We start from the raw sequence: 57,671 nt of genomic DNA, 5'->3' as shown, positions 1-57,671 counted from the left end.
AAGTCTCGCGCGGATGCCGTTGCCGCCGACCGCCGACGACACACCGTGGCACGCCATGCCCGTGGCGGAGGCGCTGGCGGCCCTGCAGACCGGCAGGCTCGGGCTGTCCCCCGAACAGGCCGCGCGCCGCCGCACCGACTACTCCGAAACCGACGAGCGGACCGAGCGGCTGTGGCGGGCGGCCATCGCCGAATTGGACACCCCGTTGACCGCCCCGCTCGCCGCGGGCGCTGGCGCCTCCGCCGCCAGCGGCTCGGCACTCGACGCAGGTCTGGTCAGCCTGGTGATGCTCGGCAACGCCGTCCTGGGCGCAGTCCAGCGGATCGCGGCGAACCGGGCGGTGCGCCGGCTTGCCGATATGGGTGCGCTACGGGCCAGGATGCTTCGTCACGCTCATGAAACCCTCGCGCCCGCGACCGAACTCGTCTCCGGAGACATCGTCCTGCTGCGGGCCGGTGACGTCGTGCCGGCCGACTGCAGGCTGATCGACGCCGACCACCTGGAAGTCGACGAGTCCAGCCTGACCGGTGAATCCATGCCGGTGCCGAAGGACCCCGCGCCGGTCGAGACCGAAGCGGTGGCCGAGCGAGCCAGCATGCTGTACGCCGGAACCACCGTCGTCGCCGGAACCGGCACCGCTGTCGTGGTCGCCCTCGGCCGCGCCACCGAAGTGGGACGCAGCGGCGCGCTGGCCGACACGGAGGAGGCCGCGGGCGGAGTCGAGGCGCAGTTGCGTGCGCTGACGCTGATTTCGATGCGGGTCGCGGTGGGTGCCGCGGCGGCCGTGCTCGGCCTGGGACTGCTGCGCGGACGTCTGGGCGCAAGCGTCGCATCCGCCGTCGCGCTGGCCATGGCCGCCGTGCCGGAAGGACTGCCGTTCGCCGCGACGGTCGCTCAACTGGCCGCCTCGCGGCGCCTGTCCCGGCGCAATGTCCTGGTACGCACACTGCGGACGCTGGAGGCATTGGGGCGGGTGACCACCGTATGTTTCGACAAGACCGGCACACTGACCGCAGGACATATCGAGCTGCGGCGGGTCAGCGATGGTCGTCGTCATGAGCCACTGGACGCGCTCGGCGCCGGCCGCCGCGCGGCACTGGCCGCCGCGTTGCGCGCCACGCCGCTCGATCCGGAAGGCCGGCCGCTGCCACATCCCACCGATCGGGCCGTGGCAGAGGGCGCCGACACCGCCGGAACAACCCGCGACCAGGGCGAGCCCGGCTGGACCATGGTGCAGGAATTGCCGTTCGAGCCCGGCCGGGGGTTTCACGCGGTCCTCGGACGCACCGACGGGCGTCATCTGATCAGTGTCAAGGGCGCGCCCGAAATCGTGCTGCCGCGGTGTACCGGCCGCCGACGTGACGGCGCGACCTATCCGTTCACCACGGCCGATGCCGACGAACTCCGGGAAACCGTGGAAAATCTTGCCGAACAGGGCTTCCGCGTCCTCGTCGTCGCCGAGCGCGCGGCATCCCAACGCGGCGAACTCGGCACCGACCGCGTCGACCGGCTGGAGTTCATCGGGCTGCTGTGCTTCGCCGATCCGGTCCGGCCGACCGCCGCGGCGGCGGTGCGCGACCTGCGCGCCGCCGGTGTCGACGCGGTCATGCTCACCGGCGACCACCCCCACACGGCCGCGGCGATCGCCGCTGAACTCGGCCTGCGCACCTCGGGCCGGGTGATCACCGGCGCCGAGGTCGAGACCCGCGGCGAGCAAGAGCTGGCGGCGCTGGTCGCGGAGACGGCGGTCTTCGCGCGGGTCACCCCGGCGCACAAAGCGGCGATCGTGCGGGCGCTGCGCAACGCGGGCCAGACGGTCGCGGTCACCGGCGACGGCGCCAACGACGCACCCGCGATCCGGCTCGCGGATGTCGGAATCGCGTTGGGCCCGAGAAGTACCCCCGCCGCGAAACAGGCCGCCGACATCGTCGTCACCGATGAGCGCATCGAGACCATCGTCGACGCCGTGATCGAGAGCCGCGCCCTCTGGCGCTCGGTCCGCGACAGTGTGTCGCTATTGGTCGGCGGCAATTTCGGCGAGATCATCTTCACACTGGTCTCGTCGCTGCTGTCGGCGCGTCCGGCGCTCAACGCGCGACAGCTGCTGGCGGTCAATCTGCTCACCGATCTGCTACCCGCGCTGATCGTCGCCGCCCGGCCACCTCGCGGGGTCACTCCGGAGACACTGCTGACCGAGGGGCCGGACACGGCGGTCGGCACGGCACTGAACCGGGATGTGACCATACGCGCGCTCGCCACCACCCTGTCCGCGTCGGGTGGATGGCTCGCGGCGCGCCTCGTATGCCCGCAGCGCAAGGCCGGGACCGTCGGGTTCGCCGCCCTGGTCGGCGGCCAGCTCGCGCAAACCATCGCTGCGGCGCACGGTGACCCGCTGGTGCTGGCTGCCGGGATCGGATCGGCGGTACTGCTGTTCGGACTCGTCCAGTTCCCTCCGACGAGCTATTTCTTCGGTTGCCGCCCTCTGGGCCCGCTGGGCTGGGTCATCGTGCTCGCCGCGAGCGCCACCGCGCCGATGACCGCTCACCGCGCTGGAGAGGTACTTGATACCGGCGGACACAACGGCGTTCGACAGGGACATGGAGCTCCGTCTCGACGAGCCGACAACGGTGACGATCGCGGGGACGGCGTCCGGCACGACCGGCCGAGGGCCGCAGAACCTTTTCGAGCACGCGAGCCTTCGGGATCGGTAACCGGGCACGATGGCGTCAGGAATTCCCGGCGATGATCACTTCGGGGATGCCGGTGCCGAGCGCAACCGGCCTGCACACGGGGGCGGGACTGCTTGGATCGAGCAGCGTGAGCAACAACTCCTGCACGAACGGGTCGTACACCATGTGGAAGTGCCCGGTGAGGTCGGACGGACAGAGATCCTGCAGGGCGATGTTCCGCGCGCCCGGCCCGCGCAGCGCGATGTTGTCGAACGGCTGGATCATCTCGTCGACGCGGCTGCCGACGGTTACGTACCGCACCCCCGGCACGGTATCGCCACCCGCGTTGAGCTCGAGCATGATCGGTGAGCCCTCGGCCTGCTGCACGGCGGCGAGCGACGTCACCCGAGCGAACGCATCCAGGGCGCCGGGAATCGATTGGGCGATCGGGACCAGCCCGTACATCACGCCGCCGTATGTTGGGGAGGCGAGCCCCACCCACTGTCCGACCTTGGGTGCGCCGCCGAGCTTGTTGACGTAGTAGCGGGTCACATTGGCGCCCTGCGAGAACCCGACCATATCGACCTTGCTCGCGCCGGTCGCCGCGAGCACTCGGTCGACGAACGCGCCGACCTGGTGGGCGCTCAGCACCAGATCCTCGGTACCGTAGCTCTCCGCGCCGGGAGTGCCTCCGTAGTTCAGCGCGAACACGCAGAATCCGGCCCCGGCCAGGCGGGGCGCGATGGCGGACCAGTCGGAGTAGGCCGTGGAGTCGGTTCCGTGCGCGAGCACCACCGGCCGGGGATGGGCCGCGCTCGGTACGCAGCCGAAATCATTGGTGCCCATCGGAGTGACATTCGGGTGGCTCTTCTGGTACCACGCGGCGGCCAGATGGTCCGGCTGCGGCGGCGCGGCGTGCGTCGGCACGTCGGCGGGGCGGAATCCGCCCGGCTCGGCCGACGCCACGCCGAGACCTAGCGTTGCGGCCGCGGCGAGGGCGAAGGCCAGCACGGCCCTACACAAGTGTGAATAACCCCAAGTTCCCAAACCGGTCGGCTGTCGCATATCACAATGATCTCTCCGATCGGCTCGAAATGCCCGCTGTATCGGGGTGTTTCGCCTCCCCTACTTCTCGGGGGTCTCGTCCTCGGCGAGAATCCGGTAAAGGGCCTTCCTGGTCTCGGTGAGCAGCTCCGCCGCACGCGCCGCCTGCTGCGGTGTGCCGGCCGCGGCGACCTGTGCGACCGCACCCATCAGCTGTCCGACGAGTGCGCGCAGATCCATCGCCTGTGCGCCGACGTCCTGCTTGACCTCCGCCCACGGATCGCCCAGTTCGTCCCGATGGGCCGTGACGTACTCGGTGCCCGCCTCGGTCAGCTTCGCCGTCTTACGCCCGGCGACCTTCTCGATGAGCACCAGACCCTCGTCTTCCAACTGCGCCAGCGCGGGGTAGATCGACCCCGGGCTCGGCCGCCAGACGTCGTCGCTACGCTCGCGGATCTGCTGGATGAGTTCGTAGCCGTGCATCGGCCGCTCGGTGAGCAGGAGCAATACCGCAGCGCGCACGTCGCCGCGCCTACCCCGGCCGCCGCGACCGCGACCGCGGCCGAAGTGCGGGCCGAAGCCGGGCCCGAAACCCGGGCCGAAGCCGGGCCCGAACTCCGGACCCCAGCCATGCCTGCCACCGCGGCGAAAGCGGCGCCCGTGCTCGAAACCATCCGGGCCCGGCAGCGGCCCGCGGCCGCGCCGTCCGAATTCTCGGTGTTCGCTGTGTTCCATGTCGGCCTCCCAAGGCTCTCGTGTTCTGTTCATATTATCGACGATATATCGGCAATGCATCGAGCGCAAGGGTCGCCGACAAGTTGGAGCTCCGCCAACTGGTCGGCCGCCTGCCGTCGGCGACCATGCCCGGTACCACGGAAAGCGCTGATGAACCGGACTTCGGCCAGGTATGCGAATCGAACCCCCACGACCCGGGGCATCGGCCCGTAAGCAAGGGACGCAGTCGCCACGGCCGAGCGGTGAATAGACGCTCGGAAGCTCAGGAAACGAGCGAGTCGATCCAGCGCTCCAGCCGACGCCCCTCGGCAAGCATGAGCTCGGGTTCGTGAAAGGTATTGGTCAGCAACGAGATGCCCTGATACGCCGCGATCAACGCCACCGCGAGCTCGTCGGCGTCCTCGCGACTCATAGCCGCGAATTGCCGCTCGACCCAGTCGATCAGTTCGCGCAGCCCGGCTGCCACCGCACGGTCGAGCCCGTCGGCCCGCTTGCCCAGTTCCGTCGCCAAAGTTCCGGTGGGGCAACCGAACTGCGCGGCGATGTCGCGCTGATCGACCCAGCTGCGCACTAAAGCCTTGAGCCGGTCTTGCGGCGCGTCGTGCTGTTCCAACACGGTGATCAGCTTCCGGAGAGCGCGCTTTTGCGCAGTGATCGCCGCCTCTACCAACTGATCTTTCGTTTTGAAGTAGTAGTACACGTTGCCCACCGGAACCTCGGCGGACCGGGCGATGTCGGCGATCGTCGTCTTCTCGACGCCCTGTTCGTGGAACACCCGAGCCGCGGCGGCGGCCAACCGCTCCCGCTTGCCCGCCTTCGATGCCGATTCGACCGAGTCAGTCACACAACTAACTATAGACACCACACCCTTGGCCAGCTAGCCTTTAGTCAGTCAACTAACTAAAGGACTAGAAAATGATCGTAGTGACCGGAGCGACCGGCAATATCGGGCACAGCCTGCTGCCGTCTCTCACCGCGGCAGGCCAAAGGGTGATCGCGGTGTCTCGCGGAACCCAAAACATCACGCTGCCGGACGGCGTGCGTCACCAGCGCGCTGACCTGACCGACCTGGACACGCTCCGCCCCGCCTTTACGGGCGCCGACGCATTGTTTCTGCACAACACCGGCGTGAGTGCGCATCTGATGGATCCGCCGGCGCTGCTGGAACTCGCGAAAGCGGGCGGGATCGGGCGGGTCGTACTGCTGTCGTCGCAAGGCGTGCGCACCAGGCCACACTCGGACTCGCACGGGGGTGTAGGACGGGCTTTCGAGGACGCCGTCCGCCAATCGGGCATGGAGTGGACGATCCTGCGGCCCGGTGCGTTCGCGTCCAACACGTACGCCTGGGTGGAATCGGTACGCACCCAACGGGCTGTCGCCGCGCCATTCGGCGACGTGGGCCTGCCGGTCATCGATCCAGCCGACATTGCCGAGGTCAGCGCCGCAGCCCTAACCGAAGACGGGCACTCCGGACAGATCTACGAGTTGACCGGTCCCGCCCTCAGCACGCCCCGGCAGCAGGCCGCAGCGATCGGTGACGCACTCGGTGAGCCGATCCGGTTCATCGAGCACAACCGTGCAGAGGCGCGCGCGCAGATGCTGCAGTTCATGCCGGAACCGGTCGCCGAGACGACCCTGGACATCCTCGGCACGCCCAACGCAGACGAGCAACGGATCAGTCCTGATGTGGAGAAGATTCTCGGCCGCGCTCCCCGGACATTCGCCGCATGGGCCCAGCGCAACGTCGTCGCATTCCGGTAATTCGACACCACTCCGATGAGACCGTGTGCCCCGCCCGTCGCAGATATGATCCGCTCGTGTGGGACAGATGGGCACGAGCCATGTTCTGAAATACTGACCTGATCCGAAACACTCGAACATGACCAGCATCCGGTGCATTCCATGGGCGCGTGTCGGCCGGGTGAGCGCAAGGGGGCGTTGGAGCGCTGCGGGCATCTTTTCGGCCGCGTCGATCGGCTGCCACAAAACCCGCACATGGCGGAACTTTTCAGCCGATGTCGATCGGGTCGATCTGGACGCGCAGCGGGGCGTCGGAGCGGTGCGTGCTGCGGACCGCCTGCGCCGCCCGCAGCGCCCTCGCCAGCGCCGCGCCGCGGCCACGTGCGACGCGCAGCAGCATCCGCTCGACCTCGGCAGGGGAATCGCCGGAGGAGAACGGTTTGCGAGCGCCCTCCGGGAGCGGCACCGGGCCCAGCCGGTCGACAGTGTCGGGAAGGTCGGCCGCGGCGAGCAGCTCGGCGATGGTGTCGGCGGTGCCGTCTATGGCGGCGAGGCGGACCGCAGGCGGGAAGCCGACCTCGGCGCGGGCGACGACCTCGGCGCGGGCGGCGCCGACCGGGTCCCACCGGACCAGCGCCTGCACGGTGGGGATCGAGGGTTCGGCCATCACGATGACCTGGCCGTGCGGGCGAATCAGCGCGGCGGCGCCCATCCAGCGGCGCAGCGTGTCCTCGGCGGCCCGCAGATCGGCGCGGCTGAGCAAGGCCCACCCGTCGAGCAGCAGCGCGACGCCGTAACCGCCGGGAACCACGGGTTCGGCGCCTACCGTCGCCACGACGACCTGTGGTCCCGGCTCCACGGTGTCGAGCACCGCGCCGCCGCCGGAACCGCGGATGGGCACTCCGGGGAACGCGCGGCCGAGTTCTTCCACGGTGCGGGCCGCGCCGATCACCACGGCCCGCAACGCGCGCGATCCGCAGGCAGTGCAGCGGAACGCGGCTTCGGTGATCCCACACCAGCGGCACGCGGGACTCTGGGCCGCCGCGCTGGATTCCGCCGGCCGTCCGCGCGCTTCCGGCAAGGCAAGCGGCCCGTTGCAGTGCCTGCACCGGGCGGGTGTCCGGCATTTCGCGCAGGCCAGGGAGGGAATGTAGCCGCGACGCGGCACCTGAACCAGCACCGGCGCCTCCTCCTTCAGCGCGGCGCGGGCGGCGGCGAACGCCACGCCGGGAATCCGGACGGAGCGCGCGACCGGATCGCGTTCCAGCGCGATGTCGCTGTCGCCGGGAGCGCTGATCCGCGGCGCCGTTTTGCGCAGAACAGCTCGGTCGGCGACCAGGTCGTGCGCCCAGCCGGAATCGACCACCGCCTGGATTTCCGCGGTCCGCGCGAAACCGGCCGCAACGAACGCCGCCCCGGTCTCATGCGCCCGCAACATCGCCACCTCACGTGCGTGCGGATACGGTGCGCGCGGTTCGGCGTAGGTGTCGTCGCCGTCGTCCCAGAGTGCGATCAGGCCGAGATTCCTCGCCGGTGCGAACACCGCGCTGCGCGTGCCGACCACCACGCGCGCCGAACCGCGCAGCACCGCGAGCCAGCGCCGGTACCTTGCCGCGGGGCCTAGACCCGCCGACAGTCCGACCGCCGAATCCCCCACCAGCCGGACGCACTCCGCCAGCACCCGGTCGAGATCGCGTTGATCGGGCACCAGGAGGATCGCACTGCGCCCTTGCCCGGCCACCACGGCGGCGAGTTCGGCCAACCGCCGCGCCCAGTTTTCGCCGGGGAGCGCTTGCCAGGCGGCGCGTGCCCCCTTTCCTTGTACAAGCGCGGCGACGAACGCCGCGCCGTGGACATACCGCTCCCACGGGTCGATGTTCACCTCGACGCCCGAAAGCGCTAGCCGCGACGACGGATCTCCGACGACCACGTCCCGCTGCTCGCTGCTCACGGCATCGACCGGGGGCGGCCCTTCCGACTCCGAAGACCCGTCAGCACCCGACGACTCGACCGCCGTACCCGGGTGGGGCTGTTCACCGGCCCCGGCACTCGCGAAACGGGGATCGCCCGGTACGGCTGCCCCAGGTCCGATATCCGGCTGACCCGACGCATTCACCGCGTCTGCCTCGGCAGCCGATACACCTTGTGCCTCAACGGAATCCGGAGGCTCCGTGGTCGGATTCGTCACGGATACGACGGTCGCACGGCCCGGTCGCGCCGAAGATGGTGACGCACCGCCGCTTTCGGCAGCGAATTCGCTGTCGACGTCGCCTCCACCCCCGCTGATATCACCGGGGGAAATCGGAACTGCTTGTGCCGCAGCGGCATCGGCGGACTTCTTCGTCCCGCCGGATTCGGTGCGAGCGTGGCGCGGCGGAATGGCCAAGCGCAGGACGTCGGCGCGGGTGCCCGCATAACGTGCCGCCACCGCGGTGGCCAGTTCCAGGATTTCCGGCGTCAGGACGCGCTCGCCGGAGACGACGCGTTCGAGTTCGACCAGCTTGCCTGCATGGTCGCTGTGTGCGAGCCGCGCGAGCAGATAACCGTCGACGAGGCGGCCCGCGAAACGGACGCGCACCCGCACCCCCGGCTGGGCGAGTTCGTCCAGCTCGGGGGGCACGAGGTAGTCGAAGTCGCGGTCGAGGTGGGCCGGTGCCAGCAGCGGAAGCACTCTGGCAATGGGCCGCGACCCGGCTACGGAGCCCACGGCCGGACGGTCCGCCGAGGGGGCGGGGGTGTCCGCCGCGGGTTCGTTCACTCCTACCCGGTCGGGTCAGAGACCGATGGCGGCGCGCAGCTTATCCGCACGATCGGTGTGCTCCCACGGCAGGTCGACGTCGGTGCGGCCGAAGTGGCCGTACGCGGCGGTCGGCGCGTAGATCGGGCGCAGCAGGTCCAGATCGCGGATGATCGCGCCCGGACGCAGGTCGAACACCTCGGTGATCGCGGTGGAGATGCGCGCCGGATCGACCTTCTCGGTGCCGAAGGTCTCGACGAACAGGCCGACCGGGGCGGCCTTGCCGATCGCGTAGGCCACCTGAACCTCGACGCGCTCGGCCAGATCGGCCGCGACCACGTTCTTCGCGACCCAGCGCATGGCGTACGCGGCCGAACGGTCCACCTTCGACGGGTCCTTGCCGGAGAAGGCGCCGCCGCCGTGGCGAGCCATGCCGCCGTAGGTGTCGACGATGATCTTGCGGCCGGTCAGGCCCGCGTCGCCCATCGGACCGCCGAGCACGAACTTGCCGGTCGGGTTGACCAGCAGGCGGATGTCCGAGGTGTCCAGGCTGGGCACTTCCAGTTCGGCGAGCACCGCGTCGACGACCTTCTCCCGGATATCGGGCGCGAGCAGGTTGTCCAGGTCGATGTCGGCGGCGTGCTGGGTGGAGATGACGACCGTGTCGAGGCGGACCGGGCGGTCGCCGTCGTACTCGATGGTGACCTGGGTCTTGCCGTCCGGACGCAGGTAGGGCAGCACGCCGGACTTGCGCACCTCGGTCAGCCGGCGCGACAGCCGGTGCGCGAGCGCGATCGGCAGCGGCATCAGTTCCGGGGTGTCCTTGGTGGCGTAACCGAACATCAGGCCCTGGTCGCCGGCGCCCTGCCGCTCGATCTCGTCGGCGGCCCCGCCGACACGCGCCTCGTGCGAGGTGTCCACACCCTGCGCGATATCCGGCGACTGCGCACCGATCGCGATATTTACACCGCAGGAATTCCCGTCGAATCCCTTTGCGGAAGAGTCATATCCTATTTCCAGGACCTTCTCCCGGACAATTCGCGGAATATCCGCATATGCCGATGTGGTGACCTCACCCGCGACATGGACCTGACCGGTGGTCACGAGAGTTTCCACCGCGACCCGGCTGTGCGGATCCTCCGCGAGCAATGCGTCGAGGATGGAATCGCTGATGGCATCACAGATTTTGTCCGGATGACCCTCGGTCACGGACTCACTGGTGAAAAGGCGGCTGCCGGACGTGCGCACAGTTCTTCCCTCTCCCTCAACGGGTTACTCGTATCGGCTTGCGACAGTAACGCGGTGTCGCCACTGCGCAACCCTTATATCTCAGACTATTCCAAACCACCGACGCGGCGGACCTCAACGCACAGCCACCCCAGACAGCTGAACCCATGGTGTCGCGGCGGCGATGACGACATGACGGCGACGCGAACAACCGGCCGATCAGGTGGCCATCGTGGCAGGCGCGCGGCCGAAGTCAGCGCAACAACACACTCAGCGCGTCGAGCACCCGGCTCGCGAGCAACGCCTTCGAGCCGTGATCGAGCGCCTGCTCGGTGCCGTCCGCGCCGAGCAGCCAGCCGTCGTTGGTATCCACCTCGAACGCCTTGCCCTCGCCGACCGCGTTGACCACCAGCAGGTCACAGCCCTTGCGGGCGAGCTTGGCCCGCGCGTGGGTGAGGACGTCGCCGTGCTCGTCACCGGTCTCGGCGGCGAAGCCGACGATCGCGGTGCCGGGCAACTGACCGTCGCGCCGCGCCTGCACCAGCCCGGCGAGGATGTCGACGGTCTTGGTCAGCGGAATGACGTCGGGCTCGCCCGCGCCCTTCTTGATCTTGGCCGCGGCCACGTTGGTCGGCCGGAAATCGGCGACGGCCGCGGCCATGATCACCGCGTCCGCGCCGACCGCGTGCTTGTCGACGGCGGTCTTCAGCTGATCGGCGGTGGTGATGTGCACCAGGTCGACGGCGGCGGGTGCGGCCATCTCGATCGTGTTGCCCGCGATCAGCGTGACGTGGGCGCCGCGCTGGGCCGCGACCCGCGCGAGCGCGTAGCCCTGCTTGCCGGAGCTGCGGTTGCCGAGGAAACGCACCGGATCCAGCGGTTCCCTGGTGCCGCCCGCCGTGATGACGACCCTGCGGCCCTCCAGATCACGCGGGATCGCGTCGGCCCGCTCCACGAGCAGCGACGCGAGGCCGAAGATCTCCTCGGGCTCGGGTAGCCGTCCCGGACCGGTGTCGGTGCCGGTGAGTCGGCCCGACGCGGGCTCCATGACGATCGCACCGCGGGCGCGCAGCGTCGCGACATTCGCGATGGTCGCCGGATGCTCCCACATCTCCGTGTGCATCGCGGGCGCGAACAGGATCGGACATCGGGCCGTCAGCAACGTGGCGGTGAGCAGGTCATCGGCGCGGCCGGTCGCGGCGCGCGCCATGAGGTCGGCGGTTGCCGGGGCGATGACCACCAGGTCCGCCTCCTGGCCCAGCCGAACGTGCGGGACCTCGGGCACATCGGCGAACACGCCGGTGTGCACCGGGTTCCCGGAGAGCGCTTCGAAGGTCGCCTTGCCGACGAACTGCAGCGCCGACTCGGTGGGGATCACCCGGACCTCATGTCCGGTCTCGGTGAAACGCCGGACCAGCGAGCAAGCCTTGTAGGCGGCGATCCCCCCGCTGACGCCGACGACGATCCGTGTGGTCACTACGCCTCCGGCCGGCTGATCCCCGCACGCGCGGGGAAAACGACGACGATCCGTGTGGTCACTGCGCCTCCGGGGGATCATCCCCGCCCACGCGGGGAATTCGATACTGCGGGCTCATGCGCCGAGGACCGGGTGTCGCTCACTCGCCTTCGGAGTGCTCGAGCAGGTCGGCGTGGATTTCGCGCAGCGCGACCGACAGCGGCTTCTCCTGCAGACCCGGCTCCACCAGCGGGCCGACGTACTCGAGGATGCCGTCGCCGAGCTGGTTGTAGTAGTCGTTGATCTGACGGGCCCGCTTGGCCGCGTAGATGACCAGGGCGTACTTGGACGAGGTGCGCTCGAGCAACTCGTCGATCGGCGGGTTGGTGAGGCCGACCGGCGTGTCGTAGGCGGGCGCGGTCGTGGTGTCCGTACTGCTCACTAGGGGGACTCCTGGTGTCGTGGATGTCACATGAGCGAGGGGCCCTGCGTGGTTAGGCAAGCTGCCTTTTGCGGGCCTTGATCACTGATGCGCAGGTTGGGGGTCACGAACTCGAATTCGTGCTAACGAACAACGATACCAAGTGCTCACAGGCGCTGGTGACGTCGTCGTTCACGATGACGATGTCGAACTCGTCACAGGCTGCCAGCTCGATCCTGGCGGTTTCCAACCGGCGTTCGATCACCTCGGGCGACTCGGTGCCGCGCAAGGTCAGCCGCGCCACCAACTCCTCCCAGCTCGGCGGGGCGAGGAACACCAGGATCGCCTCCGGCATCGCCTGGCGTACCGACCGCGCGCCTTCCAGATCCACTTCGACGAGGACCGGAAGGCCCTGCGCCAACGCGGCACGGACCGGTCCGGCGGGGGTGCCCGAACGCTGCAACCCGCCGTGGATGTCCGCCCACTCGAGCAGTTCGCCCGCCTCGATCATCGCGTCGAACTCCGCACGGGACACGAAGCGATAGTCGAGGCCGTCGACCTCCCCGGGCCGCGGGGCCCGGGTCGTTGCCGACACGCTGAAGACCAGTTCGGGCAGTCGCTCGCGGACACAGCGGACCACGGTGGACTTGCCCACGGCCGAGGGGCCGACCAGTACAACCAGCCGACCCTTCTGCGTGTGTTCGACCACCCTCGGTTAGGAGGCGTCGAAGTCGAATCGGGCCAGCAGCGCCTTGCGCTGCCGATCGCCGAGTCCGCGCAGCCGCCGGGTGGGGGCGATCTCCAGCTCGCTCATGATTTCCGCCGCCTTGACCTTGCCCACCTTCGGCAGGGCCTCCAGCAGCGCCGACACCTTCATCTTGCCGAGGATCTCGTCGGTCTCGGCGTCGGTGAGGACCTGCTTCAGGTTGGTGCCGCCACGCTTCAAGCGCTCCTTGAGCTCCGCCCGAGCGCGGCGAGCGGCAGCCGCCTTCTCCAAAGCAGCGGCGCGCTGCTCGTCAGTCAGCTGGGGAAGGGCCACGGTTCCTCCGTCTCATCGTTCATTGCATCAACTCCCACCGGTAACCCGGCAGTCTCAGCGACCGTACCCACGACGTCCGCCGATTGCGAACCCACCCCCCAGGTCAGCGCATGATTCCGGATGCGGTGGACGCACCCGGGGTGCACCGGGCGGCACGCCGGCGCCACTATGCGGATCGTACCGCCGAATCGTCGAAATAGCCCGCGAGCAGGACTTATTCGACAGACCAAACGGTTTGCGGAAGGGTTGCGACACGAGGCCGCACCGATCCAGCAACCCCTCACCGGCTCGACCAGGAACTTTCTCGAAATTCTCCGCGTGTCGCGGGTTCTTTGCGCGTGTCGGGCGTCACACTCTCGCCTCGAGTACCGAGGAACCGGCATTCAGTGCCCACACGTATGGCCCCCCCTACGCCGTTCCAGGCAATCGGCCCATCCGGACACCACCTACCAGCGCCGAAACCGACGCAGAAGCGCGCACAGACCCCGCTACGGGCCGCCTGTACGCGTGCACCTGCATGCACAGGCGCGGAAACGGCGCAGACCGGCGCTCGGTGCGCCGGTCTGCGTGGTCATTTCTGCAGGAACGCGAACGCGTCCTGGAGCGCGTGCACTCTGGCACGCAGTGCCGGGACGGCCGGCCCGTCCCGTAGCACCTCGCGCGAGACATTCGGCACGACGGCTGCCAGCATCGGCTCGGGAACCAGATCACGAATGGTTTCCGGGCCGCCGCCCTGTGCGCCCACACCGGGCATGAGGATCGGCCCGTTGAGCGCGGACAGATCCGGCGCCTCGGTCAGCGTGGCGCCGACCACCACGCCCACCGACCCGAACTCGCCGCCCGCGTTGCGGGCGGCGGCTTCGTCGACCATCGTCTGCGCGACCGTACGCGCGTCCGCGGCGACCGCCCGCTGTACCTGCGCCCCTTCGGGATTCGACGTGGCCGCCAGCACGAAGACGCCGCGCTGGTTGGCCTCGGCGAGAGTCAACGCCGGCGCCAGCGAGCCGAATCCGAGATACGGCGAGACCGTGACGGCGTCCGACCCGAGGGGACCATCGGCCAGCCAGGTACGGGCATAGGCGGCCATGGTCGAGCCGATGTCGCCGCGTTTGGCGTCGGCGAGCACCAGCGTTCCCGAGGCACGCAGTACCTCGATGGTCCGCTCCAGCACGGCGATCCCACCGGAACCATAGGCCTCGAAGAACGCGACCTGCGGTTTGATCAGCGCGACCAAGCCGTCGAAGGCCTCCACGCAGATCTCGGCGAACTGTTCGAGGCCGTCCACATCCTCGGTCAGGCCCCAGGACCGCAGCAATTCCGGATGCGGGTCGATGCCGACACACACGGGGCCGAAATGGTGCATCGCGTGCCGCAGCCGGCCGCCGAAGGTCTTCATGTCGCCCGATCCGTCCAGCCGCGGCTCAGCCACGCAGCACCGAGTGCAGTTCCTGCAGGGAGCGCACGCCGATCCCGCCGTTGATGCTGGCCTCGATGCCCTGCACGGCAGCCGCCGCGCCCTGCACGGTGGTGATGCACGGGATGTTCACCCCGACCGCCGCGCTGCGGATCTCGTAGCCGTCCACGCGGGGACCGGAGTTCCCGTACGGGGTGTTGAACACCATGTCGATCTCGCCGTCGCGGATCTGCTCCACGATGGTCGGCTCGTCGGCCGGGCCTTCTTCGGAATGCTTGCGCACCCGCTCACACGGAATGCCGTTGCGCCGCAGCATCTCCGCCGTTCCCTCGGTGGCGAGGATGCGGAAGCCGAGATCGTTGAGGCGCTTGACCGGGAAGACCATCGCGCGCTTGTCCCGGTTGGCGATCGAGACGAACACGGTGCCCTCGGTGGGCAGCGATCCGTAGGCGGCGGTCTGGCTCTTGGCGAAGGCGGTGCCGAAATCGGCGTCGATACCCATCACCTCGCCGGTGGACTTCATCTCCGGCGAGAGCAGCGAATCCACCCCGCTGCCGTCGGCGCGCCGGAACCGGTGGAACGGCAGCACGGCCTCCTTGACCGCGACCGGCGCGTCCAGCGCGACGTGGCCGCCGTCGCCCTCGCTCGGCAGCATGCCCTCCTTGCGCAGCTCGGCGATGGTGGCGCCGAGCATGATCCGCGCGGCGGCCTTGGCCAGCGGCACCGCGGTGGCCTTGGACACGAACGGAACCGTCCGGCTGGCCCGCGGATTGGCCTCCAGCACGTAGAGCACGTCGTCCTTGAGCGCGTACTGCACGTTCAGCAGGCCCCTGACGCCGATGCCCTTGGCCAGCGCGACGGTGGAGCGGCGCACCGCGTCTATGTCGCTGCGGCCCAGCGTGATGGGCGGCAGCGCGCATGCAGAGTCGCCGGAGTGGATGCCCGCCTCCTCGATGTGCTCCATCACGCCGCCGAGGTAGACCTCCTCGCCGTCGCACAGCGCGTCGACATCGATCTCGATCGCGTCCTCCAGGAACCGGTCCACCAGCACCGGATGCTCCGGGCTGAGCGCGGTCGCGCGCGAGATGTAGCCCTCCAGAGACTTCTCGTCGTAGACGATCTCCATGCCGCGCCCGCCGAGCACGTACGAGGGGCGCACCAGCACCGGGTAGCCGATGTCCGCGGCGATCTTCCTCGCCTGCGCGAAGGTGGTCGCCGTGCCGTACTTCGGCGCGGGCAGCCCGGCCGCGACCAGCACGTCGCCGAACTCGCCGCGGTCCTCGGCCAGGTCGATGGCGGCCGCGCTGGTGCCGACCACCGGCACGCCCGCCTCGGTGAGCCGCTGCGCGAGACCGAGCGGGGTCTGCCCGCCCAGCTGCACGATGACGCCCGCGACGGTGCCGGACTCGCGTTCGGCGTGGTAGACCTCGAGCACGTCCTCGAAGGTCAGCGGCTCGAAGTAGAGGCGGTCGGCGGTGTCGTAGTCGGTGGAGACGGTCTCGGGGTTGCAGTTGACCATCACCGTCTCGTACCCGGCCTGCGACAGCGTCTGCGCCGCGTGCACGCATGAGTAGTCGAACTCGATGCCCTGGCCGATCCGGTTCGGACCGGACCCGAGGATGATCACCTTCTCGCGTTCGGGCTGCGGCGCGACCTCGGACTCGGCGGCGGGGTCGAGCTCGTAGGCCGAGTAGTGGTAGGGCGTCTTGGCCTCGAACTCGGCGGCGCAGGTGTCGACGGTCTTGAAGACCGGGCGGATCCCGAGGCGGTGCCGCAGGGCGCGTACGCCGCTTTCCCCGGCCAGCTCCGGACGCAGCGCCGCCAGCTGCCGATCGGACAGGCCGTAGTGCTTGGCCCGGCGCAGCAGCGGCTCGTCCAGCACGGGCGCATCGAGGACTTCCTGCCGCAGCTCGACCAGACCGGCCACTTCCGCGACGAACCACGGGTCGATGCCGGAGGCGGCGGCGACGTCCTCGATGCTCGCGCCCAGGCGCAGCGCCCGCTCGACCTGGTAGATGCGGCCCTCGGTCGGGGTGCGCAGATCCGCCAGGATCGCTTCGACGTCGGTCCACTCGCCGTCGTCCTGGGTCCAGAAACCGGCGGCCTTGGTCTCCAGCGAACGCAGCACCTTGCCCAGCGCCTCGGCGAAGTTGCGGCCGAGCGACATCGCCTCGCCCACCGACTTCATGGTGGTGGTCAGCGTGGCGTCGGCGCCGGGGAACTTCTCGAACGCGAACCGCGGCGCCTTCACGACGACGTAGTCCAGGGTCGGCTCGAAGCAGGCCGGGGTTTCCTTGGTGATGTCGTTGACGATCTCGTCGAGCGTGTAACCGATGGCCAGTTCGGCGGCGATCTTCGCGATCGGGAAGCCGGTCGCCTTGGACGCCAGCGCGGACGAACGCGAGACGCGCGGGTTCATCTCGATGACGATCAGGCGGCCGTCGCGCGGGTCGACCGCGAACTGGATATTGCAGCCGCCGGTGTCGACGCCGACCTCGCGCAGGATGGCGATGCCGAGATCACGCAGCTTCTGGTACTCGCGGTCGGTGAGCGTCATGGCCGGGGCGACGGTGACCGAGTCCCCGGTGTGCACACCCATCGGGTCGACGTTCTCGATCGAGCAGACCACCACGACGTTGTCGCGGCCGTCGCGCATCAGCTCGAGTTCGTATTCCTTCCAGCCGAGGATGGACTCCTCGATGAGGACGTTCGCCGTGGGCGAGGCGGCCAGGCCGCCGCCCGCGATGCGGTCGAGGTCCTCCTCGTTGTAAGCCATGCCCGAGCCGAGACCGCCCATGGTGAACGACGGGCGCACCACCACGGGGAAGCCGAGTTCGGCGACCGTCTCGCGGACCTCGTCCATGGTGAAGCAGACTCGCGAACGCGCGCTCTCCCCGCCCACCTTGGCCACGATGTCCTTGAACTTCTGCCGGTCCTCGCCGCGCTGGATGGCGTCGAAGTCGGCGCCGATCAGCTCTACGCCGTACTTCTCCAGCACACCGCGCTCGTGCAGCGCGACCGCGGTGTTCAGCGCGGTCTGCCCGCCCAGGGTGGCCAGGATCGCGTCGGGACGCTCCTTGGCGATCACCTTCTCCACGAACTCCGGCGTGATCGGCTCGACGTAGGTCGCGTCGGCGAACTCCGGGTCGGTCATGATCGTCGCCGGGTTCGAGTTGACCAGCGACACGCGCAGGCCCTCGGCCCGCAGCACCCGGCACGCCTGGGTCCCGGAGTAGTCGAATTCGCACGCCTGGCCGATGACGATCGGGCCAGAACCGATCACCAGGATGTGCTCGAGATCCTCGCGGCGAGGCATCAGGCTCCTTCCATGAGACCGGCGAAACGGTCGAACAGATATGCGGCGTCGTGGGGTCCGGCGGCGGCTTCCGGGTGATACTGCACGGAGAAGGCGCGGCCGTCGACCAGCCGGACGCCCTCGACCGTGCCGTCGTTGGCGCAGACGTGGCTCACTTCGGCCGTGCCGAAGGGGGTGTCGAATCGCTCGCCCCGCTCGCCCTCCAGCGCGAACCCATGGTTCTGCGCGGTGATCGAGATCCGGCCGGTCTCGTGCTCCACCACCGGGATGTTGATGCCGCGGTGGCCGAACTTCATCTTGTAGGTGTCGCGGCCGAGCGCGCGACCGAGGATCTGGTTGCCGAAGCAGATGCCGAACAGGGGCAGGCCCTTGGCCAGCACGCCACGGGTCAGCTCGACCGCGCCGTCGGCGGTGGCCGGGTCGCCGGGGCCGTTGGACAGGAAGACGCCGTCGGGCTTCAGCTCCAGGATCTGGTCCAGCGTCGTGCTCGACGACACCACGTGCACCCGCATGCCGCGCTGGGCGAACATGCGCGGGGTGTTGGTCTTGATGCCCAGGTCGACCGCGACGACGGTGCACCGGTGCTCGCCGCCCGGCTCGATCGTGTAGAGCGCGTCGGTGCTCACTTCGCCTGCCAGGTCGGCGCCCAGCATCGACGGCTGGCCGTTCACCCTGGCCACCAGCTCGTCGGCGTCGGCGAGCGCGTCACCGGAGAAGATGCCCGCCTTCATCGAGCCACGGGTGCGCAGGTGGCGCACCAGCGCGCGGGTGTCGATACCCGCGATGCCGACGATCCGCTGGCGTTCGAGCTCGTCGGGCAGGGTCGTCGTCGCGCGCCAGTTCGACGCGCGTCGAGCGGGGTCACGCACCGCGTACCCGGCGACCCAGATCTTGGCGGACTCGTCGTCCTCGTCGTTCCAGCCGGTGTTGCCGATCTGCGGCGCGGCGGCCACCACGATCTGGCGGTGGTAGGACGGGTCGGTGAGGGTCTCCTGATACCCGGTCATCGCGGTGCAGAACACCGCCTCACCGAGCGTCTGGCCCACGGCGCCGTAGGCCTGGCCGCGGAACACCCGGCCATCCTCCAGCACGAGTGCTGCTTCTCGTGTCATCCCTCGTCATCTCCCGTCATCGTCCCGCTCTGATCCGCCGTCGAAAGCCGCCGCCAAGCCGGGTAGACCGACTTGTCGTCGCCACGGAAACCGGTATCGATCTCGGTTCCGGTCGGCAGCTTCCAGCGAATGACCAGCACACCATCTTCCGTCATCACTTTGCCCGCGTGGCCGCGTTCGGTGCGCACCGCGGTGATGGATTCCTGGGGAATCCAGATCACCGTCGCGCCGTCGCGTTCGAGCAGAATCCCCCGTTCGAACCGCGTGAGCTCCGCTGTGGCCCGGAACCCCAAATCCCCCACCGTGATCCGGTCCTGCCAGCTGGGTGCGATGGTGCTGCCCAGGTAGAGGCCGGTGGTCGGTTCCAGGACCTGCGCACCGAGTTCGACGGGCAGGGCGGGCAGGACGCCGATGCGCTCCGCCTGCCGCGCCGCACGGTTGCGCCAGCCTCGGTACATCAGCCACAGGCACAGCACGAACAGGACGAGCAGCCCGAGAACCCAGAGCGTTCTTTCCACCTACGGACCTCCTGTGTCGGATTTGCGGCGCTCCCGGAGCCCTGCGTGGTCACGCTCCGCTACCGCCTCCGGGCTCGTCGCTCGCGCCGCGGTATCGAACGTGCGTGCCTGGCTCATCTACGCCTCCGCATGGCCGCGCGCCGCCTTGCCGTCGCGGGCGGTGACCCGGCCGCGCAGCAGGGTCGCCGTCACCCGGGCCGGGAGGGTCATCGCCTCGAACGGCGTGTTGTGCGAGATGCTGGCGAGTTCGCTGCCGTGCACCGTCCAGCTCGCGGTCGGGTCGACCAGCGTCAGGTTCGCCGGTTCCCCGACCTCGAGCGGCCTGCCGTGGTCGTCGAGACCGACGATTTCGGCCGGACGCTCGCTCATCACGCGAGCGACACCGCGCCAGTCCAGCAGGCCCGGCTCCACCATGGTCCGCACGATGATCGACAGCGCGGTCTCCAGGCCGAGCATGCCGGGACGGGCCGCCGCGAACTCGCAGCACTTGTCCTGCTCCGCGTGCGGGGCATGGTCGGTGGCGACGCAGTCGATGACTCCGTCGGCCAGCGCTTGCCGCAGCGCGGCGGCGTCGGAGGATTCGCGCAGCGGCGGGTTGACCTTGTTGACCGCGTCGTAGGTCTCCAACCGGGAATCGTCGAGCAGCAGGTGGTGCGGGGTCACCTCGGCGGTGATGGCGATGCCCTGGGACTTCGCCCATTTCACCAGCTCCACGGTGCCCGCGGTGGAGGCGTGGCAGATGTGCACCCTGGCGCCCGCGTCGCGGGCGAGCAGGGCGTCCCGCGCGACGATGGACTCCTCGGCCGCGCGCGGCCAACCCGCCAAGCCGAGCCGCGCCGCGGTCGGGCCCTCGTGCGCGACCGCGCCCTTGGTCAGCCTCGGTTCCTCGGCGTGCTGCGCGATCAGCACGCCGAGCGAGTTCGCGTACTCCAAGGCGCGGCGCATGATCAGCGGGTCGTAGACGCAGTGGCCGTCGTCGGAGAACATGCGCACCGCCCCGGCACCCGCCGCCATGGTGCCCATCTCGGCGAGCTGCTTGCCTTCCAGCCCGACCGTGACCGCGCCGACCGGGTACACGTCCACCAGGCCGACCTCCCGGCCGCGGCGCCACACGTGGTCGGTGACCACCACCGAGTCGGCGACCGGGTTCGTGTTGGCCATCGCGAACACCGCGGTGTAACCGCCGAGCGCGGCGGCGGCGGAACCGGACTCGATGGTCTCGGTGTCCTCGCGCCCCGGCTCGCGCAGGTGGGTGTGCAGGTCGACGAAGCCCGGCAGCAGTATCTGCCCCTGCGCGTCGATGATCTCGGCCCCGACCACGCCGAGGTCGGTGCCGATCTCGCGGATCTCGCCGTCCGCGACGAGCACGTCGACCGGCTGGCCCTCGCCGTACCGCAGTACGCCCTTGATCAAAACGGTGGAGTTCGAACTCATGCCACTGCCTCCTGGGTTCCGACGAGCAGGCGGAACAGGACGGCCATGCGCATGTGCACACCGTTGGTGACCTGTTGCAGCACAGCGGCGTTCGGGGAGTCCGCGACCGAGGACGCGATCTCCATGCCGCGCAGCATCGGGCCGGGGTGCAGCACGACGGCGTGGTCGTCCAGCAGGGCCAGCCTGCGCTCGGACAGTCCGTAGGTGATCGAGTACTCGCGGGCCGACGGGAAGAACCCGCCGTTCATCCGCTCGGCTTGCACGCGCAGCATCAGCACCGCGTCGGCGCCGATCAACTCGGCGTCCAGGTGGTGCGAGACGCGGGCGGGCCAGGCCTCGACACCGACCGGCAGCAGCGTGCGCGGGGCGACCAGCACCACCTCGGCGCCGAGGGTCGCCAGCAGGAAGACGTTGGACCGCGCGACCCGGCTGTGCAGGATGTCGCCGACGATGACGACCCGCTTGCCCTCGATGTCGCCGAGCCGCTGCCGGAGGGTCAGCGCGTCCAGCAGTGCCTGGGTCGGGTGTTCGTGCGTACCGTCGCCGGCGTTCACGACGGCCGGGCCGCAGCTGCGTCCCGCCGAGACCGCCCATTCGTCCATCCACCGGGCGATCTGGTGCGCGGCGCCGGAGGCCGGGTGCCGCACGACCAGCGCGTCGGCGCCCGCGGCGTGCAAGGTCAGCGCGGTGTCGCGCAGCGACTCGCCTTTGGCGACCGAGGAACTGCTCGCGCTGACGTTGATCACGTCCGCGCTCATCCATTTGCCCGCGACCTCGAACGAGACCCGGGTGCGGGTGGAGTTCTCGTAGAAGACCGTCATGACGGTGCGGCCGCGCAGCGTGGGCAGCTTGTGCACCTCGCGGCCGAGCAGGGCCTGTTCGAACCGTTCGGCCTCGTCGAGCAGTCCGGTCGCGGTGGCGCGATCAAGAGCGGCGACCGACAGCAGATGCCTCACGCTCCCGCCTCCTGTTCCGAACCGTGGCGCAGGTAGACCCCGTCGCGGCCATCGTGCTCGGTGAGCAGCACCGAGATGTCCTCGGACCGGTTGGTCGGCACGTTCTTGCCGACGTAGTCGGCGCGGATCGGCAGTTCGCGATGACCGCGGTCGATGAGTACCGCCAACTGCACGGCGCGCGGACGGCCCAGATCGCGCAGACCGTCCAGCGCGGAGCGCACGGTGCGGCCGGAGAACAGGACGTCGTCGACCAAGACGACCAGCGCGTCCTCGATGCCGCCCTCGGGCACCGAGGTGCGCTCCAGCGGCCGGTGCGGGCGGCTACGCAGGTCGTCGCGATAGAGGGTGATGTCGAGCGAGCCCAGCGCCGGGCGGACACCGGAGAATTCCTCGATCTTGTCGGTGAGCCGCGCGGCCAACGTGGTGCCGCGGGTGGGAATGCCGATCAGCACGACGCGCGGCGCGTCCAGCTCGCCCGCGTCCAACGCGGTCTTCTCGATGATCTGGTGTGCGATGCGCGCGATGGTCCGCCCGACATCCGAAGCCGACAACAGCTCTCGCCCCGCCGCCACCCCCTCCGGGGTATGTCGCTGCGATGCCTCGGCAGCGCCGGACTTGGCGGCCCGTTCTTCGGGCACGGCCATGCCGACCTCCTTCCCCGCCTCACCGGACGGTCCGTTAAAGGATGTCTTACGGCAAGCAGACTAGCAGCGCCGCGACGGACGTTTTCACCAGCCATATCGGGCTGTGAGCGGGGCCACGGCCAGCACGTCGGCAAGCGGCATCAGGTCCCGGTCGGCAGGCCGGTCTCGGCGCCGACCGCTCCGGTGTCAGCTCCGGCCGCGAACTATCAACGCGGACGACATTGACCGAAAGCCGCTAGCACATATGTTCGATCGGCGGTACGCTCGGCAACATGCCCGCACCGCTGCAGGGATCGCTTCTGGATGGATTCGGCGACACCGAATTCGGGTCGCTTCGCGATATCCGCCGCACCACCCTCGACCGTGGCGCCTGGGTGGATCTATTGCCCGCATGGCTGTCCGGCGCCGACGCGCTGTTCGACCGGCTGGTCGCGTGCGTGCCGTGGAAGGCCGAGCGCAGGCCGATGTACGACCGGGTCGTCGACGTGCCCCGGTTGCTGAAGTTCTACGAGGAGCACGAACCACTGCCGGATCCCGCCCTGGCCGACGCGCGCACGGCCTTGTCCGAGCACTACCGGCACGAACTCGGCGAACCGTTCCGCACGGCCGGACTGTGCTACTACCGGGACGGGCACGACAGTGTGGCCTGGCACGGCGACACCTTCGGCCGCGGCGCGACGCACGACACCATGGTCGCGATCGTGTCGATCGGGGCGCCGAGGGCGCTGCTGCTGCGACCGCGCGGTGGCGGGGCGAGTGTGAAATACGTCGTCGGACATGGCGACCTGCTGGTCATGGGCGGCTCGTGCCAGCGGACCTGGGAGCACGCCGTGCCGAAGACGCGCAGGCCCACCGGCCCGCGGATCAGCATCCAGTTCCGCCCGCGCGGCGTGCGGTGACGTCCCGGCCCACTGTGCGGCGGGCAACGGCGCGACACCCTTGACCTGAACCACTGTTGAGGTCGGAAGCTCTTCGGCATGAGCGCGACAGCATTCACACCGCCCTTGGTCGAGGACACGACGGCCGACCACACCGACGACGTCGCCGCGATCCGGCAGATCATCGCCAACGCCGAGACCGCGTTCAACACCAATGACGCCGATCTGCTGACCGGCGACTTCACCGCCAACGCGGCTGTCGTCAACGCGGCGGGCACGCTGATCACCGGTTTCGACGCGCTACTCGACGCGAACCGGCGCGGTCTGGCCGGTTTCCTGAAAGACCAGTACGCCCGCTACGAGGTGGCCGACATCACGTTCCTTCGACCCGACGTCGCGATCGCCCACAAGCGCGCGTGGGCGACCACGGCCGACGGCGAGCCGCTCGACAACGACCACGCCATGATCGCGCTCTACGTCCTCGTCAAACAGGGCAATCGCTGGTACACGGCGGCCAGGCAGAACACCCTGGTGCCCAAGGACGAGTAAGCACCGCAGGAACGAGCGGATGTCGGGAGCGGGCGTCGCTCGGCCGCAACGGCGCTGAGCGACGCCCAGGAGGTTTTTCCGCATTATCGATGCCGTGTCACCCGTTTTCGCTTGTCACCCGCTCCCGATAGCCTGGAATCATGAGCAATCCAGGGGCGGGGGTCTTGGCCGTGATGCCGCTGCACACGATCAGCGAGGTTTACGGCGAGGCCGGGCTGCGTGAACGACTATTGCTGGAAATCGCCGAGCTGCCGGACACACCACGGCTCGCCGCGGCCCTGGATCTCGCGGCAGACCTGCATCGCGACGATCGTTACGGACGCGAGCCGTACCTCAGTCATCTACTGCGGGTGGCGATTCGGATCATCAGCTACTACGAGGTCCGGGATCCGGACGTGGTCGCGGCGGGCCTGCTGCACGACTCGGTCGAGGATCACGCCACGGAGCTTGCCGCCGACCGTCCGGGCCCCACCGTGGACGCCGCGCTCGGCACGCTCACCGACCGGTTCGGTGAACGAGTGGCCGACCTGGTGGCCGCCGTGACCAATCCGGAGCCCGACCCGTCGCGCGATCGGCAGACCCAGTACCGCGAGCACGTCGCGACCAATCTGGACCGCGACCCGTGGGCCCGCGTCATCAAATTCTCCGATTTCACCGACAACGGCGTCGGCATTCTCTACGCCACCGGTCCCGCGATGCCCAGGCTCGCCGCCAAGTACCGCCCGCTCACCGCGGTGTACCGCGACCTGGTCACCCGGCCGGATACGCCCCTGGCCGACCACGTCCGGCAGCACATCCTCGACCAACTCGACCGCGCGGACGAGCGCTTCGACGCCATTCTCGCGCGCGACTGATCGGCGGTGGCCGCCCCGCGACGCAGTGGAAGGCCCTGACTCCGGCCACCCTGGCGTGAACGCTCACGCCGCGCGCAGCACCGACTCGACCAACTCGCGGACCGCGACCAGCAACCGATCGGTCTCACCCGCGCGGACCATCCGCGGCACCAGCTCGCCGCTGAGGGCACCGAGCAGCAGCCGGCCGACCACCTCGGCGTCCAGGTCGGGACGGGCTTCGCGCAGCAGCGTGGTGATGTGGTTGTCCCAGAAGGTGTGGAACTCCGCGGTCCGCGGATGCGGCGGCACGGTGCGATAGGCGACCATCAGCTCGGAATTGTCGATCACCAGCCGCGTCATCGCGTCGAAGTACGCGATCAGGCGAGCATCGGCGGGCGCGCCGGGACCCAGCGGCGGCGGGCCGCTGGTGATCGCGTCCATCAGCGTGAGCGCGCTCTCGGCGACCATTTCGTGCAGCAGCCCGGCGCGGTTGCCGAAACGATGGAAGATCGTCCCTTTTCCCACCCCGGCGGCGGCTGCCACGCGGTCCATGGTGATCGCCTCGGCGCCGTGCTCGGCGAGCAAAGCGGCGGTGGCGTCCAGGATCGCGCGCCGGTTGCGCGCCGCATCCACCCGTTCCTTCGGCCGTTCGCCGACCATCACACCCGCTTTCCTGGACAACTTGACCGTCGGTCCATATTCTCGGACGAGACAACTGGACCGACAGTCAAGTTATGGAGTTCGTGATGCAGGCAATCGTAATGACGGGCATCGGAGGCCCAGAGGTGCTGGTCGCGCAGGAGGTCCCGCGGCCACGGCCGGGCGCAGACGAGGTGGTGATCCGCGCCGAGGCGATCCCTGTGCTGTTCCCCGAGATCAAGTTGCGCTCCGGGGAGTTTCCGCTGGGCGCCCCGCCGCCGCTGATCTTCGGATTTCAGGCGGCGGGCGTGGTCACCGAAGTCGGCAGCCGAGTCGACTCCGCACTGATCGGGCAGCGCGTGGTCGTGGCGACCGAGGGTTTCGGCGCGTACGCCGAATTCGTCGCCGCACCAGTGGATTCGGTGACGTTCATTCCGGACGGGTTGTCCGTGGTAGACGCGGCGGCGGTGCTGATGAACGGCTCGGTGGCGATTCCGCTCCTGGAGACCGCCGCGTTGACCGGAGTGGAGACCGTCCTCGTCGAGGCCGCCGCGACCGGCGTCGGCAGCGCTCTGACCCAGCTGGCGAAGGAATACGGTGCGGCCCGCGTCGTCGCGACGGCCGGTGGCCCGGCAAAGGCGGCGCAGGCTCGTGAGCTGGGCGCCGATGTGGTGATCGACCACAGCAACCCAGCGTGGACCACGCGGTTGCGCGAAACCCTCGGTGGCGCAACGGTGGACGTGGTCTTCGATGCGATCGGCGGTGCGAGCGCCGCCGAACTACTCGATCTCATGACACCTCTGCGCGGCCGGATGCTGGGCTATGGCTGGTTGTCCGGCGCCCCGGCGCAGGTGTCCGCCGGTGATCTGATCATGCGGGGGCTCACCTTCACCGGGTGCGCCGGACCGGACTGGCTGGCGCGGGTCGCCGAGGCGGGCACCGCCGTTCTGGCCCGCGCCGCAGCGGGCGGGCTGGATTCGCTGGTCGAGGCAGTACTGCCACTGGACCAGGCAAGCCGCGCACACCGGCTGCTGGAGGACCGAACACCGGTGGGCAAGATCGTGCTGCGGCCGGGGCCCGGCGTGTCGTAGGAACGACGCGAGGCCGACGCCGCCGCGGATAGTGTGGGGTCGTGCGGACTTCCCTGGAACCCCATGTCGGCGCGGCCAATGCGCTCACCGCTCGATGGTGTGCGGTGGTGGGCCGAAGCGACTTCGTCGTGTCCGGCGCGGGTGTGTGGCCGTTGCTGGCCCTGCTCGCGTCGGCGGCGGAGGGTTCGGCGCGGGACGAACTCGCGGCGGCGATCGGAGTGCCCGCGACGACCGGGCAGGGCGGGGCGCTGCGGTTGCTGCGCGATATCGAACGCGCGGAGGCGGTATCGGCCGCACTCGGAGTGTGGGTGCGCAACGATCTTCCGCTACACGAGGAATGGGCGAGTCGGTTGCCCGCGGGCGTCCTCGCGCGGCTGGCCGGGCAGGCCGAACTCGACAGCTGGGCGGCCGAGCACACCGAGGGGCTCATCGAGCGATTCCCGCTCTCCGTGGATCCCGACACGCTGATGGTGCTGGCCACCGCGCTGGTCGCGAAGACCCGGTGGCGTGTGCCGTTCGACGTCGGGATGCTGACGCCGGAAGACGGCCCGTGGCAGGGGCATCGCGGTCCCGGGTTGTCCCGGACCAGCAGCGGCCTCACGAACGCCGCGATTCTGGACGCGCCGCAGCCTGTTACGCGCGTCGTGGTCGAAGGTAGCGCCGATCTCGACGTCCACCTGTTGCTCGGTCCGGGGACGCCCGGCACCGTACTCGGAACCGGTCTGGCCGCCTTGTCGGACGCGGTGGCGATTCGCACCGGCCTGCCGGTCGGGACCGAAGGTCCAGGGCTCACCGTGCGCACCGAGCCGGTCCGCGCCAACGCCGACCAGCTGCGAATTCGGCTGCCGCCGTTCGAGGTTCGATCGACCCACGATCTGCTCGCCGGACCCGGACTGTTCGGACTGACCACCGCGACCGATTGCGCCAGTGGTCATTTCCCCGCGATCTCCCCCATGCCACTGTGCGTCGGCCAAGGAGCTCAAGAGGTCCTGGCCCGGTTCAGCCATGAGGGTTTCGAAGCCGCCGCGGTGACCGCGTTCGGCTTGCGCGCGGCGAGCGGGGCACTCCAGAGCCACCAGGCGACCGTCATCTCGGTGACGTTCGACCGGCCCTTCGGCTTCCTCGCCGTGCACCGCCCCACGGGTCTTGCGGTCGTCGCGGGATGGATTGCCACCCCACCCACTACATCTCCCACCGGTTCGGTGTAGCGCAGCTGCCGATCAAACACAGCGCGCGAAGTGCGGTGCGTGTTCGGGTCGTATGCCGCGGGCGATCAGGAACGGCGGGACGCTGCGCAGTACGGGAATCCGGCGCAGGACGCGGACCGGCATGGGGGCGCGAGGCGCACCGGCGATATCGATGCGCCCGTCGAGGGCGGGGGCGATGGCCCAGGCGTGCAGGAAGCGTTGTATCCCCTGTGTCACCACCGTCGGGAACCGCCGCCGTCGCTGCACCTTCGCCAAATCCTTGGTGCCCACCGCGCCGGACAGCAGTGGCGCGGCGAGAATTCTCGCCGCCGCGACAGCGTCCTGTACGGCCAGGTTGATGCCGACACCACCGGCCGGGGACATGGCATGGGCGGCATCGCCGAGGCAGAGCAGGCCGTTGGTGTACCACTTGGTCAGACGGTCGAGCTTCACCTCGAGCAGCTTCACCTGATCCCAACTGGTCAAGGTGTCGACACGGTCACGAAGCCAGGGTGCGGCGTCGGCCAGGGTGCGCATGATGTCCTCGACCGGCCCGCGGCGGGCGGACTCGTCGGCGCCCTTGGCGATCAGGGTCGCGCACTGCCAGTAGTCGCCGCGGTCGAGCAGGACCGCGACCCGCCGTGCGGTGACGATCGGCAGCGCGCCCGCGGGGTCGATCTCGGTGCGCGGCAGACGGAACCACCACACGTCCATCGGCGTCGACCACTTGCGGGTCGGCAGTCCCGCCGCCGAACGCAGCACTGAGCCGCGACCGTCACAGGCCACCGTGAGATCGGCCTCGATCGCGCCGGTCGCGCCGTCCATGGTCCGGTAGGCGACGCCGCCGACCCTGCCGTCGATCCAGATCAGATCGGTGGCCTCGGTGTTCATCCGGAGCCGGAAGGCCGGCTCGGCCTCGGCGGCGCGCGCGAGCAGATCCAGCAGATCCCACTGCGGCACCATGGCGATGTACTTGTGTTTGCCCGGCAGGTGTTTCAGCGTGACGAAGGTCTGCACGCCACCCGCGACCGGCAGTTGCACCTGATCCAGTTTGCGCGCGGGCAGTTTCGCGAATTCCGCGCCGAGCCCTAGTTCGTCGAGCAGGTCGAGAGTGGTGGGATGCACGGTGTCGCCGCGGAAGTCCCGCAGGAAGTCCTTGTGCTTCTCCAACACCGTGACCTCGACTCCTGCGCGGGCCAACAGCAGTCCGAGGATCATCCCGGCCGGTCCCCCACCGACCACCAGGCAGGTCGTACGTTCCATCGACGGTCCCTTCCTCGGTCGCGCATCGCCGCAAAGGTGTCGCTGTTTGCGCAAAATCCTAGTGTGGCGCGAGCGATGCCGGACCTGGATCGGCGACGGTCGTCCGGTTCGGCGGCAACCTCACCCGACGTCCCTGTGCAGGACAAAGAAATATGGCTCGGCCATGCCGCGCATGTCCATCACGCCGAGTAGGGTGCGCTCGTCCGCGCGGCGGAAGTGATCGATGATCGGCAGGTGGTCGTAGATCATGGCGGCGCTGGTCACGCCGCGGTATTCCACCTCGCGCAGGCGCGCGGTCGGCGTGTGGGTTCGCAAGGCGGGCCGGAGGATCGGCAGCATCCTGCGCACAGCGCGCACGCCGGACAGCGGCACCCGGCCGGCCAGTGCGAGCGGAACCCGCCTCGGATCGATCGGAAACACCGCATCCCCTGCCGTGAACAGCAGCGGGTGCACACGGTCGGGGCCATCGAACTGCTTGCCGTACCACCCGGACGCTTCCAGTACACCGTCGAGTGGATGGCCGGTGTGGAGTTCGGCACCGCGCCAGCGCCCGGTCGAGATCTCCTCGATCCGGGCCGCGCGAAGGCGGTCGAACAACGCCCACGCCTCCTGCGTGGTGTGGACATCCAGCAGTGTCGGCTCGTTCGGGGCCATGTCTCCAACTTCCTCATCGAAGCAACGTTGCGATAAATATCCTATCGTTCTATCAGAGTGGCGGCGCCGTCATCCCGGCCGACCTGCGGCCCAGGCCGATACACCAAGGGCTCAGTCGAGATGCTGCCATGATGTCGGATGTGCTCGAACAGGTCGATTCCACCGATCGGACCCCGCCCGCGCCGGCCACGGCTGCGCCGTCTGGACCGCCACCGCGGCTCGGTGTATTGGACTGGGTACGACTGGGATTGCTGCTCGCCGGTCTGCTGTGCGTGATCACCGGACTGCTGCCCCACGACGACGCCGTCGCCAACATGCGGCGAATCAGCCCTCTGCTGCTGTTTCTGGGCAGCGTGATCGTGCTGGCCGAACTCACCAGGCAGGCCAAGGTTTTCGACGCCATCGCCCATCGCCTGGCGATCCTCGGTCGCGGTTACTACCCCGCTCTGTTCGTCCTGTGCGTGCTGTTCGCCTCGGCCACCACCATCCTGCTGAATCTCGACACCACGGCCGTGCTGATCACCCCGGTGATGCTGGCACTGGCGGCGCCAGCCCGAATTCCGCCGCTGCCGCTGGCCATGACCACGCTGTGGCTGGCCAACACCGCAAGCCTGTTGCTGCCGGTCTCCAATCTCACCAATCTGCTCGCCGCGGATCGGGTAGCGCTCACCGCGACGGATTTCGCGGCGAGAATGTGGGCGCCGCAAGTGGTTTCCATTGCCGCGACGATGGCCTGCCTGTGGCTCTGGTACTGGCGGCGCGGGCGACGCGAGAGCGACCGCTATGTGCCGCCCGAGCCGATCCGACCCGTGAATTTCCGGGAGCGCGCATTACTTTTCACCACCACGGGGGCCTGCCTGCTGTTCATCCTCGCGATTCCCCTCGTCGGCGACCACATCGGCATCGCGGCCACTGTGGCGGCGGGCATCGCGGTGGCCGGCTTCGCGGTCTTCGACCGCGGCGCTTTGCGGCTGTCGCTCATCCCTTGGCGGCTGCTGGTTTTCGTGGTCGGCCTGTTCTTGGTGGTGCCCACCCTGAGCCGATTCGGCCTCGCCGATCTCATGCACGCCTTGATCGGTACCGACGGCGGCGCGTCCGGCGCCTACCGGGCCGCCGCCGCGGGCGCCGTGCTCTCCAACGTCGCCAACAACCTCCCCGCCTATACCGCGGGAGAGGCGGTGATCCCGGCAGGAAACGGCAATCAGCTTCTCGCGCTGCTGATCGGGGCGAATATCGGCCCCATCGTCACGCCGTGGGCATCGCTCGCCACCCTGCTGTGCCTGGAGTTCTGTCGCACGCATGACGTCCGGGTCCCGATGACGCGCTTCGTGCTCACCGGCCTCGCCCTCGCCGTCGTCGCCGGCACGGGCTCCGTCGCGGCGCTATTGGTGATGGGTTGAGCAGCTGCTTCGCCATCGTCGCGCCTAGTGCCTTCCATCGGCCCACAGCCGCCCCTTGACCTCGAGCGCGGTCGAGGTACGAGGATCGGCCCCAGGTCGAATCGAGAAACTCTTCCCGATTCGATCTCGCACGCCGAACCACCCGGTTCCGGTGGGCTCCCGCTGGTCCATTCGTACACCCCCAGCGGGAGTCACGCGTGTACGCCCAAATCGTGCTGCGGCGTCGAACCCGAGCTACTGTCCGCCGTTGCCAGCTGAGAACAGCCGCACAGCCGCGGGATGCCGCTTGATACGGCCCGCTCGCAGCTGGGCGGCTGTCGTACGTTCAGGCGGAGACGGTGATCTCCCACTCGTACACCGTCAGCTCCGAGGAGCCGGTGGTGTGGACCGGGTCGGCGAAGACGATCTCCCGTGCGGCGTCCAGGTTTTCGGCTCGGATGACGTAGGCGCCGCCGGTGCCGTCGGTGAATTTGCCGCTCTCGACCAGCTGACCACGCCCGAGCAACTCATCGAGGAACTCCCGGTGCGGTTGGATCACGGCGGTGTCGAAGCGCGGCGTACGCATGGCCAGCACCAGGTACTTGTTCACGCCTCGGGCTCCCGGCGGGGGGCGCGGGTGGCCGCCGCCGCGGCGCGCACCTGCGGCGCCACCAGGACGACCTGGCCGAGCACACCGTTGACGAAGGACGGCGAGTCGTCGGTGGACAGCTCCTTGGCCAACTCCACCGCCTCGTCGACGGCGACCACCGGTGGGACGTCGGTCGCGTGGAACAACTCCCACACCGCGATGCGCAGAATCGCGCGATCCACGGCCGGAAGCCGCGACAGGGTCCAGTCCTGCAGGTACGACTCGATGGTGCCGTCCACCCGGTCGAGGTCATCGGCGACGCCCTCGACCAGGGTGCGGGTGTAGGCGTGCACCGGCGCGACGGACTGGTCGCGGGTGGCCAGCTCGGCGCGCTCGTCGAGCAGCTCGGCGGCGTCGACGTCCCTGGCCTCCGCCTCGAACAGCAGATCCACCGCACGCCGGCGGGCCTTGTGCCGAGCGCCGAGCTTCTTGTACGTGGACTTCTTGTCCACGGGCTGTTCCGCCACGGTCACATTATCCCGGATCGGCCGGTCCGGGGGATCAGGCGTTGACCCGGCCGAGGTAGCTGCCGTCGCGCGAGTCGATACGCAGCTTGTCGCCGGTGTTGATGAACAGCGGGACCTGCACCTCGGCGCCGGTCTCCAGGGTCGCCGGCTTGGTGCCACCGGTGGAGCGGTCGCCCTGCAGACCGATATCGGTGTGGGTGACCTCGAGCTCCACCGAAACCGGCAACTCGACATACAGCGGCGCGCCCTCGTGCGTGGCGACCTGCACCGTCATGTTCTCCAGCAGAAAACGGGCTCCGCTGCCGATGGTCTCCTCGGCGATGGAGATCTGGTCGAAGGTCTCCCCGTCCATGAAGACGTAGTCGGTGCCGTCGTGGTAGAGGTAGGTCATGTCGCGGCGGTCGACGCTGGCGGTCTCGACCTTCACACCGGCGTTGAAGGTCTTGTCGACCACCTTGCCGGACACGACGTTCTTCAGCTTGGTCCGCACGAAGGCGGGGCCCTTGCCCGGCTTGACGTGCTGGAATTCGACGATCTGCTGGAGCTGGCCGTCGATCTTCAGCACAAGGCCGTTCTTGAAGTCGCTGGTGTCCGCCACTGTCTTCGGATCTCCTCGTTCTACCACTTGGTCTCGGGCCGACCGGCGTCAGTCGACGACGGTCAAGTCTTTGCTGGTGTGGGTGAGCAGTTCCGGGCCCCCTTCGCGCACCACGAGCGTGTCCTCGATCCGGACCCCGCCGCGGCCGGGAAAGTACACACCTGGTTCGACGGTCACCGCCACGCCAGACAGAAGTGTACCGGTTCCGGTTTTCGCGATTCCGGGCGCTTCGTGGATCTGCAACCCTACGCCGTGCCCGAGACCGTGCACGAACAACTTGCCGTGCCCGGCGGCCTCGATCACCGCCCGCGACGCCGCGTCGACGTCGGCCACCGGCACCCCGGGGCGCAGCGCCTCGCGCCCGGCCCGCTGCGCCTGCTGGACCAGCGCGTACACCTCCCGCTGCCAGTCGGTCGGCGCGCCGAGCACGAAGGTGCGGGTCATGTCCGAGTGGTAGCCGCCGACCACGGCGCCGAAGTCCAGCTTGACGAAGTCGCCCGCCGCCAGCACGGCTTCGGTCGGGCGGTGATGCGGGACAGCCGAGTTCGCTCCGGTCGCCACGATGGTCTCGAACGACACCGCTTCGGCGCCGTGCTCGAACATGGCCCATTCCAGATCTCGGGCCACCTGACGTTCGGTGCGGCCGGGACGCAGTCCGCCACGTTCCAGCAGCGTGGCCAGACCGGCGTCGGCCGCCGCGCACGCCGCCCGCAACTGTTCGACTTCGTAGGCGTCCTTGACCATGCGCAGCTGCTCGACCAGTCCTGGCGTCGCGACAAGCTCCAGGCCGGTCCGCTGCTCCAGAAAGCCGCGATGCTGCTCGACGGTGACGACCTGGCTTTCGAAGCCGACCCGGCCCAGTTGCCACTCCCCGGCCAATTGCACGATCCGGCGCGCGGTGGCCCGCGCGATCTCCGCCCGCAGGTCCGGAACCTGTTCGGTGACTTGGGTGCGGTACCGGCCGTCGGTGCCGATCACGCTGCGGTCCTCAGCGGTGCGGGTGTCCCAGGCGTGCACGAGCAGCGCCGCGTTGGAGCCGGTGAACCCGGTCAGGTACCTGATGTTCACCAGATCGGTGACCAGCAGGGCGTCCACCCTGTTCTCCACCAGCAGGCTGCGCAGCGCTCCACGCCGTGCCGCGTAGTCGGGCGCGTGGCCCTGGTGATCGGAACACATGGGTCAAAACTACCGCCGACACGCCGCGCGCCGACACGCAACACGTGCTCGATGCACAGCCCGCCGGTTCCGATCGCCCGGTGTGCAACAGAATAGACTGGCGCCCAATGCATTTCGTGCGCGAAGACAACAGTGCGGAGCATTCGCTGTTCACATTCGCTCATGTTGTGCACATTTCGGCCCGGCGCAGCTTCCGGGCGCCGGCGCTGGGCGAGGGTGGAGGCATGCCTCCTTTCGTGTTCACCGCCCTCGCCGCATGGTGTGCGGTATTGACCGTGGTCGACCTCCGGGAACGACGCCTTCCGAACAGACTGACCGGTTTCGGCGCCCTGGCGGTGTTCGGATACGCCCTGATCGCAGGCCAATTCACGGTCGCGACACTCGGTGCGACGTTCCTCGCTACGCCGTATCTGCTGGTCCACCTGGCCGCGCCCGCCGCGCTGGGCGCGGGGGACGTCAAACTCGCGCTCGGCCTGGGTGGGGCGGCCGCGCTCGGCGGCGCCCAGGCGTGGGTCTGGGCGGCGCTCGGCGCACCGGCGCTCACGGCCTGCATCGCGTCCGCGGCGCTGGCCGCCCGGCACATGCGCACGTCGGGCGTCGGCGGCCCGGCCGGCACGCGGTGCACCGTTCCGCACGGGCCCTCGATGTGCCTGGCGACGTTGCTCGTCCTCGTATCGCCGGTCATGGACTCGGGCTGAGCTGCGCCGTCACGGCACCGAGAGTCCCGTTCGAGGCGCGAACAGCGCGACCCGAGGAGCCGGATGGTGAAGCCGGCAAATACAGCGCAATTCGTCGGTACCATCAATCGCAGGCAACCACTTCCCGAGCAGCCGCTCGAGCTGCGGTAGAGCGGCGCGACTCTCGGCGAGTTGCCGCTCGAGTGCGCCAGGACAGCGATGCAGCGTCGAGAAGGAGCCGCCGAGTGAATCCGAGACATCCATCGCGGAGGCCGATCGTCGTGGGAACCGACGGGTCCGCCGGGTCGATCGTCGCGGTGCGCTGGGCGGCACAGACCGCCGCTCTGCACGACGCGCCCCTGCACATCCAGCTCGTCATGGAGTCGTCGCCGGGTTCCGATACCGACGATCCGCCGCGTCCGGCCGCGCTGCTGCGGGTGCGGGAAGCGGATGAGGCGATGGAACGCGCCGCGAACGCGGCCGAAACCGCCGCGCACGTGGTGCGTGATATCGCCATCGGCACCGAGATCCGCACCGCGCACATCGCCCCCGCCCTGATCGAGCGCTCCCGGAACGCAGCGATGCTCGTGGTGGGCACGCGCGGTGCCGGCCGGATCCAGCGGGTGCTGCTGGGATCGGTCAGCACGGCCGTCGCGCGAGACGCGGACTGCCCGGTCGCCGTGGTGCCCGCCGAGGCGCCGCTGTGGGACCGGGCGAGCACCTGCCCCGTGGTCGTCGGGGTGGACGGTTCGGGCGCCGAGCAGGCCGCCATCGAGGTGGCCGTGACCGAGGCATCCCTGCGCGGGGTCGAACTGGTGGCGGTGCACACCTGGGGCGAGATCGAGCCGTCGGCGGCGACCGGCGGCGACTGGACGGCGCTGCGCCGGTCCGAGGAAGCGGTGCTGGCCACGAGCCTGGCCGGTTGGCAGGAGCGGTACCCGGAGGTGCCCATTCGGCGCGAGGTGGTGCGCGACCGTCCCGAGCGCCGTCTGCTCGAACGCTCGCGCGACGGCCAACTGCTCGTCGTGGGCAACCGCGGTCGCGGTGTCCTGGGCCGTCTGCTGTTCGGCTCGGTCGGCGAGGCACTGCTGCGGTCGGTGGATCGCGCCATCGTGATCGCCCGTTGACCCGCCCCGTGCCGTGCGTTCCGCCCTGCCGCCGACGTGGGCGTCGTCACGGCGGGCCGCGTTCCTGAGGTCGGGCGCCGACATGGGAAGATGGACGACGTGCTGCGTTGGATAACTGCCGGAGAATCCCATGGTCCCGCTCTCGTCGCCATCCTGGAAGGGATGGTGGCGGGCGTCGAGGTGACATCCGAGGAGATCTCCGCGCAGCTGGCGCGCCGCAGGCTGGGATACGGGCGCGGCGCACGGATGAAGTTCGAGGCCGACAAGGTCACCGTCATCGGCGGCGTGCGGCACGGACGCACGATGGGTGGCCCGATCGCCATCGAGGTCGCGAACTCGGAGTGGCCGAAGTGGGTCACGGTGATGTCGGCCGACCCGGTGGATCCGGCCGAGCTCGCCGAGCTGGCTCGCAACGCTCCGCTGACCCGGCCCCGCCCCGGGCACGCCGACTATTCCGGCATGCTCAAGTACAACTTCGACGACGCCCGCAACGTGCTCGAGCGGGCCAGCGCCAGGGAGACCGCGGCGCGCGTGGCGGCGGGCACCGTGGCACGCAACTTCCTGCGCCAGGCGTTCGGCGCCGAGGTCGTCTCGCATGTGGTCTCCATCGGCACTGCGCAGAACACGACGGGCATCGTGCCGACCGCCGCCGATCTCGCCGCGGTGGACGATAGCCCCGTACGCGCGTTCGACAAGGATGCCGAGGCGGTGATGATCGCCGAGATCGAGGCGGCCAAGAAGGACGGCGACACGCTCGGCGGCGTGGTCGAGGTGATCATCGAGGGCCTCCCGGTCGGTCTCGGCTCGTTCACCAGCGGCGAGAACCGGCTGGACTCGCGCCTCGCGGCCGCGCTCATGGGTATCCAGGCCATCAAGGGCGTCGAGGTCGGCGACGGCTTCGAGACCGCGCGCCGCCGCGGCAGCCAGGCGCACGACGAGATGCGGCCCGGTCCGGATGGAGTACTGCGCTCCACCAACCGAGCGGGCGGTTTGGAAGGCGGCATGACCAATGGCGAGGCGCTGCGCGTGCGTGCGGCAATGAAGCCGATCTCCACGGTGCCGCGTGCGCTGTCAACGGTCGACATGACCACCGGCGCCGAAGCGGTGGCCATCCACCAGCGCTCGGACGTGTGCGCCGTGCCCGCCGCGGGTGTGGTCGCCGAATCCATGGTGGCGCTGGTCGTGGCGCAGGCCGCGCTGGAGAAGTTCGGCGGCGACTCGCTCACCGAGACGGCCGAGAACATCACCAGCTACGTCAAGCGCGTCAGCACCCGCCCGCACGTGCCCGCGGACAGTCGGTCGCAATGATCGTGCAGACCGATCCGCGCGCCCCGCGCGTGGTGCTGGTCGGACCGCCGGGAGCGGGGAAGTCCACGATCGGCCGCAAGCTCGCCAGAGAACTCGGCGTCGAGCTGTACGACACCGACGCCGGCATCGAGCGCGAGACCGGTCGCACCATTCCGGAGATCTTCGCCGAAGACGGTGAGCCCGAATTCCGCAGGATCGAAGAGCGGGTGGTGCGTCGCGCCATCCTGGCCGAGCGCGGCGTCGTCTCGCTCGGCGGCGGCGCGGTGCTGTCCGCGGACACCAGGGCGTTGTTGCGCAACCGTACCGTCGTCTACCTGGAAATCAGTGTGGCCGAGGGCCTTCGGCGTACCGGAGCGAGCACGCAGCGGCCGCTGCTCAACGGCGCGGATCCCGGCACGAAGTACCGCGAGCTGATGCGCAGCCGCCGCCCGCTCTACCGTGAGGTGGCTACCGTCCGGGTGCGCACCGACGGCCGCAGCCCGGGCCGGGTGGTGCGGATGATCATGTCCAAGCTCGGCATGGAACCGGCCGAGCGCGCCGCGACCGAGCCCGGTCTCCGGCCGCCGTCCAGCGGAATCCCGCAGGGCAGCAGCCGGTCCAGGGCCCGGCGCCGCGCCAGAGCCAGGGCCGCCGCTCGGCGCAGGGCCGCGGAGCAGGGCGAGACCACCGATACCGCGGCCGGTTCCGCGCAGGAATCCGGCGCCACCACAACCGCTCGTGTCCGTCGCGTCCGCAGGGCGGTCACCACGAGCGAACCCGATGCCACGGGCGGGGTGGGTACCGGTGATCCGTCAGCAGGCGGCCGAACCAGGCGTGCCCGCGCACGACGTGCCCGCGCCCGGGTACGGCAGCAGTCGACAACAGCACCAACAGAATCGGAGCAAGCCACGTGACAGAGCCGAGTCGTCTCGAAGTCCGGACCGCCGACCCGTACCCGGTGATCATCGGCCGCGGGTTGCTCGGCGAACTCGTCGAGTCGGTCACCGGCGCGACCACGGGCGTGCGCACCGTGGCGATCTTCCACCAGCCGCCGCTCACCGAGACCGCCGAGGTGGTGCGGAAGGCGTTGGCCGACACCGGCATCGACGCTCACCGGATCGAGATCCCGGACGCCGAGGCCGGCAAAGACCTCGCCGTCGCCGGATTCTGCTGGGAGGTGCTCGGACGCATCGGCTTGACCCGCAACGACGTCGTGGTCGGTCTCGGCGGCGGCGCGGCGACCGACCTGGCCGGTTTCGTCGCCGCCACCTGGATGCGCGGGGTGCGCATCGTCCACGTACCCACCACGCTGCTCGCCATGGTCGACGCGGCGGTGGGCGGCAAGACCGGCATCAACACCGAGGCGGGCAAGAACCTCGTCGGCTGCTTCCACGAACCCGCCGCCGTGTTCGTCGACCTGGCCACGCTGGAAACGGTGCCGCGCAACGAGATCGTGGCGGGCATGGCCGAGATCATCAAGGCCGGTTTCATCGCCGATCCGGTGATCCTCGACCTCGTGGAGCGCGATCCGCAGGCCGCCCTCGACCCCGCCGGGGAGGTGCTGCCCGAACTGATCCGCCGCGCGATCCAGGTGAAGGCCGACGTCGTGGCGGCGGACCTGAAGGAGTCCAGCCTCCGCGAGATCCTCAACTACGGCCACACTCTCGGACACGCGATCGAGCGACGGGAGCGCTACCGCTGGCGGCACGGCGCGGCGGTCTCCGTCGGTCTGGTCTTCGCCGCCGAACTCGGCCGCCTCGCCGGGCGGCTCGACGACGCCACCGCCGACCGGCACCGCGCCATCCTGTCCGCCGTCGGGTTGCCGACCAGCTACGACGCCGACGCGCTGCCCCAGCTGCTGGACGCTATGCAGACCGACAAGAAGACCCGCTCCGGCGTGCTGCGCTTCGTCGTGCTCGACGGCCTGGCCAAGCCCGGTCGCCTGGAAGGGCCCGACCCGACCCTGCTGGCGGCCGCGTACTCGGCGATCGCCCGCGAGGAAAGCCCCAGCGGCGGTGCGGTCCTGCTGTAAGCCGAGGTCGGAGTGCGCATGGCTCGGCCGCGCGCACTGCTCCTGATACACGAACGGCGCGCCCACTCTGGGCGCGCCGTTCGTCGTCGGCTCAGACTGCGGTCCCCGCTGCGGAGTACACCGACGGCGGCGTCGACCGGCCCTTGCCGCCCTGCCGCTCGGCGAGCATGCGCCCGATGCCGACGCCGATCAGCGCGGGCACGAAGATCAGCAGGATGATGAACGACGCGCCCGCCGTCACTTCGAACAGCAGGCCGTTGTCACCGAGATCGAACCTGGGCAGCCAATCCAGGATCCAGGCGACCAGACCGCTGCCGACACCACCCGCGACAGCGGCTTTCAGCCACAGCAAGGTCAGATCGGCTCCGCGTTCCGGGTCCGGGCTGGTGGCACGGTCCTTGCGACCGTCGAGCACACCCCAGGCCACGATCGCCGCGACCAGCACGATCAGGCAGAGAATACGCATCAGCGCGCCGTGCGTCGGCCAGTACGCCATCGCGAACCCGAGCGCGACACGCATCGCTACCACCAGCGCGCCGAGCACCATTGCCCGCAACACCCAAGCATTCATGCGAAACACCATAGCTGTGTTTTTTGGTAGCGCCTACGGCTACAGGTGTCTCAGTTGGACGGAACCCAGAGGTCGTACCTACCGCTACCGTCATTCCGCTGAACGCACTGCGCCTGGTCATTCCAGAGCGGCGCGTCCTTCAGACAGCTCGCCAGCGAGACGTTCGACGCCGAAGATACGCATTGGAACCCCCACCTCGGCTGTTCCGATGCGCAGCCATCGGCTTTTGCCGAGGACTGTCCGCCCAACACGAACGCAGACGCGGCGATCGCCATCGCGGCGGCAACCCCGATTCGAATGAACATAACGCTCCCCCTCCGTCGAAATACGTTGGAGAGCAGAATAATACGGCGGTCACGGCAGCGGAAGAGCATGGCCGCCACGAGCAGAACTGGTATCAGGTTTCGGGTCGCTGCCCCTCGTCCAGCGCCGCCGCCATCGCCGCGCGCGGCGCAGGCTGCCCGGTGAACAGCTCGACCTGCCCGTATGCCTGGTTCAGCAGCATCTGCAGACCGCTGACCACGGTGTGCCCGGCCCGCGCGACCGCTTCGGCCAGCGGTGTCGGCCAGGGGGCGTAGATCGCGTCCAGGACCACCGGGGCGGCGGCCACCGAAGGGCCGGCGACTGCAGCCGCTGGGGCGGGGACGGTGCTGACCACGGCACCCGCCGACGCGCAGATCGCCTGCAGGGACTGCGCATCGAATCCGGCCAGCGACGCGATCATTCCCAGCCGCTCGGCAAGTTCCAGCGCACTGCGTGCCCGTCCGGCGTCCCGCGCCACCACGGTCACCGACTTCGCGCCGAGCTCCGACAAGGCCAGCAGGGCGGGCCGCGCGGTGCCGCCCGCACCCAGCACCACGCCCTCGGTCACGTCGGTGACACCGCCGCCGCGGAGCGCGCCGAGCACACCGTCCACATCGGTGCAGTCGGCCAGCCAGCCTGCTTCGGTGCGAACCAAGGTGTTGGCCGATCCGACCAGCACGGCCCGGTCGGTACGCGCATCCGCGTAGGCCAGTGCCGCTTCCTTGCCGGGCATGGTCACCGAGAGGCCGACCCATTCCGGCCCGAGCCCGTCGACCAACCCGGGCAACTGCTCGGCCGAGCATTCGATGCGCTCGTAGCTCCAGTTCAGCCCGAGCGCGCGATACGCGGCCAGGTGCAGTTGTGGCGATCGCGAGTGCGCGATCGGCTTGCCGAGCACCGCCGCCTTGCGACTATCGGCCACCATTGTCCTTGGAACTGTCGAGAATGCCGCTGCGCTGCGCCCGTGCGATCAGGCGCAGATGCTCCTGATAGTCGTCGGTGAACATGGTGGTGCCCTGCTTGTCGACGGTGACGAAGTACAGCCACGGCCCCGGCTCGGGATTCTCCATGGCACGCAACGCGTTCAACGACGGCGCGGCGATCGGGGTCTGGGGCAGGCCACGCATCGCATAGGTGTTCCAGGGGGTTTCCTGGGCGCGGTCAGCGTCGGTGGTCGCCACCTCGGTGCGATCCAGGGTGTAGTTCACCGTCGAGTCGAACTGCAGCATCTGATCGACCCGCAGCCGGTTCACGATCACCCGTGCCACCTTGCCCATGTCCTGGGGTTTCGCCTCACGTTCCACCAGCGAGGCGGCGACCAGCGTCTCATAAGGCGTCAGTTTCGTGTCGGCACCGGACTGCAGCAGTCCGGTGGATTCATAACTCTTCGCGCTCGCGGTCACCAATTGCCGCAGGATCTCCTCCGGCGTCCCGCTTGGATCGAAATCCCAAGTGCCCGCCGCGATGAGGCCTTCCAGCTGCCTCGTCCGGTCCGGGCAGTCCTTGACACCCTGCATCGCCCACGCGGGCACCCCGAGCGCAGCCAAGTCCAGACTCGCGCCCGCGGCATCGAGCTGTTCGTAGGTCACGCACTTCTGGTTGGCGCCGGTGCCGATGCAGCTGGCCTCCGCGATCTTGCGGTAGATGCCGTCATATCGCCCACCGGTGCTCATGTCGTGCTGGTCGTGCAGCAGCCGTCCCTCGGAGACGACCAGGTTCCCGACCCTCGACTGCTTGCCGACCAGGGCCGACACCGCCTCCGCGGCGGGGCTCCGACTGGGGATGGCGTAGAAGCCGGGCTGCACCGTGCTCATGCTCGAATTGCGCACGGCCGCTTCGTAGAACGCGCCCGTGCTCGCGACCACACCCCGTTCGACCATGGTCGAGGCGATCTGCTGGGCGGTGTCGCCAGGGTGCACCTGCACCACCACCAGCGGTCCGGCCGGACCGGCGTAGTCGTCCGGGGCGCCGAGGCTGTCGACGAGCTTCATCCCCGCGAAGGTCGCGGCGCCGGCGAACAGGAGTACGAAGACGCCGGCGACGATCCATAGGTTCCTGCGCCGCCGCTTACGCTCGACGGCCTTGCGCGAGGCGGCGCGGGAACGCCTGCCGCGCCGCGGCCGGGAGGTGCGCTCCGGCTGGACGCGCTTGGGGCGGCGCGGCGTCTCCTGCCGAGCGGCCCTCGGGCGCTGCCCGCCACGCCGCGGGGCGGGCGGTGGCGGAGCGGGTGGCTCGTCGTCGTCATCCACGTACCGCGGGATGACAGCGGTGTCGTCGTCGTAGTCGTCGTACGCGTCGTCCTCGTGCGCGGCCCAGGCCTGGTCGTCTCTGCGGTAACGCCGATCAGCTTCGCGCTGTCGGAACAGTTCCTCGGCCCGCGCCCACCGATCCGTCATACATCGTCTCCAGACGACGCAGAACGTCCCGTTTCCACCGACCTCAACACCGCACTCCGTTCGTCCAACCATCCTTGCAGGATCGACACGGCCGCCGCCTGATCGATCACCTGCCGCTGGCCACGCGCGCGAACTCCACTGTCCCGCAATGCACGTGCAGCTGACACCGTAGTCAAACGTTCGTCGGAAAGCCGGACCGGCACCGGCGCGACGGCGGCTCGCAATCTTTCAGCGAATGCGGTCGCCAGCGTAGCGGCAGTGCCCTTCTCCCCGCGCAATGTTCGCGGTAATCCAACGATTACCTCGACGGCTTCGTACTCTCGCACAATTTCGGCAATTCTTCCGATATCGGGTGCGGAGGCGGTGCGTTGCCGCTGTTTCGCCCGCGGCACGGTCTCCACCGGCGTGGCGAGAATGCCGTCGGGATCGCACGCGGCGACCCCGATCCGGACACTGCCGACGTCGACACCGATCCGCCTGCCTCGACCGGGATCGGTGGCGGCGTCGGGCCGGTCGGCGCCGCGGCGCGCCGACCTCTCCGGTTCTTCGGGCTCCCCCATCACCCGGCTAGTTCGGCCACCCGCGCGCGAACCGCGGCCAGGCCCGCCGGAATGCCCGCGGGATCCGATCCGGCGCCCTGGGCCATCTCCGGCTTGCCGCCGCCCCGCCCGGCGATGCTCGGGCCGAAGCTACCGACCAGATCCCCTGCTTTGATGCCGAGTTCCTGGGCGGGCTTGTTCACGGCGACCACGAACGGCACCTTGCCGTCGGTGTTGCCGAGCAGCACCACCACGGCGGGCTCGCTACCGAACCGGCCGCGGATATCGGTGGCCAGGCTCCGCAGATCGCCCGCGGGCACCCCTTCCGGCGCGGCCACGGCGACCAGCAGCAGGCGACCGATCCGCTCGGCCTCGTCGGCGAACTTGCCCGCCGAGGAGAGAACCGCGGCCATCTTGGTGCGCTCGAGTTCCTTCTCGGCCGCCTTGAGCCGCTCCACCAACTGCTCGACGCGCCCGGGCACCTCTTCCGAGGGCACCTTCAGCGCGGAGGCGATACCGGCCAGCAGGGCACGCTCCTTGGCCAGGTACTTGTAGGAGTCCAGGCCGACGAACGCCTCGACACGGCGCACGCCGGAGCCGACCGACGACTCGCCGAGCACCGTGATCGGGCCGATCTGCGAGGAATGCTGCACGTGCGTACCACCGCACAGCTCCATGGAGAACGGGCCACCGATCTCCACCACGCGGACCTCGTTGCCGTAGTTCTCGCCGAACAGGGCGAGCGCGCCCATCTGCTTGGCCTTCGGCAGGTCGGTCACGAAGGTGTTCACCGGGAAGTCGGCGCCGACCGCGTCGTTGGACACGGCCTCGATGTCGGCCTTCTGCTGTTCGGACAGCTGGCCCTGCCAGTTGAAGTCGAAGCGCAAGTAGCCCGGCTTGTTCAGCGAGCCCGCCTGCACCGCGTTCGGGCCGAGCACCTGCCGCAGAGCGGCATGCACCATATGCGTGCCGGAGTGCCCCTGGGTGGCCCCGCGCCGCCAGGCCGGGTCGGCCTGCGCGAGGACGACGTCGCCCTCGGTGATCTGGCCGTGTTCCACCGTGGTCTTGTGCACCCACAGCTTCTTGGCGATCTTCTGCACGTCGTTCACGCGCAGCTTCAGACCGGAGGAAGCGGTGATGGAGCCGCGGTCGGCGATCTGGCCGCCGGACTCGGCGTAGAGCGGGCTGCGGTCCAGGATCACCTCGACGTCCTGGCCCGTGGTCGCGGTCGGTACCCGCACGCCGTCGGCGATCAGCGCGAGCACGGTGGTTTCGGAGGTGAGCTCGTCGAAACCGGTGAATTCGGTGGCGCCGCGGTCGACCAGCTCCTTGTAGATCGTGAGGTCCGCGTGCGCGTGCTTGCGGGCCTGGGCGTCCTCCTTGGCACGCTGGCGCTGCTCGGCCATGAGCGAGCGGAAACCCTCCTCGTCGACCGACAGTCCGGCCTCAGCGGCCATCTCCAGGGTCAGATCGATCGGGAAACCGTAGGTGTCGTGCAGGGTGAATGCGTCCGACCCGGCGATCGTCGTGCCGCCCTTGGCCTTGACCGCGACGGCGGTGTTGTCGAACAGGGTGGAGCCGGTGTTCAGCGTCTTGAGGAACGCCGTCTCCTCGCCGACCGCGACGGTCTCGATGCGGCGGAAGTCGGTGGCCAGCTCCGGGTACGAGGGGGCCATCAGATCGCTCACGACCTTCATGAACTCGCTCATCACCGGCTTCTCGGCGCCGAGCAGCCGGGCGGAGCGCACAATGCGGCGCAGCAGGCGGCGCAGCACGTAGCCCCGGCCGTCGTTGCCCGGGTTGACACCGTCGGAGATCAGCATGGCGGCGGTGCGGGCGTGGTCGGCGATCACGCGGAAGCGCACGTCGTCCTCGTGCTGCACGCCGTAGGAGCGACCGGTCAGCTCCTCGGCCTTGTCGATGATCGGGCGCAGCAGGTCGGTCTCGTAGACGTTGTCCACGCCTTGCAGCAGCAAGGCGATCCGCTCGACGCCCATACCGGTGTCGATGTTCTTCTTCGGCAGCGACCCGACCGGCGGGTACCCCAGCTTCGGGCTCAGCTCGCCGCGGACGTCCTGCATGAAGACGAGATTCCAGATCTCGAGGTAGCGGTCCTCGTCGGCGACCGGGCCGCCGTCGCGGCCGTGCTCGGGTCCGCGGTCGTAGTAGATCTCCGAGCACGGACCACCCGGGCCGGGCACGCCCATGTCCCAGTAGTTGTCCTTGCCGTCGCGGAACTGGATGCGCTGCGCGGGAATGCCCGCGACCCGCTTCCAGATCTCGGCTGTCTCCGGGTCGTCCTGGTACACGGTCACCCAGATCCGCTCGGGATCGAATCCGTAACCGCCTTCGTCCTGCGGCTTGGAGATCAGCTCCCAGGCGAGGGTGATCGCCCCCTCCTTGAAGTAGTCACCGAAGGAGAAATTCCCCGCCATCTGGAAGAACGTGTTGTGCCGCGTCGTGACGCCGACCTCTTCGATGTCGCCGGTGCGCACGCATTTCTGCACGCTGGTCGCCCGCGCGTAGGGCGGCGCCTCCTGACCCAGGAAGTACGGCTTGAACTGGACCATGCCTGCGTTGACGAACAGCAGGTTCGGGTCGGCCAGGATCAGCGAGGCACTCGGCACCTCGGTATGGCCGGCACGGAGGAAATGGTCCAGGAAACGCCGTCGGATCTCGTGGGTCTGCACAAATATCCAGCCTACCGGTGCGGTGCACGCGAATATTCATCGCCCGGGCGCGGCGCGTTCGCATAACCGCTCAGCGAACCCAGCCCTGCAGCGGCTCGGTGTCGAAGGAGACCCCGACCGGATCGGGCAGCTCGATGTGGGAATCAGACGTATTCGGCTACCCCGCCGCGCGGCTACACGACCTCACGTACCCCGGACGATCCGGCGGAGTTTCTGTACGCGGGGGCCGATCTCGCGTTCGTGGCCGTGATCCGTCGGCTGGTAGTAGTCGACGCCGACCAGTTCGTCGGGCGGGTACTGCTGGGCGAGGACGCCGTCTTTGTCGTCGTGCGGGTACTGGTAGCCCTGGGCGTTACCGAGCGCGGCCGCGCCCGGGTAGTGGCCGTCGCGCAGGTGCGGCGGGACCGCGCCCGCCTTCCCCGCCGCGACGTCGGCGATGGCCGCGCCGATCGCCGCCACCACCGCGCCGGACTTCGGGGCCGTCGCCAGGTGGATCGTCGCTTGTGCCAGGGCGAGACGCCCCTCGGGCAACCCGACCATCTGCACCACCTGCGCGGCGGCGGTGGCCGTCTGCAACGCCATCGGATCGGCCATGCCGATGTCCTCGCTCGCGTGGATCATCAGCCTGCGCGCGATGAATCGGGGGTCCTCGCCCGCGCTCAGCATCCGGGCGAGGTAGTGCAGCGCGGCGTCGACGTCCGAGCCGCGGATGGACTTGATGAACGCGCTGATCACGTCGTAATGCTGGTCGCCGGCGCGGTCGTAGCGGACCGCGGCCTTGTCCACGCTGGCCTCGACCAGGTCCACGTCGACGGTGCCGTCGAGCGAGGATTCGGCCGAGGCTTCCAGGGCGGTCAGCGCCCGCCGGGCGTCACCGCCCGCGATCCGGACGATGTGGTCGAGCGCGGCGTCGGTAACGGTGTACTGGCCGTCGAGCCCGCGCGGGTCGGTGATCGCGCGGGTGAGCACCACGCGGATATCGGCTTCGGTGAGCGAGCGCAGTTGCAACACCAGCGAGCGCGACAGCAGCGGCGACACCACCGAGAACGATGGATTCTCGGTGGTCGCGCCGACCAGCAGGACGATCCGGTTCTCCACCGCGGCGAGCAGCGCGTCCTGCTGGGTCTTGGAGAAACGGTGCACTTCATCGATGAACAACACGGTCTGCTCGCCCGCCGACAACCTGCGACGCGCCATATCGATGACCGCGCGAACCTCCTTGACGCCGGCCGAGAGCGCCGACAACGCGTCGAAACGACGGCCGGTCGCCTGTGAGATGAGCGCGGCGAGAGTGGTCTTCCCGGTGCCGGGCGGGCCGTACAGCAGCACCGATGCCGCGCCGGAGCCCTCGATCAGCCTGCGCAGCGGAGAGCCGGGACCGAGCAGATGCTGCTGCCCGACCACGTCCTCCAGCGTGGCGGGACGCATGCGGACCGCCAGCGGCGCACCCGCGTCCCTGCGCACAACCGTGTCGATGGAATGCTCCGGAGGCACCGCGGCCCCAGGCACGTCGAACAAGCCATCGCTCACGACTGCGCCTCGCTGGCGCTCGGCTCCGTCGTGCGCGAATGCGCGCCGTGTCCTCGGTTCACTCGCTGCCGCTCGCTCACGAAAAGTACGTTACCGAGCCGCACCGACAGCACCGCATGCCCTTCCCGAGCACCATGGCAGCTCGAGTCGCCGTGCGGCTGCGGCCCCCGTTCCGCGGGCCGAGTTGCGTGTCGCGGGTACTTCGGATGTGATCAACACCCGTGACTGAAAACGTGCACGTTTCAGATCTCGTGTCCCTCGGGGGTTTCGCTCGCCGCACCCTCCTTCGCGGTGGCGCGGCGGCAGCCACCGCCACCGCGGTCTTCGGCGCCGGACGGGCGGGCGCCGGGACACCGGTGTTCCGCCACGGCGTGGCCTCGGGCGATCCGCTCCCGGACGGTGTGATCATCTGGACCCGCGTCACCGTCTCCGACGCCGCGACGCCCGGCTCCGGCCTCGGCGCCCCGGCGAGCGTGCGGTGGGAGATCGCCGCGGACGACCGGTTCGCCGCGGTCACCGCCTCCGGCACCGCGACGGCGACCGCGGATTCCGATCACACCGTCAAGATCGACGTCTCGGGTCTCGCGCCGGGGGCCGAGTACTTCTACCGCTTCAGCGCGCTCGGTGCCACTTCGCCGGTCGGCCGCACGAAGACCGCGCCCGCCGCCGCGGATTCCCCCGAACGCCTCCGGTTCGGCGTGGTCTCGTGCTCGAACTGGGAGGCCGGATACTTCGGCGCCTACTGTCATCTGGCCGCGCGTTCCGACTTGGACGCGATCGTGCACCTGGGCGACTACATCTACGAGTACGGCCGCGGCGATTACGGCGGCCGCAACGGCACGGTGCGAGCGCACGACCCGGCCGGCGAAATCGTCAGCCTGGCCGATTACCGCATCCGCCATGCGCAGTACAAGACCGATCCCGATCTGCTCGACCTGCACGCGGCGGTGCCGTTCGTGTGCACCTGGGACGATCACGAGTCGGCGAACAACTCCTGGTCCGGCGGCGCGAACAACCACGACCCCGCGACCGAGGGCAGCTGGGCGGACCGGCGAGCCGCGTCCGTGCAGGCCTACTTGGAGTGGATGCCGGTCCGGGCCGCCGGTTCCGGCGCGCAGGCGCGCATCTACCGCAGGCTGCGCTTCGGCACCCTGGCCGAACTCGCCATGCTGGATTTGCGCAGCTATCGCGACCAAGAGGCGAAGCCGGGAGCGGGCTGGCGCGAAGCCGACAACCCGGCGCGCACGCTCACCGGCAAGGCTCAGATGGAGTGGCTGACCGCCGGCTTGGCCTCGGCGCCGGTGCGGTGGAAGCTGGTCGGCAACTCGGTGATGATCGCCCCGCTGGTCTTCCCGCCGCTGGAACCGGCCACTACGGCGGCGATCACCAGTACCTTGGGCATTCCGCAGTCCGGCCTGGCACCCAACGGCGACCAGTGGGACGGCTACACCGCCGATCGCGCCCGCCTGTTCCACGCGATCGTCGCGCAGCAGATCTCCGACGTGGTCTTCCTCACCGGCGACATCCATTCCTCGTGGGCCGCGGACCTGCCCGTGGACGCGGCGAACTATCCGGGTGGCGCCACGGCGGGCGCCGAGTTCGTCGTGCCGTCGGTGACCTCGACCAGCATCGGCGACATGGTGCGGGCGAACACCGCGCCGGTCGCCGAATCGATCAAGTCGGTCAACCACCATCTGCGCTATGCCGAGTTGGATTCGCACGGATATGGCGTGCTGGAGATCACCGCGGACCACGCGCAGATGGACTGGTACTACCTGCTGAACGTGACCGACCCGAATTCCGCGGTGCGCCATGGCGCTTCATTCGCCGTCCGCTCGGGCGGCCGGATCGAGCCCCGGCAGACCCCGCTCAGCTGACGGGCAGTCCCCAGCTGGATGACGGTTGGCCTTGCCATTGCGGCGAGTGGTGGTTCGGACCTACTCCGACCAGCGCTCTTCCAGCATCGCCGAGACGTCCTCGGCGAAGTCGCCGATGATGTCGTCGCCCGTGCACCTGGCGTCCTCGGCGAGCGCGGCCCAGCGGTTGATCAGGGCCGCCGAGCGCGGCACCGACAGCCCGTGCTCGCGAGCGGCCGCGATGCGCGTGTGATCGGCGGGCAGGAACCAGTAGGTCGACAGCCACACCCAGATCAGTCGGGCTTCGAGGATGCGCTCGTCGAGCAGTTCGTCGTCGGCCAGCGCGGGCCACACACCAACCACCTCGGAGCGCCATGCCTCCACCATCTGCCTGGCGCGCTCGCGGGAGAGCTCGACATCGCACAGGCAGCCGGGGAAGGACACCAGCGCGTAGGCGATGTCCAGGGTGGCGTCGCGGAATCCGCCCCACTCGTAGTCGAGGAAGCGAGCGCCCTCCTCGTTCAAGATCACGTTGTCCGGGCACAGGTCCGACGGGCTGAACGCGCGGAAGCGGCCCGCGGAGTACAGGCGATTGCCGCGCACGATCCGCTCGGCGATCTCCCCGGGTACCTCGATGCCCAGTTCGCGCTGCAGCATGCCGGGCACCTCGGCGATCGCCGTCTCGGCCTGCTGCGCAATGCCGTCCACCCGGTGTACCACCTCGACCCGGCGCAGCAGGGCGACGAAGTCCGCCTCGCGGCCGACGGTCGCGGCGTGCATCCGGCCCAGCGCCTGCGCGAACGCCATCAGCGCGTTGCGGGTGGCCGGCTCGGCTCCGGACTGCAGCACGGCGGTGAGCAGGGAGTTCTCGCCGAGGTCGCTGAGGATCAGCAGCCGGTCGGGGAGGCTGTGGGCGATCAGGTACGCACCCGGCCGCTGTTCCCGGCTGAGTGCGGTGGTGAACTGATACGAGACGGCCTCACGGAGAAACGCGGAGTCGATACTGGCGACGCCTGGCGCCAAGCCGCCGGTCCGGCGATCCTGCGCGGCCCCGCGGACCTGCTTGATGATCAGGGTTCGCGGCAACGAGAAGGCGTTCTCCGATACACGCACACGCAGGACCGTCGTCCTACCACTACCGCTGAGTTCGATCGGATCGCTCAGCTTTACCGGAGCACCCATTCGCTTTGTGAGCAACTGCTGCGCTGCGGACACGACTTCGGCGGCGCGTTCGGCCAATAGTGCGGTCATCGCCTCTCAAGTTACTCGCATCGGGTCACTTCTAGCGAGCGGTTACACAACCTTTCCGCGTCGCCCGGCGTGTCTTCGGCAAGGTCGGAGGGCGCAGGCCGGTCGCTTGACACCTTTACACCCGTCGGGTTTTCTCATCGTCAACTGTCCTGCGCCACATCGCAAACCAGTTGAGTGGAAAGGTCTACGCATGGCCGAAACCCCGCCTCCCACATCGAAATCGGCTGGCGGCGCCGCCCACCCGGACGACGAGCAGCGCTTCGCGGCGCAGCCAGGGCAGCACGAGAGCGCCGACCCTCAGACACCAGGACCCGGGACCGGCCAGGCCCGCCACGAGATGGCGGGCTCGGCCGGATATCCGCAGTTCGAGGGCCCCGGCGCCGCACACTACGGCAGCGAACCGCTGGAACCGCCGCCGCCGGTGGGCGCACCGCACCCCAGCTACGGCCCACCGGGCACCGGGCCGGGCTGGACGCCGTCCGGAGCCGCGCCGCCGCAGCAGCCGGTCTACGGCTACCAGCAGGTTCCAGCCGGTCCCGGCACGCTCGACGTCGGCCGGGCACTCAGTTACGGCTTGGCGAAGTTCCGGTCCAACCCGGGACCGTGGGTCGGGGTGACCGCGGTGGGCGTGGTCATCTATCTGACGTTCTCGCTCGTCGTGCAACTCACCGACCCGACGACGATGCTGCCACTGCTGCTCATCTTCCTGGCGATCATCGCCGGGGTGTGGTTGGTGCAGTCGGCCATGGTGCGCGGCGCGCTGTACGAAACCGACGGCACACCACCGCCATTCGGCGCGTACTTCCGCTTCTTGAACGCGGGGAACGTACTGCTCACCGCGCTGCTGGCGTTCCTGCTGACCTTTCTCGGCTCAGCGATCTGCCTGATCCCGGGTCTGATCGCCGGCTGGCTGTGCATGTTCTCGCTGCACTTCGTGGTCGATCAGGATCAGGGTCCGTTCGAGGCGCTGAAGTCCAGCTTCAGCCTGGTCGTCGCCAATGCCTGGCAGGTCCTGCTACTCGCGCTGGCGGTGCTGGTGGTGACCTTCCTCGGGCTGCTGCTGTGCGGTCTCGGCCTGCTGATCGCGGGCCCGGTCGCCACCATCGCCGTGACCTACGCCTACCGCACGCTCACCGGCGGCACGGTCGCCGCACTGTGAACCGGGCGCTCACTGTCGACCGGTGAGCGCATCCCCGCCGCTCCACGGACCGGCCTGGCCGCCGAAGTCACTGCGGCAAAAGGGAATCCGCCGCCGGCATCGCGGCGGACATCGCGGTCACCGGACCGCATGCCCGCCGCGCCTGCGCGGTCGTGGAGTCCTAGTCCTTCTGCTGCCCCGGCTTGACGTCGAGGCCCGCTTCTTTGCGCTGCAGCTCGGTGATCGGCGCCGGCGCGTCGGTCAACGGGTCGACGCCGCCGCCGGTCTTCGGGAAGGCGATGACCTCGCGGATCGAGTCCTCCCCCGCCAGCAGCGCGGTGACCCGGTCCCAGCCGAACGCGATGCCGCCGTGCGGCGGGGCGCCGAAGGCGAAGGCGTCCAGCAGGAAGCCGAACTTCTCCTGCGCCTCCTCGTGGCTGATGCCCATCACCTTGAATACACGTTCCTGCACGTCACGTCGGTGGATACGGATCGAACCGCCACCGATCTCGTTGCCGTTGCAGACGATGTCGTAGGCATAGGCGAGCGCGGAGTCCGGCTCGATGTCGAAGGTGTCCAAGGACTCGGGTTTCGGCGAGGTGAACGCGTGGTGCACGGCGGTCCACGCGGAATGGCCCACGGCCACATCGCCACTCGCGGTCGCCTCGGCGGTGGGCTCGAACAGCGGCGCGTCCACGATCCACACGAACGACCAGGCGTCCTCGTCGATCAGGCCGACCTTGCGGGCGATCTCGACGCGTGCCGCGCCCAGCAGCCCGCGCTGCGCCTTGGCCGCACCGGCCGCGAAGAACACGCAGTCGCCCGGCACCGCGCCGACGTGCTTGGCCAGGCCATCGCGCTCGGCGTCGCTGAGGTTCTTGGCGACCGGGCCGCCCAGCGTGCCGTCTTCGTTCACCAGGACATAGGCCAGCCCCTTGGCGCCGCGCTGCTTGGCCCACTCCTGCCAGGCGTCGAGCTGGCGCCGCGGCTGGCTCGCACCGCCGGGCATGACGACCGCGCCGACGTAGAGCGCCTGGAAAACCCGGAACGGCGTGTCCTTGAAGAACTCGGTGCACTCGGTGATCTCGACACCGAAACGCAGGTCGGGCTTGTCGGTACCGAAGCGGCGCATGGCCTCGGCGTAGGTCATGTGCGGGATCGGCGTGGGGATCTCGTAGCCGACCAGCTTCCACAGCGCGACGAGTATCTCCTCGGCCAGCAGGATCACGTCCTCCTGGCGCACGAAACTCATCTCGATGTCGAGCTGGGTGAACTCCGGCTGACGGTCGGCACGGAAGTCCTCGTCGCGGTAGCAGCGCGCGATCTGGTAGTACCGTTCGATGCCGCCGACCATGAGCAACTGCTTGAACAGCTGCGGGCTTTGCGGCAACGCGTAGAAATTGCCCGGCTGCAGACGTGCGGGCACAAGGAAGTCACGCGCGCCTTCCGGGGTGGAGCGGGTCAGCGTGGGCGTCTCGACCTCGACGAACTCGTGGCGAGCCAGCACCTCGCGGGCGGCGGCGTTGATCCTCGACCGCAACCGGATGGCGTGCGCAGGCGCCTCACGGCGCAGGTCCAGGTAGCGATGCTTGAGGCGCGCCTCCTCGCCGGGCTGCTCGTCCAGCTGGAACGGCAGCGGGGCGCTCTCGTTCAGCACCTCGAGCTCGGTGACGTTCACCTCGATGGTGCCGGTCGGCAGCTCGGGGTTCTCGTTGCCGCTCGGCCGCGGTTCCACGGTGCCGGTGACGCGCACGCAATACTCGGCGCGCAGCCGGTGCGCCTGCTCGGCCGGTGCGCCCTCGCGGAAAACCGCCTGGGCCACGCCGGACGCGTCGCGCAGATCGATGAAGATCACCCCACCGTGGTCACGCCGCCGCGCCACCCAGCCGGTGAGAGTGACGGTCAGACCGGCATGCTCGCTTCGCAGCGAACCAGCCAAGTGGGTGCGCAGCACGGGGTTCCTTTCGACGACTCTGGCACCGGCGCGGTGTGACCAGGTGCGGGTCCATCGTAGTGAGACATATTCGGCGAGAGGAAACCGATATCGCCACACCCGTGCCAAGCTGTATACGACTGGGTCCGTCCGGCGCTCGATACCGGTCACGGGCCACACCAACCCGCCCACCACGGGCGCGAGTCCTACGAGCGCCATTCGCGGCCCGGATCGCGTTCGAGTGGCCGAAGCGGATGCGACGAAATCGCGAGTCTCGGCCGCTCGGACGCAAGCCTTCCCGGCGCCGCGAATACGCCGCGACGCAGTCGCGGCAAATCCAACACAGGAGCGACGACGATGACCTTCAACGAGGGCATGCAGATCGATCCGGATCGCGTTTCGTCCGGTGGTGGACCCGGTATGGGCGGCAAGCTCGCGCTGGGCGGCGGTGCGGGCGGACTCATCGTGCTGGTGCTGACCCTGTTGCTCGGCGGCGACCCCGGCTCCGTTCTCGGCAACTTCACCGGCGCGCCGGACCAGAGCCAGACGCAGCCGGGCACCGCTGGCACGCCGAGTCACTGCAAGACCGGCGCCGACGCGAACAAATACCTCGATTGCCGGGTGGCGCTCACCGCTCAGAGCCTGGACGCCGTGTGGTCGGCCGAGCTGCCGAAGCAGACCGGTAAGCGCTATGTGGAGCCGGACGTCGTGCTCTTCTCCGGCGCCGTTGCGACCGGCTGCGGCAACGCCACCAGCGAGGTGGGCCCGTTCTACTGCCCGGCCGATCGGACCGCCTACTTCGACACCAGCTTCTTCCAGGACCTGGTGGATCGTTTCGGCGCCAGTGGCGGTCCGCTGGCGCAGGAATACGTGGTGGCGCACGAGTTCGGCCATCACCTCCAGAATCAGCTCGGCGACATCGGCCGCGCACAACGCGATCCGCGCGGCCCTGAGTCCGGTGCGGTGCGCACTGAGCTGCAGGCCGACTGCTACGCGGGCATCTGGGCGCATTTCGCGGACGAACAGCCCGCACCCGGGGGCGACCAGCCGTTCCTGCGGCCGCTGTCGGACAAGGACGTCGACGACGCGCTGTCGGCGGCCGCGGCGGTCGGCGACGACCGCATCCAGCGCGCGGCGCAGGGCAGGGTGAATCCCGAAGCATGGACCCACGGCTCCTCCGAGCAGCGGCAGAAATGGTTCCTCACCGGCTACCGGACCGGTCAGGTCCGCGCCTGCGACACCTATTCGGCACCGGACCTGAACAACCCGTCTGCCTTGCGGTAGAACCGGATCGATCGACGACACAGCGCGCCGGTCCGCACCGCGGGACGGCGCGCTGTCATGATCGACGGCAGTTCACCTGTGCCGCAGGCGAACACGGACAGCACCGGAAGATGGGATCGATGCGAGGAACGAAAGCTGTTCTGCTGGTTGTGATGCTGACACTCGGGATGGCCTCGGGCACGGCCGCGGCCGACCCGGCCGCCGACCGGCCCAGCGCCCTACCGCCGATCGCGGCGCCACTGGCCCTGTTCACCCTGACCACCATCCCGGACGGCTGGCAGACCCGGACCGATCTACGCCCGCAGCTGGAGATCTTCGCCGACGGCCGGGCGGTCAGCAGTCCCGACGCCATTGCCGCCGATCGTCGCCCGGAGACACCGCCGAAGCGGATCGAAGGCCACATTCGGCCCGATGCGCTGACAGCCGCGGTTGCCGAGACCACCGCTCTGGCCACGGCGGATCTCGGTGTGCCGAGGGCCGCCGATCAGAGCAGCCGGATCATCGACTACATGCCGCAGTCAGCGGGACAAGACGTGCATCTGGTCGTGTATGCGCCCGAGGCCACCGACGGGCTCGGCGCCGAGCAGCAGGCCGCGCGCAAACGCTTCGCCGACCTCTACAGAACACTGCTCGACGCGTTCGTGCCGGACAACTGAGAACCGCACGATGCTCGGCCCGAGCGGATCACCGCCGTGCGGGCCGAGCCGGAATCGCTGCCCGGACTAGAACTGGTCCTGTTCGTAGTCCGAGCTGATGATCTCGTCGGAGTGCGTCGCGCCGATGACGTCCGGCGTGGACTCCCCCAGCGGACCGGTGAGATCGTCGTTGCCGGTGGGGCTCGAGTACGGCTGCACCGTGCGCGAGTGTTCCGCGTCATCGCTCCGTTGCCCCGCGGCGGCGGCCGGGCCGCCCATGAAGCTGTTGGCTCCGGCCGCGGTAGTGCCGGGCGTGCCGGTTCCGAACGGCGTGCCGGGCATACCGGCGACCGGGCGGACCGGAGCGACCGGAGTGCCGGGCAGGCCGGTGGGCTTGGGTACCGAGGGTGTGCTCGGGGTCCCCGGCCGACCGGGACTGCCGAACAATCCGGACGGCGCACCGTGGTTGGTACCCGGGCTCTGCGGGGTGTGCACCGACGAGGGCGTGGTCAGGGGGCTCGACGTGCCGGGCGTGGCGGAGTCAAGGCCGGCCGCCTTGGTCGCGGTGTCGGTCGCGGTCGACTGCGCCTGTTCCAGGATCGGCTGGCCGACGTTCTGCGCCAGCGACTGCGCGGCTTCCTGCGCCTCCGGTCCGACCAGCTGCTGCACCATGCCGCCGAGCTCGGCGGTCTTGCCCGCCAGATCACCGCGGGTGGCGTTGACCACGCCGACGGCGTGGCCCAGGTGCTCGGTGGCCGAGGCGATCAGCGTCGCCTGCGCGGGCGGGGTGAGGATCACCGGGGCGAGCGCGGTCGCCTGGGTGGCGAAGGACGAGGCGATGCCGAGCAGCTGCGCGTTGCCCTGCTGCACCACCACGGCGGCGCGCTGGGTGAGTTCGGAGATATCGAGGCCGCGCTGGCCGGTCTCCTGGCCCTCGACGTTCGCCTGCTGGCTCGTAACTTGGGCGTTGCGGGCGGCCTGGCCCTGCCACACCTGCTCGACCGTGGCCATGCTGCCCCTGCCCACCTGCATGGCCATCTCGATGACCTTGGAGGACTGGCTGAGGATCGCGGTCGGATCGAACGCGCCGATGACGCCGGTGCCGAAGCTGCCGAGCAGGTCGAGGATCGGCTTCATCAGCACGTCCACGCCGGGCAGCGCGGGCAGCGCGACGCCCTGCATCAGCGCGGCGACCGGATCGGCGGGCAGCGGCGGCAGCGCGGCCGCTGCCTGATTCACCTGATTCGCCGCGGTGGCGATCGAGTTCGGCGCGTCGGTGATGGCACCGCTCAGCACGCCGTCGGCGTGCTCGAGCGCGGCAGCGACCACCGGAGCCGCCGCGGCGTTCGCATCGCCGAGCAGCGCGGACACCTCATGCGGCACGCCGGGAAGATCCTCGCCGCCTGGAACGCCGTTCAGTCCGGGGAGTCCGGCGGGAGTCGCGCCGATCGTCTGCTGATCCTCGGAGATCTTGCGCGCCACAACGAATGCGGGCGGCTCGATCGGCGGCATGTCCTCGGGCAGCTGCGGCAGCGGCAGGTCGAGCACCGCCCCAGCCGGTGAATCCGGTAGGGCGTCCAGCACGGTCTGCTGGCCGATGGCGACATTCTGCTCTGCCGCGTGCGCGACGGCCTGGTCCTCCGGGGCGATGACGCCGCTGTCGAGTGGTCTCATACCGCGCCTCCGATCTCGCCCGTCTTCGATCCGAGCGCGCTCGCATTGGCCCAGTCCATGGCGTCGAAGGCCGCCGCGGCGCCGAACGCCGACTCCGACAACTTGGCGTACTTGGCCGACAGATCGTTGATGTCCTTGGCCTGCAACACCTGTGCGGCGGCGAACATCGCCAGGTAGTCCGCGCCGATCAGGCCGAACACCGGAACCAGCGCGGCGATGTTCTTCGCCGCGTCGATATTGCCCGCCCCAGCCAGATCACCGGCGATACCCGCGTTCGTGGCGGCGAACGCCCGGACCGCTTGGGTCTCTACCGAGAGATCACTCATCGAGTTGCCCCCCAAATCGTCGTGAACATGCGTCATGAACTTCGTCGTGACCGGTCCCGCTCCCTGCCGAATCGGCAAGGGCCGCTACGGTTGCGCTCAATATAGCGGACCGTACCGGCATGTTTCGAGCCCGAACGCGCCGCGGGACAAGGCGACCGGCATGGAATTGGAACGTGTTGCAAATTAGAACAAGTTCTATATTCTCTCTGCCATGAAGGTCGCAGTGACCGGCGCAGCCGGCTACCTTGGCACGAACCTGCTCCGCCTGCTCACCGAGCGCGGACACCAGGTCACCGCCATCGATCGCGCGATTCCCGGCGAGACGGCGGCGCCCAGCGTCACCTGGGTGCGCGGCGATGTGCTGGATCCGGCATCGATGCGCGCCGCACTGGCCGGCGCCGAGGTCGTCTACCACCTGGTCGCCGTGATCACCCTCGCCGAGAAGAACGACCTGGCCTGGCGGGTGAACACCGAGGGCGTGCGCGTCGTCGCCGAGGCGGCACTGGCCGCCGGCGCGCGCCGCATGGTGCACGCCAGCTCCATCCACGCGTTCGACCAGTACAGCTGCGGCGGCCGGATCGACGAGCGCGCTCCGCG

At 69.4% G+C, this 57,671-nt stretch carries 50 protein-coding genes and 1 pseudogene (2 of these 51 running past the window's edge); 18 read left to right on the top strand and 33 right to left on the bottom strand.

What is annotated here, in order from left to right; translation table 11 throughout:
• Positions 1-2,746, top strand: partial view of a cation-translocating P-type ATPase gene (locus AB0M45_RS20025; RefSeq protein WP_364330917.1) — the 3' portion only. Its footprint begins 1,532 nt before the window's first position; 2,746 of the gene's 4,278 nt are visible here — the last part of the coding sequence; its start codon lies beyond the left edge, outside the window; its stop codon occupies positions 2,744-2,746.
• Here AB0M45_RS20025 and AB0M45_RS20020 read toward each other — a convergent pair.
• The 3 genes from AB0M45_RS20020 to AB0M45_RS20010 all read right to left on the bottom strand — a co-directional run bounded on the left by AB0M45_RS20020 (position 2,727) and on the right by AB0M45_RS20010 (position 5,292).
• Positions 2,727-3,560 carry an alpha/beta fold hydrolase gene (locus AB0M45_RS20020; RefSeq protein ID WP_364330957.1) on the bottom strand — a complete coding sequence of 278 codons (834 nt, stop codon included), beginning with the start codon at positions 3,558-3,560 and terminating at the stop codon, positions 2,727-2,729. The two genes, AB0M45_RS20025 and AB0M45_RS20020, sit on opposite strands and share 20 nt — an antisense overlap.
• 234 nt (positions 3,561-3,794) lie before the next feature.
• Complete coding sequence (locus tag AB0M45_RS20015) at positions 3,795-4,448, bottom strand: PadR family transcriptional regulator (protein WP_364330954.1); 654 nt, start codon at positions 4,446-4,448, stop codon at positions 3,795-3,797.
• A 262-nt stretch (positions 4,449-4,710) separates the two neighbouring features.
• Positions 4,711-5,292, bottom strand: a complete 582-nt coding sequence (locus AB0M45_RS20010) for a TetR/AcrR family transcriptional regulator (protein ID WP_364330914.1) — start codon at positions 5,290-5,292, stop codon at positions 4,711-4,713.
• 71 nt (positions 5,293-5,363) lie between these two features.
• Here AB0M45_RS20010 and AB0M45_RS20005 point away from each other — a divergent pair, with 71 nt between their 5' ends.
• On the top strand, positions 5,364-6,209 hold the full coding sequence (locus AB0M45_RS20005; protein ID WP_364330911.1) for an NAD(P)H-binding protein: 846 nt from the start codon (positions 5,364-5,366) through the stop codon (positions 6,207-6,209).
• Between the two features lie 247 nt (positions 6,210-6,456).
• On the opposite strand, the gene AB0M45_RS20000 is transcribed toward AB0M45_RS20005, so the two are convergent.
• From AB0M45_RS20000 to pyrR, 13 genes are all read right to left on the bottom strand, one after another.
• Complete coding sequence (locus AB0M45_RS20000) at positions 6,457-8,895, bottom strand: primosomal protein N' (protein ID WP_364330908.1); 2,439 nt, start codon at positions 8,893-8,895, stop codon at positions 6,457-6,459.
• Positions 8,896-8,961: 66 nt separating this feature from the next.
• Entirely contained in the window at positions 8,962-10,173 is a 1,212-nt protein-coding gene (metK, locus tag AB0M45_RS19995) for a methionine adenosyltransferase (RefSeq protein WP_364330904.1), read from the bottom strand.
• 232 nt (positions 10,174-10,405) lie between these two features.
• Positions 10,406-11,629, bottom strand: coding sequence for a bifunctional phosphopantothenoylcysteine decarboxylase/phosphopantothenate--cysteine ligase CoaBC (coaBC, locus tag AB0M45_RS19990; RefSeq protein WP_364330902.1), 1,224 nt, complete (start codon positions 11,627-11,629; stop codon positions 10,406-10,408).
• 139 nt (positions 11,630-11,768) lie between these two features.
• Positions 11,769-12,050, bottom strand: coding sequence for a DNA-directed RNA polymerase subunit omega (gene rpoZ, locus AB0M45_RS19985; protein WP_364330899.1), 282 nt, complete (start codon positions 12,048-12,050; stop codon positions 11,769-11,771).
• A gap of 103 nt (positions 12,051-12,153) precedes the next feature.
• Complete coding sequence (gene gmk, locus AB0M45_RS19980; protein WP_364330896.1) at positions 12,154-12,738, bottom strand: guanylate kinase; 585 nt, start codon at positions 12,736-12,738, stop codon at positions 12,154-12,156.
• Positions 12,739-12,744: 6 nt separating this feature from the next.
• Complete coding sequence (gene mihF / locus AB0M45_RS19975; protein ID WP_364330893.1) at positions 12,745-13,068, bottom strand: integration host factor, actinobacterial type; 324 nt, start codon at positions 13,066-13,068, stop codon at positions 12,745-12,747.
• Between the two features lie 571 nt (positions 13,069-13,639).
• Positions 13,640-14,464: an orotidine-5'-phosphate decarboxylase gene (gene pyrF / locus AB0M45_RS19970; RefSeq protein WP_364330951.1), complete on the bottom strand. Its 825-nt coding sequence runs from the start codon at positions 14,462-14,464 to the stop codon at positions 13,640-13,642.
• 25 nt (positions 14,465-14,489) lie between these two features.
• The gene (gene carB, locus AB0M45_RS19965; RefSeq protein ID WP_364330890.1) at positions 14,490-17,798 is read right to left on the bottom strand and encodes a carbamoyl-phosphate synthase large subunit; all 3,309 of its coding nucleotides are present in this window, start codon (positions 17,796-17,798) and stop codon (positions 14,490-14,492) included.
• On the bottom strand, positions 17,798-18,910 hold the full coding sequence (gene carA, locus AB0M45_RS19960; RefSeq protein ID WP_364330886.1) for a glutamine-hydrolyzing carbamoyl-phosphate synthase small subunit: 1,113 nt from the start codon (positions 18,908-18,910) through the stop codon (positions 17,798-17,800). The genes carB and carA overlap by 1 nt, the downstream gene beginning before the upstream one ends.
• Complete coding sequence (locus AB0M45_RS19955) at positions 18,907-19,428, bottom strand: transporter (RefSeq protein ID WP_364330883.1); 522 nt, start codon at positions 19,426-19,428, stop codon at positions 18,907-18,909. Before AB0M45_RS19955 ends, carA begins: the two co-directional genes overlap by 4 nt.
• A 117-nt stretch (positions 19,429-19,545) precedes the next feature.
• Positions 19,546-20,862: a dihydroorotase gene (locus tag AB0M45_RS19950; protein ID WP_364330880.1), complete on the bottom strand. Its 1,317-nt coding sequence runs from the start codon at positions 20,860-20,862 to the stop codon at positions 19,546-19,548.
• Entirely contained in the window at positions 20,859-21,818 is a 960-nt protein-coding gene (locus AB0M45_RS19945; protein ID WP_364330877.1) for an aspartate carbamoyltransferase catalytic subunit, read from the bottom strand. The genes AB0M45_RS19950 and AB0M45_RS19945 overlap by 4 nt, the downstream gene beginning before the upstream one ends.
• A complete protein-coding gene (gene pyrR, locus AB0M45_RS19940) occupies positions 21,815-22,462 on the bottom strand; it encodes a bifunctional pyr operon transcriptional regulator/uracil phosphoribosyltransferase PyrR (protein ID WP_364330874.1) in 648 nt (215 codons plus the stop codon). Before pyrR ends, AB0M45_RS19945 begins: the two co-directional genes overlap by 4 nt.
• Before the next feature lie 272 nt (positions 22,463-22,734).
• Between pyrR and AB0M45_RS19935 the strand changes: the two genes are divergently transcribed.
• From AB0M45_RS19935 to AB0M45_RS19925, 3 genes are all read left to right on the top strand, one after another.
• Positions 22,735-23,361 carry an alpha-ketoglutarate-dependent dioxygenase AlkB gene (locus tag AB0M45_RS19935; RefSeq protein WP_364330871.1) on the top strand — a complete coding sequence of 209 codons (627 nt, stop codon included), beginning with the start codon at positions 22,735-22,737 and terminating at the stop codon, positions 23,359-23,361.
• A gap of 78 nt (positions 23,362-23,439) precedes the next feature.
• On the top strand, positions 23,440-23,889 hold the full coding sequence (locus AB0M45_RS19930) for an SgcJ/EcaC family oxidoreductase (protein WP_364330869.1): 450 nt from the start codon (positions 23,440-23,442) through the stop codon (positions 23,887-23,889).
• A 140-nt stretch (positions 23,890-24,029) separates the two neighbouring features.
• The gene (locus AB0M45_RS19925) at positions 24,030-24,743 is read left to right on the top strand and encodes an HD domain-containing protein (protein WP_364330866.1); all 714 of its coding nucleotides are present in this window, start codon (positions 24,030-24,032) and stop codon (positions 24,741-24,743) included.
• A 63-nt stretch (positions 24,744-24,806) separates the two neighbouring features.
• On the opposite strand, the gene AB0M45_RS19920 is transcribed toward AB0M45_RS19925, so the two are convergent.
• Positions 24,807-25,382: a helix-turn-helix domain-containing protein gene (locus tag AB0M45_RS19920; protein ID WP_364330948.1), complete on the bottom strand. Its 576-nt coding sequence runs from the start codon at positions 25,380-25,382 to the stop codon at positions 24,807-24,809.
• Positions 25,383-25,468: 86 nt separating this feature from the next.
• Here AB0M45_RS19920 and AB0M45_RS19915 point away from each other — a divergent pair, with 86 nt between their 5' ends.
• Together AB0M45_RS19915 and AB0M45_RS19910 are read left to right on the top strand one after the other, a co-directional pair.
• The gene (locus AB0M45_RS19915) at positions 25,469-26,452 is read left to right on the top strand and encodes a zinc-binding dehydrogenase (protein ID WP_364330863.1); all 984 of its coding nucleotides are present in this window, start codon (positions 25,469-25,471) and stop codon (positions 26,450-26,452) included.
• A 41-nt stretch (positions 26,453-26,493) separates the two neighbouring features.
• Complete coding sequence (locus AB0M45_RS19910) at positions 26,494-27,660, top strand: serpin family protein (protein WP_364330861.1); 1,167 nt, start codon at positions 26,494-26,496, stop codon at positions 27,658-27,660.
• A gap of 12 nt (positions 27,661-27,672) precedes the next feature.
• On the opposite strand, the gene AB0M45_RS19905 is transcribed toward AB0M45_RS19910, so the two are convergent.
• Together AB0M45_RS19905 and AB0M45_RS19900 are read right to left on the bottom strand one after the other, a co-directional pair.
• Entirely contained in the window at positions 27,673-28,902 is a 1,230-nt protein-coding gene (locus AB0M45_RS19905) for an FAD-dependent oxidoreductase (protein ID WP_364330858.1), read from the bottom strand.
• A 120-nt stretch (positions 28,903-29,022) separates the two neighbouring features.
• Entirely contained in the window at positions 29,023-29,556 is a 534-nt protein-coding gene (locus tag AB0M45_RS19900) for a DUF4334 domain-containing protein (protein WP_364330855.1), read from the bottom strand.
• A gap of 131 nt (positions 29,557-29,687) precedes the next feature.
• Between AB0M45_RS19900 and AB0M45_RS19895 the strand changes: the two genes are divergently transcribed.
• Positions 29,688-30,956, top strand: coding sequence for an SLC13 family permease (locus AB0M45_RS19895; protein ID WP_364330852.1), 1,269 nt, complete (start codon positions 29,688-29,690; stop codon positions 30,954-30,956).
• Between the two features lie 325 nt (positions 30,957-31,281).
• Here AB0M45_RS19895 and AB0M45_RS19890 read toward each other — a convergent pair whose 3' ends face one another.
• From AB0M45_RS19890 to AB0M45_RS19875, 4 genes are read right to left on the bottom strand one after another with little or no spacing between them, the layout of a single operon-like run.
• Positions 31,282-31,545 (bottom strand): YciI family protein, encoded by a 264-nt coding sequence (locus tag AB0M45_RS19890; RefSeq protein WP_364330849.1) that lies wholly within the window; start codon positions 31,543-31,545, stop codon positions 31,282-31,284.
• Positions 31,542-32,051 carry a transcription antitermination factor NusB gene (nusB, locus tag AB0M45_RS19885; protein WP_357724403.1) on the bottom strand — a complete coding sequence of 170 codons (510 nt, stop codon included), beginning with the start codon at positions 32,049-32,051 and terminating at the stop codon, positions 31,542-31,544. The genes AB0M45_RS19890 and nusB overlap by 4 nt, the downstream gene beginning before the upstream one ends.
• A 34-nt stretch (positions 32,052-32,085) precedes the next feature.
• Positions 32,086-32,649 carry an elongation factor P gene (gene efp, locus AB0M45_RS19880; RefSeq protein ID WP_364330845.1) on the bottom strand — a complete coding sequence of 188 codons (564 nt, stop codon included), beginning with the start codon at positions 32,647-32,649 and terminating at the stop codon, positions 32,086-32,088.
• 48 nt (positions 32,650-32,697) lie between these two features.
• A complete protein-coding gene (locus AB0M45_RS19875; RefSeq protein ID WP_364330842.1) occupies positions 32,698-33,825 on the bottom strand; it encodes a Xaa-Pro peptidase family protein in 1,128 nt (375 codons plus the stop codon).
• 224 nt (positions 33,826-34,049) lie between these two features.
• Between AB0M45_RS19875 and AB0M45_RS19870 the strand changes: the two genes are divergently transcribed.
• The 5 genes and pseudogenes from AB0M45_RS19870 to aroB all read left to right on the top strand — a co-directional run bounded on the left by AB0M45_RS19870 (position 34,050) and on the right by aroB (position 38,948).
• Positions 34,050-34,523, top strand: coding sequence for a prepilin peptidase (locus tag AB0M45_RS19870; RefSeq protein WP_364330839.1), 474 nt, complete (start codon positions 34,050-34,052; stop codon positions 34,521-34,523).
• Positions 34,524-34,783: 260 nt separating this feature from the next.
• Positions 34,784-35,629: a universal stress protein gene (locus AB0M45_RS19865; protein ID WP_364330836.1), complete on the top strand. Its 846-nt coding sequence runs from the start codon at positions 34,784-34,786 to the stop codon at positions 35,627-35,629.
• 99 nt (positions 35,630-35,728) lie between these two features.
• Positions 35,729-36,937, top strand: a complete 1,209-nt coding sequence (gene aroC, locus AB0M45_RS19860; protein ID WP_364330945.1) for a chorismate synthase — start codon at positions 35,729-35,731, stop codon at positions 36,935-36,937.
• A pseudogene (locus AB0M45_RS19855) lies at positions 36,934-37,587 on the top strand (shikimate kinase); the annotation flags it as partial. The gene aroC and the pseudogene AB0M45_RS19855, both read left to right, overlap by 4 nt.
• A gap of 239 nt (positions 37,588-37,826) precedes the next feature.
• The gene (gene aroB / locus AB0M45_RS19850) at positions 37,827-38,948 is read left to right on the top strand and encodes a 3-dehydroquinate synthase (protein ID WP_364330833.1); all 1,122 of its coding nucleotides are present in this window, start codon (positions 37,827-37,829) and stop codon (positions 38,946-38,948) included.
• A gap of 91 nt (positions 38,949-39,039) precedes the next feature.
• Here aroB and AB0M45_RS19845 read toward each other — a convergent pair whose 3' ends face one another.
• The 6 genes from AB0M45_RS19845 to AB0M45_RS19820 form a co-directional block, all read right to left on the bottom strand.
• Positions 39,040-39,519, bottom strand: coding sequence for a B-4DMT family transporter (locus AB0M45_RS19845; protein ID WP_364330830.1), 480 nt, complete (start codon positions 39,517-39,519; stop codon positions 39,040-39,042).
• A 397-nt stretch (positions 39,520-39,916) separates the two neighbouring features.
• Positions 39,917-40,747 carry a shikimate dehydrogenase gene (locus AB0M45_RS19840; RefSeq protein WP_364330827.1) on the bottom strand — a complete coding sequence of 277 codons (831 nt, stop codon included), beginning with the start codon at positions 40,745-40,747 and terminating at the stop codon, positions 39,917-39,919.
• On the bottom strand, positions 40,734-42,218 hold the full coding sequence (mltG, locus tag AB0M45_RS19835) for an endolytic transglycosylase MltG (RefSeq protein ID WP_364330824.1): 1,485 nt from the start codon (positions 42,216-42,218) through the stop codon (positions 40,734-40,736). The genes AB0M45_RS19840 and mltG overlap by 14 nt, the downstream gene beginning before the upstream one ends.
• Positions 42,215-42,778: a Holliday junction resolvase RuvX gene (gene ruvX, locus AB0M45_RS19830; protein WP_364330821.1), complete on the bottom strand. Its 564-nt coding sequence runs from the start codon at positions 42,776-42,778 to the stop codon at positions 42,215-42,217. Before ruvX ends, mltG begins: the two co-directional genes overlap by 4 nt.
• The gene (alaS, locus tag AB0M45_RS19825; protein WP_364330818.1) at positions 42,778-45,447 is read right to left on the bottom strand and encodes an alanine--tRNA ligase; all 2,670 of its coding nucleotides are present in this window, start codon (positions 45,445-45,447) and stop codon (positions 42,778-42,780) included. The genes ruvX and alaS overlap by 1 nt, the downstream gene beginning before the upstream one ends.
• 183 nt (positions 45,448-45,630) lie before the next feature.
• The gene (locus AB0M45_RS19820; RefSeq protein ID WP_364330942.1) at positions 45,631-46,941 is read right to left on the bottom strand and encodes a replication-associated recombination protein A; all 1,311 of its coding nucleotides are present in this window, start codon (positions 46,939-46,941) and stop codon (positions 45,631-45,633) included.
• Between the two features lie 257 nt (positions 46,942-47,198).
• On the opposite strand from AB0M45_RS19820, the gene AB0M45_RS19815 reads away from it, so the two are divergent.
• A complete protein-coding gene (locus AB0M45_RS19815; protein ID WP_364330815.1) occupies positions 47,199-48,854 on the top strand; it encodes an alkaline phosphatase D family protein in 1,656 nt (551 codons plus the stop codon).
• Positions 48,855-48,914: 60 nt separating this feature from the next.
• Here the strand turns inward: AB0M45_RS19815 and AB0M45_RS19810 are convergent, their stop codons facing one another.
• On the bottom strand, positions 48,915-50,084 hold the full coding sequence (locus AB0M45_RS19810) for a kinase (protein ID WP_364330812.1): 1,170 nt from the start codon (positions 50,082-50,084) through the stop codon (positions 48,915-48,917).
• A 190-nt stretch (positions 50,085-50,274) separates the two neighbouring features.
• Between AB0M45_RS19810 and AB0M45_RS19805 the strand changes: the two genes are divergently transcribed.
• A complete protein-coding gene (locus AB0M45_RS19805; RefSeq protein ID WP_364330809.1) occupies positions 50,275-51,243 on the top strand; it encodes a hypothetical protein in 969 nt (322 codons plus the stop codon).
• 160 nt (positions 51,244-51,403) lie between these two features.
• On the opposite strand, the gene aspS is transcribed toward AB0M45_RS19805, so the two are convergent.
• Positions 51,404-53,176, bottom strand: a complete 1,773-nt coding sequence (aspS, locus tag AB0M45_RS19800) for an aspartate--tRNA ligase (RefSeq protein WP_364330806.1) — start codon at positions 53,174-53,176, stop codon at positions 51,404-51,406.
• 336 nt (positions 53,177-53,512) lie between these two features.
• Between aspS and AB0M45_RS19795 the strand changes: the two genes are divergently transcribed.
• Both AB0M45_RS19795 and AB0M45_RS19790 read left to right on the top strand, forming a co-directional pair.
• Positions 53,513-54,439, top strand: a complete 927-nt coding sequence (locus AB0M45_RS19795) for a neutral zinc metallopeptidase (protein ID WP_364330803.1) — start codon at positions 53,513-53,515, stop codon at positions 54,437-54,439.
• Positions 54,440-54,558: 119 nt separating this feature from the next.
• Complete coding sequence (locus AB0M45_RS19790) at positions 54,559-55,095, top strand: hypothetical protein (protein ID WP_364330800.1); 537 nt, start codon at positions 54,559-54,561, stop codon at positions 55,093-55,095.
• A 66-nt stretch (positions 55,096-55,161) separates the two neighbouring features.
• Here the strand turns inward: AB0M45_RS19790 and AB0M45_RS19785 are convergent, their stop codons facing one another.
• Positions 55,162-56,748: a hypothetical protein gene (locus AB0M45_RS19785; RefSeq protein WP_364330798.1), complete on the bottom strand. Its 1,587-nt coding sequence runs from the start codon at positions 56,746-56,748 to the stop codon at positions 55,162-55,164.
• Complete coding sequence (locus AB0M45_RS19780) at positions 56,745-57,110, bottom strand: type VII secretion target (RefSeq protein WP_364330795.1); 366 nt, start codon at positions 57,108-57,110, stop codon at positions 56,745-56,747. Before AB0M45_RS19780 ends, AB0M45_RS19785 begins: the two co-directional genes overlap by 4 nt.
• 175 nt (positions 57,111-57,285) lie before the next feature.
• Here AB0M45_RS19780 and AB0M45_RS19775 point away from each other — a divergent pair, with 175 nt between their 5' ends.
• Positions 57,286-57,671 carry the 5' portion of an NAD-dependent epimerase/dehydratase family protein gene (locus AB0M45_RS19775; RefSeq protein WP_364330792.1) on the top strand. The gene runs 619 nt beyond the window's last position, so only the first 386 of its 1,005 coding nucleotides appear in the window; its start codon is at positions 57,286-57,288; its stop codon lies off the right edge, out of view.

Origin of the sequence: Nocardia sp. NPDC051787 (genome assembly GCF_040681325.1) — a bacterium.
GTDB lineage: Bacteria > Actinomycetota > Actinomycetes > Mycobacteriales > Mycobacteriaceae > Nocardia.
This window is presented reverse-complemented; position numbering and strand designations above follow the sequence as displayed.

Coding starts and splice junctions, on each gene's coding strand:
- AB0M45_RS19915 (WP_364330863.1), top strand. CDS start 25,469: ATGCAGGCAATCGTAATGACGGGCATCGGAGGCCCAGAGGTGCTGGTC.
- AB0M45_RS19810 (WP_364330812.1), bottom strand. CDS start 50,084: ATGACCGCACTATTGGCCGAACGCGCCGCCGAAGTCGTGTCCGCAGCG.
- AB0M45_RS19895 (WP_364330852.1), top strand. CDS start 29,688: ATGTCGGATGTGCTCGAACAGGTCGATTCCACCGATCGGACCCCGCCC.
- AB0M45_RS19840 (WP_364330827.1), bottom strand. CDS start 40,747: ATGGTGGCCGATAGTCGCAAGGCGGCGGTGCTCGGCAAGCCGATCGCG.
- ruvX (WP_364330821.1), bottom strand. CDS start 42,778: ATGGGGGAGCCCGAAGAACCGGAGAGGTCGGCGCGCCGCGGCGCCGAC.
- AB0M45_RS19920 (WP_364330948.1), bottom strand. CDS start 25,382: ATGGTCGGCGAACGGCCGAAGGAACGGGTGGATGCGGCGCGCAACCGG.
- pyrF (WP_364330951.1), bottom strand. CDS start 14,464: ATGAAGACCTTCGGCGGCCGGCTGCGGCACGCGATGCACCATTTCGGC.
- AB0M45_RS19795 (WP_364330803.1), top strand. CDS start 53,513: ATGACCTTCAACGAGGGCATGCAGATCGATCCGGATCGCGTTTCGTCC.
- mltG (WP_364330824.1), bottom strand. CDS start 42,218: ATGACGGATCGGTGGGCGCGGGCCGAGGAACTGTTCCGACAGCGCGAA.
- carA (WP_364330886.1), bottom strand. CDS start 18,910: ATGACACGAGAAGCAGCACTCGTGCTGGAGGATGGCCGGGTGTTCCGC.
- AB0M45_RS19950 (WP_364330880.1), bottom strand. CDS start 20,862: ATGAGTTCGAACTCCACCGTTTTGATCAAGGGCGTACTGCGGTACGGC.
- AB0M45_RS19905 (WP_364330858.1), bottom strand. CDS start 28,902: ATGGAACGTACGACCTGCCTGGTGGTCGGTGGGGGACCGGCCGGGATG.
- AB0M45_RS19780 (WP_364330795.1), bottom strand. CDS start 57,110: ATGACGCATGTTCACGACGATTTGGGGGGCAACTCGATGAGTGATCTC.
- AB0M45_RS20005 (WP_364330911.1), top strand. CDS start 5,364: ATGATCGTAGTGACCGGAGCGACCGGCAATATCGGGCACAGCCTGCTG.
- AB0M45_RS19930 (WP_364330869.1), top strand. CDS start 23,440: ATGAGCGCGACAGCATTCACACCGCCCTTGGTCGAGGACACGACGGCC.
- AB0M45_RS19870 (WP_364330839.1), top strand. CDS start 34,050: ATGCCTCCTTTCGTGTTCACCGCCCTCGCCGCATGGTGTGCGGTATTG.
- AB0M45_RS19785 (WP_364330798.1), bottom strand. CDS start 56,748: ATGAGACCACTCGACAGCGGCGTCATCGCCCCGGAGGACCAGGCCGTC.
- AB0M45_RS20015 (WP_364330954.1), bottom strand. CDS start 4,448: ATGGAACACAGCGAACACCGAGAATTCGGACGGCGCGGCCGCGGGCCG.
- AB0M45_RS19805 (WP_364330809.1), top strand. CDS start 50,275: ATGGCCGAAACCCCGCCTCCCACATCGAAATCGGCTGGCGGCGCCGCC.
- AB0M45_RS19935 (WP_364330871.1), top strand. CDS start 22,735: ATGCCCGCACCGCTGCAGGGATCGCTTCTGGATGGATTCGGCGACACC.
- AB0M45_RS19845 (WP_364330830.1), bottom strand. CDS start 39,519: ATGAATGCTTGGGTGTTGCGGGCAATGGTGCTCGGCGCGCTGGTGGTA.
- AB0M45_RS19875 (WP_364330842.1), bottom strand. CDS start 33,825: ATGTGTTCCGATCACCAGGGCCACGCGCCCGACTACGCGGCACGGCGT.
- pyrR (WP_364330874.1), bottom strand. CDS start 22,462: ATGGCCGTGCCCGAAGAACGGGCCGCCAAGTCCGGCGCTGCCGAGGCA.
- carB (WP_364330890.1), bottom strand. CDS start 17,798: ATGCCTCGCCGCGAGGATCTCGAGCACATCCTGGTGATCGGTTCTGGC.
- AB0M45_RS19790 (WP_364330800.1), top strand. CDS start 54,559: ATGCGAGGAACGAAAGCTGTTCTGCTGGTTGTGATGCTGACACTCGGG.
- AB0M45_RS19925 (WP_364330866.1), top strand. CDS start 24,030: ATGAGCAATCCAGGGGCGGGGGTCTTGGCCGTGATGCCGCTGCACACG.
- AB0M45_RS19900 (WP_364330855.1), bottom strand. CDS start 29,556: ATGGCCCCGAACGAGCCGACACTGCTGGATGTCCACACCACGCAGGAG.